Source organism: Pseudoduganella buxea (assembly GCF_009720835.1).
Taxonomy (GTDB): Bacteria; Pseudomonadota; Gammaproteobacteria; order Burkholderiales; family Burkholderiaceae_D; genus Rugamonas; species Rugamonas buxea.
On the sequence record NZ_WNKZ01000019.1, the window covers coordinates 1 to 55,771 of the forward strand.

A 55,771-nucleotide genomic window follows, 5' to 3' on the forward strand; every position below is an offset into this window, starting at 1 on the left:
CACCGGGGCGGGCGTGCCGCGGCAGCCGGCGCACGGGCCGGCCCGCGCCACCAGCGCGCCACGGCGGGCAGGTTGAACCACAGGTGAACGGTTACCAGCAGCAGCGTGCCGTAGCCGAACAGGTAGTGCCAGTCGAAGACGGGCAACTGCTGGTTGGCGACCCAGAAGATGCCCAGCCCGGCCGTCGTCAGCAGGTAGCCCATCAGCAGGAGGCTGAGCTGGATATTGAGCGCCAGCCGCGAAGGCCGCCAACCGCGCAGCAGGGCCACGCCCAGACCGGCGGCATACAGCAGGAGCGGCAGCAGGACCCAGGCAATCGGCGGCATGGCGGTTTCTCCGGACCGGTTGGAGCTTCGATTCTACAAGAGGCAACGAGCGCGCAGGCCCGCTTTTGATTGTTTTTTATATATCTTTTTCAGGCATAATCGCCGGCACCCGACAACGAAAGGCACACATGACCGAGCCCACCTCCCACCCGGAAAATCCCGCCGAAGCAGCCCTGCTGGCGCACATCGCCGAACAGTCGAAGACCGATCCCCTGGTCGGCGCAAAACTGGGCAGCCGCGAAGTGACGCAGCGCCTGATCGCGGGGCTGAAAACGGAACGGGGCGTGCACGTCGACTCGATGCTGTGCGTGCTGGGCGCCCTGGCAGGCTATGCATGCCAGGCGGCCGTCCGTGCCCAGGCCGTGGCGCAAGGCTTGCCCGAGGAAGCCCTGTTCACCAAGGTACAAACCGCCGACGGCAAGACGCTGTTCTTCGGCGACCACCTGAACAAGCCGCTGGCCGAAGACCGCTATTCGGTCTGGGGCATCGCGGCGGGCGGGGCCCAGGAAGCGGGCTGCGAGACCTTTCCCGACCTGAATGCGATCTTCCAGCACGTGGCGCAGGACACGGGCAGCGAAGCTTTCGGCGTGCCGCGCGTACCGGAGCAGCACCAGGCGCACGACCTGCCGCTGAACTACCTGCGCATCATCTGGCCGGCCCTTACCCCCCTGTTCGAGAAGTTCTGCCCGGACCGGACCCAGTGGCCCATCATGCTGGCCCTGTCGGCCCAGGAAGTGATCGTCATGGCCAAGGACGCCATCGACCCGGCCCTGGCGCTGACGATCGTGATGGAGTCGGCGGTGCCGATGTCGAAGGTGGAGCTTGACGCTTCTTGACCGGACGACGTCAGCGCACCTGAACTGCCAGCCCGGCAAATCCGGCTAGCCCCCCCACCGACAAATGCCCCACCCCATACGCCTGCACGCCACTGGCGGCATCGGGCCGCTCCCGCCACAGGCAGAACCGCACCAGGGTCCACCCACCCGGCTCGACGCCCACCACGACCGCCAGCGCGCCGGCAGCGAGGGCAACCTGGGCCGCCGCGCCCTCGGCCTCGCGCAGCGCGGCCAGCGCGGTGTGCTGGGCGATGGGGTGGACGCTGCGCGTGGCGAAGCGGGCGTGGGCGACGTCGGGCGGCACGTGGGCGTGCCACGTCGTCCACGTAGGCACGGCAGGCCAGCCGAAGGCTTGCGAGACACTGGCGAAGCCCGGGCCGGCGAGGAAATCTTGCATTGCGTCCGCGTGCTGCCACAGGTAGAACGGCGCGTACAGGTTGTCGGCAGCAGCATCGCCGTTCTTTTCCGCCACCAGGTAGGCCTTGAACAGCAGGCCCGGCAGCCCGTCGGTACGGTGGCCCCGCTCGGCGATGCGGCGGTGGACGATGCCCATGTCGTAGTCGGCCGGCAGCACGAAGCTGTACTGCATGGCGATCATGGCTGGCTCCCCGCGAAGCCGGGCAGGCCCTGCCTGCCGGCGCTGAAGGACCAGTCCTCGGACTGCGAGTGCTGGATGACGATCATCACGTCGTCCGGCCGCAGGCCCGGCGCTTCGCCCAGCAGCGCCACCAGCCGGCGGTAGAACGCGGCCTTGGTGGCCGTGCTGCGCGGGCGGCCGGCGATGACGTTGATGAAGACATAGTCGGCGCTGCGCCCTTCGGCCTCGTAATGCGGGTCGATGCTCATCTCGTGCGCTTCGTGCTGGTGGATCAGCTGGAAGCGATCCTTCGGTGGCACGTCGAATGCTTCCACCAGCGCGCGGTGCACGCCATCGGAAATGGCGCGCAGGTATTCGGGCGGTTTGCCCTTCTGCAGGGATATGCGGGTCATCGGCATGGTGCGCTCCTGGGAATTGACAAACCCAGTCTACGCGCCTATCGTCATTCATAAAATCAGGAATATTCAAACTGACCATCCATAAAAACAGGACGATCATGAACAGGCTGACGTTCGATCTCGACGTGCTGCGTACCTTTGTCACGGGCGTGGACCTGGGCAGTTTTGCCCGCGCCGCGGACCGCCTGGGCCGCTCGACCTCTGCCATCAGCGCGCAGCTCAAGAAACTGGAGGACCAGGTCGGCGCGCCCGTGCTGAAGAAGACGGGCCGGGGCTTGGCGCCCACGGCTGTCGGCGAAGCGCTGCTGGCCTACGCGCGGCGCCTGTTGGAGCTGAACGACGAGGCGGCGGCGGCCGTGCGGGGTGTCGAGCTGGCCGGCAGCATCCGGCTCGGCATGCAGGAGGATTTCGGCGAACACATCCTGACGGCCGTGCTGGGCCGCTTCGCGCGCTCGCATCCGCGCGTACGCATCGAGGCGCGGGTGGCGCGCAACGCCCAGCTGATGGAGCTGTTCTCCGCAGGCCAGCTGGACCTGGCGCTGGCGTGGAATGCCGGTACGGCAATCGCACACGGCACGCCTGCCATCGACGCGCTGCCGATGCAGTGGATCGGCGCGGCCGATATCGGTACTTTCGATGCGGCAGAACCGCTGCCGCTGGTGATGATGGACGCGCCGTGCATCATGCGCACGGCCGCCATCGCGGCGCTGGACCGTGCCGGAATCGCCTGGCGCATCGCCTTCACGAGCCCCAGCCTGGGTGGCGTGTGGGCCGCCGTGGCGGCTGGGCTGGGGGTGACGGTGCGCACGGCCATCGGCATGCCGGCCCACCTGCGCCTCTTTGACACCGCCGCCCTGCCGCCCTTGCCGACGGTGGGACTGAACCTGCACTGCGCCGTGCCCGAACCTGCGCCCGTCACGCAGCGGCTGCATGACATCGTGCTGCACACCCTGGCGCAGCACGCGCCGGCGGGGCTTATTTCGCCACCACCTTGAGCTGGTCCACGTCCAAGGTCGATTCGCCGAAGGTCTCCTTGTCGAATTCGCCCACCAGTTCCACCACCGTGTTGTGGTCGACCGTGGCGCCCTGCGGGAACAGCTTCGCGGAAATCTCCACCGTCATCTTGCCGCTCTGGTCGGCGAACTCGTATTCGTCGCCGCCCTTGTGGCTGACCAGCTTGCCCTTGAGCTTGACGTACTGGTCGTCCTTGCCCTTGTCCAGCAGCTCCTTGGCGCTCATCAGCTGCACGTTCGACGGACCTGTGTAGCCGGCCGGCGCGGTCGCGGTGGCCGGCTTCGCGCTCGGCCCCGTGTAGCCGCCCGTCTGGGCATAGGCGAAGGCCGAAGCGGCGACCAGGGTGGCGATGGCGGAGAGTTTCAGGGTACGTTTCATGGTCGTTCCTTTTTCAGGTAAGCCCGCCGTGGCGGGGACAGGGGCATTACACCGAGCGGACATTAACCGCATCTTAAGGACACAACCGCTTCGCTATAATCGGCCTGAACCCAATTCGCGAAAGCCCCGATGACTCCTCGTTTCACCGAAGCGCTGGCGCTGGCCGCCAGGGCCCATGAAGGCCAGGCCCGCAAGGGCACGGCGATTCCGTATATCGTCCACCCGGTCGGCGTGGCCGCGCTGGTGGCCCGGCATGGCGGCGACGAGGACCAGCAGATCGCCGCGCTGCTGCACGACGTGCTGGAAGACGGCGGCCCTGGCTTCGAGCCGGCGATCGCCCGCTTCGGCGCGCGCGTGCTGCGCATCGTTCGCGGCTGCACGGATGGCGTGCCCGACGCGGGCGGCGCCAAGCCGGCCTGGCAGGAGCGCAAGAGCGCCTATCTCGCCCACCTGGCCGAAGCCGACGAGGAAACCCTGCTCGTCAGCGGCTGCGACAAGTTGTACAACGCCCGCGCCATCGTCGACGATCTGGAGGCCGTCGGCCCGGCCGTGTTCGACCGCTTCACCGCCGGCAAGGCAGGTACCTTGTGGTACTACGGGTGCCTGAGCGACATCTTCGCCCGGCGCGGCGTGCCCGTGGCGGATGCCTTGACGCGCACCGTCAACGAAATGGCCCGGCTGGCCGCCTGAAGGTCAGGCCGGAGAGTCAGGCCTCGAAGTCCAGCGTGACGCCCAGGCCCCGGTCGTCCAGGCCCGTGCCGAATGCCAGCGCGATGCCATGCAGGTCGGCGATGCGCTTGACGATGGACAGCCCCAGGCCGCTGCCGCCCTGCCCCTGCCCCAGCACGCGGAAGAACCGCTCCGTCAGCCGCCGGCGGCTGGCATCGTCCACGCCGACACCGTCATCGCGCACGGCGATGCGCACGCCGCCCGCATGGGCGATGGCATCGATCTCGACGCGGCTGCCGGCCGGGCAATAGCGCAGGGCGTTGTCGACCAGGTTGCGCAGCACGATCTCCAGCATGTGCGGGTCGCCCTGCACCGTCTCCACGTCGCAGCGCGTGGTCAGCGTGATGTGGCGCTGGGCGGCGACTTGCGCGTGCGTCGCCACCACTTGCGCCAGCAGCGGCGCCAGCGCCACCGGCTCGCGCACCAGCTGCTCGCGCGCCAGCGGGTCCAGCCGGGCCAGGGTCAGCAGGCTGTCGACCAGCGCCGTGCTGCGGGCGATATCGTGGCGCAGCTTCAGGAAGGGCGCAGCCAGGTCGGGATGCTGGCGCTGCAGCAGTTGCACATGCATCTGCAGTGCGGCCAGCGGCGTGCGCAGCTCGTGCGCGGCGTCGGCCGTGAAGCGGCGTTCGGCCTGCAATGCCGAGTCGAGGCGGGCCAGCACGCCGTTCAGGGCACACACGATGGGCAGCAGCTCGCGCGGCTGGCCGCTGGTGGGCACCTGGGCCAGGTCGCCCGGCGTCTTGGCCGCGATGGCGGCGGCCGTCTCGCGCAAGGGCTTGAGCACGCGGCCCGTCAGCAACCAGCACACCAGCGCCAGCAGCACGAGGAAGGCCGTCACGGGCAGCCAGAGGTGCTCGGCCAGCTCTTCCAGGATATCGAAGCGCTTGTCGTGCCGTTGCCCCACCTGCACTTCGAAGCTGCGCGCCTCGTCGCGCACGACGAACACGCGCCACCGGTCCCCGTCCACGTTCGGGTCGGCAAAGCCGTCGTCGTCGTCGAAGCCGGTGACAAAAGGCGTCGCCGGCGCGCCGGCGGTGCGCTGGATGACGCGCCCGTTGGCCACGACCTGGTACTGCATGTCGACCTTGTGCTCTTCGCTGGTGCCCCGTTGCGGGGGCAGGCCCCGTTCGGCCCAGTCGGTGGTGGCGGCCATCAGCATATAGCCCGATTCCTCCAGGGCGTCGTCGAACACTTCCTTCGTTTCCTGCCAGGCGATGACGGTGACGATGCCCAGGCTGGCCAGCCACAGCACGGTGCTGGCGCCGATGATGGCCAGCAGCAGGCGCCGCCGCAGCGACCACGGTGCAGACTCAGTCTTCATGGTTCTTCAAGCGGTAGCCGAGTCCGCGCACGGTAACGATGCTGTCGCTGCCCAGCTTCTTGCGCAGGTTGTGGATGTACACTTCGATGGCATTGCTCTCCACCTCGTCGCCCCAGCCGTACAGGGTTTCCTCGATCTGGGCGCGGGTGACGATGCTGTTCCGGCGCAGCAGCAGCGCATACAGCACATGGTATTCGCGGGCAGTGAGGGCCACCGGCTGGCCGGCCAGGGTGGCCTGCCGCGTCTCGATATTCAAGGCGATGTCGCCGTGGCTCAAGTCGTTGCTGACCTGATCGGCGCCACGCCGCGCGGCCGCGCGGATGCGGGCAGACATCTCTTCCAGCTCGAAGGGCTTGACGAGGTAATCGTCGGCGCCCAGGTCGAGGCCTTCGACCCGGTCGGCCAGGGCGTTGAACGCCGTGATCAGGATGACGGGCACGCGGTTGCCGGCCGCGCGCAGCGAAGCGAGCAAGGCATCGCCGGAAAGGCCCGGCAGGCCGCGGTCGAGCAGCACGCAGTCATAGCGGTGCGTCATCAGCGCCGTCTGCGCCGAGTCGCCCCGCTGGACCCAGTCCACCGCGTGCTGGTCCATCTTCAGCCAGGCCTGGATGGTCTCGCCCAGCGAGGTATCGTCTTCCACCAAAAGAATGCGCATTGCGGCTCCACGTTCACGGATGCCGGCGACTGTGCACCGGCGACATGAACCCAATCTTAAGCCATCAATTCGCGCGCATCACCTGCAGCTTGACCTTTTTTCCCTGGCGGTAGGTGAACAGGGTCAGCGCGGCGTCGCGCAGGTCGCCCTTCGGGTCGAAGGCGATGGTGCCGGTAATGCCTTCGTACTTCACCTTGGCCAGCGCCGGCAGGTATTTCGCGGGGTCGCTCGATCCGGCCTGCTGCATGGCCGTGGCGAACACCATCACCGAATCGTAGGCATAGGGCGCATAGGTTTCCACGTCCAGCTTGAAGCGCTTCTGGTAGCGCTGCGTGAAGGCGGCGTAGTTCGCTTCCTGCGGGCCGCTGACGCCACCGGCCACGACGCACACCACCTTGTCGTCGCCCAGCGCTTCGCCGGCCAGCAGCGGCAGCCGCTCGGAGCAGATGCCGTCGCCGGAGACGAGCTTCGCGTGCAGGCCGAGGGCCTTCATCTGCTTGAGCATCGGGCCGGCCACGGCGTCCATGCCGCCATAGAAGATCACGTCCGGATTGCGGCCGCGGATCTGCGTCAGGATGGCGTTGAAGTCGGTCGCCTTGTCGTTGGTGAACTGGCGGCTGACGATGGCCGCGCCGCCGGCCGCCTTGACGCCCTTGACGAATTCGTCCGCCAGGCCCTGGCCGAAGGCGGTGCGGTCGTCGATGACGGCGATGTTCTTTGCCTTCATCGTGGCGACGGTATAGGTGGCCAGCGTGCGGCCGATCAGGTTGTCGTTGGCGACGACGCGAAACGCCGTCCTGAAGCCCTGGGCCGTGTATTGCGGCGTGGTGGCGGCCGGCGAAATCTGCGGAATGCCGGCGCTGGAATAGATTTTCGACGCCGGCACGGTGGTGCCGGAATTGAGGTGGCCGACCACGCCGGCTACCTTGGCATCGACCAGCTTCTGTGCGACCGCCGTGCCGGTTTTCGGATCGCTGGCGTCGTCCTCCGGGGCCAGCACCCATTTGACCTTCCTGCCGCCGATGGCGACGCCCTTCGCGTTCAAGTCATCGATGGCCATGCGGGCGCCGTTTTCGATATCCTTGCCCTGGTGGGCGCCAGGGCCGGACAGGGGCGAGGCGGTGCCGATCTTGACGACGGTCTGGGCCAGTGCGGGCGCGGCGGCCAGGAAGAGCACGGCCGGGACGACCAGGGAACGACGATGCATCGAATTTCCTTCATGGGACAGCGGTGGAAAAGCGGGGACGCATAAGCAAAACGCCACCGTCGGGTGGCGTTTTCGCTTGCGCCTCACGGCGTATCAGTTGAAGAACAGATACAGCAGCACCAGTACGATGCCGGGGACGCCCAGAATCCACGCCAGAAAATATTTACCCATGATTGCTCTCCTGAGGTTCTTGATTCGCTATGTAATCATTCGATATGTAATCACTACGCCTCAATAATGCCCCACGGGACCGGCACCGTCCGTTCGTTACTGCACAGTAGTCAAGTTTATATCTTTTTCAGTGCGTCCGGCTTGTGGGCCGCCTCGGCTCCCGTCTTGTCGCTGACCACCAGGTATTCCGGATTCTCTTTCGAGGCCGCCACGTCGTGACCCTTGATGCTGGTGTGCGACGTCAGTTTTTTCTTCACCGTGCCCTGCACGGTGCCCTGGGACGAATGCCACTCGACCTTATCGCCCGCCTTGAATGTTCCCGTCATCATGTCCTCCGTGAATGCGACAATGGTGTTTATTTGACCATGGATTGCCGCCATTCCCGATGAAATTCCCAGTTCACCTCCGGGTCGCGCTATGCGCCGCCCTGCTTCTTCCCGCCTGTGCGATGGCCAACGACGGCATCGCCACCGTCGGCGCGGGCGGCATCGTCTTGCGCAAGACGGATGCCATCGCCATGAAAAAGGAAGTGCTCAACGTCAGTCATGACCTGATCACGGTGGATTATGAATTCCTCAACGAGTCCACCGCCGATATCGAGGAAACCATCGTGTTTCCCCTGCCGGCCTATCCCGCCACGCAACAGGTGTCGGACAGCTATTACGGCCAGCCATCGGGCTTTTCGATCCTGGTGGACGGCAAGCCCGTCGCCTTCACGGCGCATGTGCGGGCCGAACTGGACGGCAGGGACGTCACGGCCGAGCTGCGCCGGCTCGGGCTCGACGACGTGCAGATCGCCTTCAACACCGAGTTCGAGCCCCGGCCCAGGGTCACGCCGCTGACGGCGCGCCAGCGCAAGGAGCTGACGCGGCTGGGGCTGCTGGAGAAACAGCCCGGCAACGAGGGCGACGCGCTGTGGCATGTGCAGGTGAACTACGTGTGGAAGCAGATATTCCCCGCCGAACGCGTGCTTCGCGTGCATCATGCTTACCGCCCGTTTGTTGGCGCCGGCCCGGGCAACTCATGGATCGATCCGGAATTTTCCGCGACCTATTGCGCCGACAAGAGCTTTTTCGCCGCATATAAGAAAGTCGAGGCGCGCAACGATGGCCATGTGATTGCCGCCCACGTGGCCTACATCCTGAAAACGGGCAATACATGGAAACGGGGTATCGAGGACTTCACGCTCAATATTGTCAAGCGCGATCCCGCCGAGCTGGTCAGCCTGTGCTTTCCCGGCACGGTGAAGAAGCTCGACAGCAAGACCTACCAGGTCCGGCTGAAGAACTTCCAGCCCAGGGACGACCTGCGGGTCTATTTCGGTAACGTCAGGTTCGACGCCGACCATGCCGGCGTGATGCCGCAACTGCGCAAGTAGCGGCAACCCGGCTCAAGGCCCGCCCCGGGAGGCGACCTTCGGTGCCTCTTCGCCCAGGGTGCGTCGCGCCGCCTGGCTGATGGCCTGCGTGGCCGGGTGGCTGATGCGCCGCTCGGACGTGATGGCATAGACCTGCTCGCGCAGGCTGGGAATGGTGCCGGCCAGGACGACGCCGTACTGCGCGCAGATGTGCTGGGCAATCGCCGCCGGCGCGAAGAACATGCCCATGCCGGACTGGCCGAAGGCCTTGATCATGGCGCTGTCGTCGAACTCGCCGATGACGTGCAGGTGCGGCACGTGATCGTGCAGCCACTGCATCAGCCGCGCATGGACGGCGAAATCCTCGCCCGGCAGCAGCAGCGGCACGCCGTTCAGGCACGCGGGAAACGGGCCGGCCAGGGTGGTGGCCACGGCCGGCGCGGCGAACACGCCCAGTTCGCTCTCGCCCAGCAGGTGGTTGTAGCCGCGCACGCTCAGGTGGCCGGGCATGGGCCGGTCGGCAATGATCATGTCCAGCTTATGGACGGCCAGGTCGGCCAGCAGCGCCGCCAGCCGCCCTTCCCGGCACACCAGCCGGATCGGATCGGCCAGGGTCAGGGCCGGCTCGATCAGGCGGCAGGCCACCGTCTTCGAGACGGAATCGGACACGCCCACGCGAAACACGGTGGCACTCGTCGTGGCCTGGTCGCGCACCACGTCCATCAGGGCGTCGCCGGCGCTGAAGATGTCCTCGGCATGGCGCAGCACGCGCTTGCCCGTTTCCGTCAGCTCCAGGCGGCGGCCCACGCGGCGGAACAGGGCCACGCCCAGCGTATCGGCAAACTCCGTCAGCTGGCCGGAAATCGACTGGGGCGTCAGGTGCAGCTGGGCCGCCGCCTTGGCGATGCTGCCGGCGCGGGCCACCGCCCAGAAATAGCGCAGGTGCTTGTAGTTGAGAGTCGCCATTTACGGATTCCGTCGGTTCGATTGTTCGGTCGGTGCGCGCAAGTATACGTGCCTTGCCTGGCGGCTCGTCATGGCGCCGTCCCCCTGCATGAAGGAACCCGACATCGTGGGAATTGGTGAGTATGTCGGCGTTATAAAAATGCTACGCTGAAAACCCATCCTAACAACCTCGAGGAGCACATGAAACCACTTCTGAGCAAGCTGATCATCGGCACCGCCCTGTTGGCGGCCAGCGCCGCGCATGCGGCCGGCACGATCGCAACGACCGGCTTCAGCCTGGCATGGGCCGAAGGGTTATCGCGCGATCCATTCGACATGACGCTGCTTTCCAACACGAACGGCATCGCGCGCATCGGGCTGGATGTCGGCTTGCCCGATTTCATGCTCGATACGACGTCCGGCGGGGGCGACACGGGCGACAGTTCCTGGCACCGCCTTGCTGGTACGGTCGAGCAAGGCTACCGGATCACGTCGATGACGCTCAGTGCCACCGTCGACGGCAAGCTGTTTGTCCAGTCGCTCCCGTGCGACCTGTGCACGAGCACCGACGCGGCAGCCAGCAACGGGGCTTCGTTGGCGTGGGCGGTGACGCAGCATGGCCAGCGGGTCGATCTTCCGGGCAGCGCCCTGGAAAACGTCATCGCGCCCACGCAGCTTGCCTTGACTTCCGCCCAGCAGATCGACGGCGCCTTCGGGCTCGACCTTACCGTTGCCAACACCGCGCTCGCCCAGCAGGGATTCCAGTCCGGCTATGTGAACGGCCAGTGGTATTGGGAGCGTTACCTGGAGGCTGCGTCCGACATCACCGTCTCGGACCTGACGCTGACGGTCCAGGTAACGGCCGTGCCCGAGCCGTCCACCTACGCCATGCTGCTGGCCGGCCTGTGCGTAGCCGGCTGGGCAGCACGTCGCCGCAAGGCCTGATTCACCCGGCGGCGCCTCCGGCGCCGCCGCACCATCCCCGCGCGGCAAACCGGCCGCACCTCCCCCCGCGTTGCCAATCTCATCTCTTTTTTCGATGATTTAAGAAAGTATATTCGAATTGTACGAATGATCGATCGTCCCTACCATGAAGTCTCATCACTAACGAGGAGATGGTTATGCAGATCGACATTCAATCGAACGGCCTGGTCGTGACGAGCAGCCTGCGTGCGTACATCAAGCGCCGCCTGCGCTTTGCCCTCGGCTGGGCGCTGACGAGCCGGCTGGTGGTCTGGCTGTCGGACATCAACGGCCCCCGCGGCGGGCGCGACAAGCGCTGCAAGATCCAGGTCCAGCTGGGCCACGGCCGCAAGAGCGTGCTGATCGAGGATACCGAGGCCGACCTGTACACCGCCATCGACCGCGCCGCGGACCGGGCCGACCGCGCCGTGTCGCGCCAGCTGGCCCGGCGCCGTGCCTTCACCCACGAAAAACTGACGGTGCCCGAACCCGGCGACACGCCGGTGCCGGGCGGCACACACTGACGGACACCATCAACGGATAGGACATCGATCATGAACGGTCTCGAAAACATTGCCAGCGGCCCCATGTGGGCGGGCTTCGTGGCATTTGTGCTGGTAATGCTGGCACTCGACTTGTGGGTCTTCGGCGGCAACAAGGCACACAAGGTGTCGGTGCGCGAGGCGGGCGCGTGGTCGCTCGGCTGGTTCTCGCTGGCACTGCTGTTCAACGGCGGCCTGTGGTGGTACCTGAAGGGCACGGTGGGGCCGGACATCGCCGAGCAGAAGGCGCTGGAATTCCTGTCCGGCTACCTGATCGAGAAGGCGCTGTCGGTCGATAACGTCTTCATCTTCCTGCTGATCTTCTCGGCCTTCCAGGTCAAGCCGGAATACCAGCGTCGCGTGCTGATCTACGGCGTCCTCGGTGCCATCGTCATGCGTGCCATCATGATCCTGGCCGGTGCCTGGGTGGTCAAGGAATTCACGTGGGTGCTGTACCTGTTCGGTGCCTTCCTGCTGTTCACCGGCGTGCGCATGATGTGGGCGGCCGACCATGAACCGGACGTGAAGAACAATCCCGTGCTGCGCTTCGCGCGCCGCGTGCTGCCCGTGGCCGAAGGCGACCATGGCGAGAAGTTCTTCGTCCGCAAGAACGGCGTGCGCCATGTGACGACCTTGTTCCTGGTGCTGATCCTGATCGAGGTGACGGACCTGGTGTTCGCGGTGGACTCGATTCCGGCCATCTTCGCCATCACGTCAGACCCGTTCATCGTGTTCACGTCGAACCTGTTTGCGATCCTGGGCTTGCGGGCGCTGTACTTCCTGCTGGCCGACATCGCCGACCGTTTCCACCTGCTCAAGTATGGCCTGGCGCTGGTGCTGTGCTTTATCGGCGCGAAGATGCTGCTGCTGCCGTGGCTGCACATCCCGGTGCACATCTCGCTGGCCGTGGTGGCCACCCTGATCGCCGGCAGTGTCGTGGCGAGCCTGTATGCCACCCGCAATAAAGCCAACAAAGCCAATTAATCGAATTCATCAAAGGAGTCTTGCAATGCGTAGTTATCCCCAAAACAGTGCCAACGCCGCCGGCCGCCTGCTGGCCCTGGCCATGGTCATCGACGGCAACCTGGCTCCGGCCGAGCTGCGGACCCTGTCCGCCACCCACCTGCTCGACGAGATCGACATCGACGTCGATACCTTCCAGGGCCTGATCGGCGACCTGTGCGAGGACATGCTGGAAAGCGCCGGCGGCCAGCGCAACGTCGAGCTGGAGCCCGACACGCTCGACACGCTGCTGGCCGAGATCGCGGACCCGCTGCTGCGCCGCAAGCTGCTGGGCGCGATGTCGAAGATCGCCGACGCCGACGGCGTGCTGACGGATGCGGAAGCGACCCTGCTGGCGCATGCCGCTGCCGCGTGGAGCGGCGACAAGCTGCCCGCCGCCGCTTGAGCGCCGCCTAGGCCGGGGGCAGCGGCAGGCCCTCGGCCAGCGCCAGCCGCTCCATCGCGCTTTCCAGCAGCACCCGCGCCTGCGCCGCGGCCAGTTCCAGGTCGCGGTGCAATTGAGCATCGCTGGTATTGCGCGCGATGCACTGGGCGCTGTAGCGCTCGAACGAGCCCACCATCAGCAGCAGTTCCGACAGGTGGCGGGGGCACTCGCAGCTTAACCGGTTGCCGGCCGCCGTGATGGCGGCCAAAGCCTGCTCGTCCAGCCGGCGCGGCGGCACGGGCGCGGTGGCCGCCGTTCGTTCGGGCAGGCGCACCTGCTGCCCCGCCAGCGCGGCGCGACACAGGATGGCCAGCTCACCCATCTCGGCCGGCACGCGCGCCACCAGGCAGCCATGCGCGCGCAGTTCGCGGATGGTGGCGCTGGCGCAGAAGCGGTACAGCACCACCACGGCCGCCACGCCGGCCCGGGTGCGGGCGGCGGCCAGCAGCGGCACGGCCGCCTCGTCCAGCTCGGACAATTCCACCAGCAGCACGTCGGCACTGCCGATCGGCACGGTGACTTCATCGAGCCGGGCGCAGGCGGCACGCACATCCAGGCCCAGCGACCGGCCGGCGGCGGCGATGCGCCGCGCCAGGCTGTCGCCGACAACGGCCACGCTGATGGGGCCGGACGGCGTATCGGCATGGTCCGCCCGCGCGCCCGTCAGTTCCGCCAGCTGCTCCACCGGCAGGGTCGTCAAGGTGCCGATCGGGTGGCCCTGATCGACCAGCTGTTTCAGCAGCGCCAGCCGGCGCACCTGGCCTGCCGTGTACAGCCGCTGCCCATGTTCCGAGCGCTGGGTGTCGGACAGGCCGTAACGCCGCTCCCACACCCGCAAGGTTTCCACGCTCAACCCGGCCAGGCGGGCCGCCACGCCGCTGCGGTACGCCAGCGCCGATTTTTCCTGCTTGCTTGTATTGGTGTCATCCATGATCTGAACCGAAATTGAACCTGTGAAGGCCCTATTCTAACGGTGCTGTCCTGGACAAAGCACACGATTGAACGATAAATTGTGTCCCAAGCCGGTTCAACTCCCGGGCAAGCAGGCACGACAGCCTCTTTGCATGGGAAAACTCCGGGACAGTCCGCGAAAAATCCGGGACAGTCCCCGATTTTTCCGGGACAGTCCCGGACTTTTCCGACGTATCCATTCATCCAAGGAGATCAAAATGAAGAAAATGTTGATCGCAGCAGCATTCGCCATGGCAGCAGGCGCCAGCCACGCCGCCGATATCGTCGACACCGCCAAGTCCGCCGGTACCTTCAATACGCTGGTGACGGCCGTGCAGGCCGCCGGCCTGGTCGACACGCTGAAGGGTCCGGGCCCGTTCACCGTGTTCGCCCCGACGGACGAGGCCTTCGCCAAGATTCCGAAGGCCAAGCTGGACGCGCTGCTGAAGGACAAGGCCGCGCTGACCAAGGTGCTGACCTACCACGTGGTGCCGGGCAAGGTGATGGCCGCCGACGTCAAGCCGGGCAATGTGAAGACGGTGGAAGGCAGCAACCTGGCTGTCACCGCCAAGGGCGGCAAGGTGATGGTCGACAAGGCGCACGTCGTCAAGACCGATATCGCGGCCGACAACGGTGTGATCCACGTCATCGATACCGTCGTGATGCCGAAGTAAGCGCTGCGCGCGAAATGAAAACGCCACCCTGCGGGGTGGCGTTCTGCATTCTGCAGCGTAATCGACGTTCTTTTGACCGGCGCCAGCCTTACAAGTCGTAACGTGTGATACAGGTCACAGCCTATCCTCGACCGGCCGCAGCCCTTAATCTACTCCCGAAGGCCAATCAATGACCGTGGAGAGAAAATTATGGAAAAGATCGCTACCGCAAGCCCTGTTGCAAGCCGCATCCACCCGCTGTTTGCCGCCGCCGCCGTCTCGGTGATTGCCTTGAGCGGCACTGGTATCGCCGCCATGACGGGCATGCTGCCATCGAGCAAAGCCCAGTCGGCCGACACCGTTCCGATGAGCCTGGCAACGCAGCAAGCCATGGCCGCCCGCCAGGGTCTGGAGCTGCAACCGCTGGCAGCGGCGCAGCCGGCCCCGCAACAGCTCGCGCCGCAAGCGCTGCAGCAGCCGGCACTCGTGCTGGACCCGGCCCCGGCCGTACGCCAGCCTGCCGTGCCGGCGCAACCGGAGCGCGTGGTCGTGCGGGAAGTCGTGTACCGTGAACCCGCGCCCCGCAAGGTCGTGCGCGAAGCGCCGGAGCGCAGCCATGTGGCGCGGCACCAGCAGAGCGCCCCTGCGCCAGCCGCGCAGGAACGCGCGCCGAACTATGTGGCCATCGGTACCGGCGCGGTGGTTGGCGGCCTGCTCGGCAACCAGGTCGGCGACGGCAATGGCAAGAAACTGGCCACCCTGGCCGGCATCATCGGCGGCGGCTATGTCGGCAACGAGATTGCCAACCGCAACAAGTAAGCCGATGCAGTATCAACCCGGTCCCGCCTGGCAACGGTGGGACCAGGCACTTGCCGGGGCAATCGTCCGGCTTTCCCGCGCTTCATGGCCGGCAATCGCCCGGCCCACCCCGCCCCCCGCCTGACTTCACCACATCAAATCATCGGGAATCTGGAAGGCGGCATACGGATCGTCCGGATCGACTTCCGTCGTCGTCTTGTTGACCCGCACCACCAGCCCCGCGTCGCGTTCGGCGATCTTGTCGGCGATCACGCGGGGCACCAGCTCCGTCGCTTCGCCCAGGCGGACGATGACGAGGCGGCCGGCCACCAGGTGCTCGCGCACGGCGGGCGAGACGAAGATGCGCTCGATCTTGCTGTTGAACGTGAAGTTGTAGGCGATATCGCCGTTGCCCTTGCTCTGCCGGTTCTTCTGCACCATGTCGACGATCTGCGCCATGATCGCCTTCTGGGCGGCAGCCGCGTCGCGCTGGGCGTTCGCTTCGCGCGCCTTTTCCGCGTTCTTGCGCTGCAGTTCCTGGGCCGCGACGCGCGCTTCGTCGACACTTTGCGTGCCCGTGCGCCGCTCGACCTTGGTCTGCTTGCTCTTGTCCTGGTTGACCTGTTTGACCTTCTTCTTGTCGACCAGGCCGGCTTTTAAAAGTTGCTCCTGCAACGAGACCATCTGCTGCTCCGTGAATTGAGGGCCGGCGGTGCCGGCCGTAAAGCCGCCAGCATAGCAAACCCGCCGGCACCGTAGCCGGAAACTTTGACCTGGCCCGCTGGAAGGAAGATACTAGGCAACGTTGCATTCCAGTACTCATCATCCCATAAGGAGATTGTCAGTGAAGAAAGTCATGCTGGTCACCCTGCTGGCCGCCGCGTTCGCCGCGCAGGCGCAAACCGCCCCGCAATTCGATCCGCAGCGCCTGTCGCAACATGTCAAGGTGCTGTCGTCCGACGCCTTCGAGGGCCGCGGTCCGAACACGGCTGGCGAAACGAAGACGGTGGAATACCTGATCGAACAGTTCAAGGCGGCCGGCTTGCAGCCAGGTGGCGACCTCGTCAAGGGCCAGCGCAGCTGGACACAGGATGTGCCGCTGGGCCGCTTCGAGATCAAGGGCCCGGTGAAGCTGACGCTCAATGACGGCAAGAAAACCGAATCGTTCACGCAGGGCGAGCAGCTGGCCGTGCGCGCGGCCATGAACGGCAGCAAGGTCGTCGACTTCAAGAACGCGCCGCTGGTCTTCGTCGGCTACGGCACGACGGCGCCGGAACGGCAGTGGGACGACTTCAAGGGCGTCGACCTGAAAGGCAAGCTGGCGGTCGTCCTGATCAACGATGCCGATTTCGAGACGGGCCAGGGTGAATTCGGCGGCAAGGCCATGACCTACTACGGCCGCTGGATCTATAAATATGAAGAGATGGCGCGGCGCGGCGCGCTGGGCACCCTGATCGTGCACGAAACGGCGCCCGCTTCCTACGGCTGGGCCACGGTGAAGAACTCGAACACGAACGTCATGTACGACATCGTGCGCAAGGACCCGCGCGCGGCCCATGCGCCGATGGAAGCGTGGATCCAGCGCGACGTCACGGTGGACCTGTTCAAGCGCGCCGGCCTGGACTTCGACGCGCTGAAGAAGCAGGCCCAGGGCCGCGACTTCAAGCCCGTCGTCCTGAAGGGCATCACCCTGTCGGCCCACTACGCCGTCGATGCCCAGGTGATCAAGTCGAAGAACGTGGCGGCGCGCGTGGAAGGCAGCGAGCGCCCGAACGAGACCGTCATCTACAGCGGCCACTGGGATCACCTGGGCGTGGGCCTGCCGGACGCCAAGGGCGACAAGATCTACAACGGCGCCATCGACAACGGCACCGGCATCGCCGCCCTGCTGGAACTGGCGCGCGCCTACGGCAAGGCACCAAAGCCGAAGCGCAGTGTGGCCTTCCTGGCCGTCACGGCCGAGGAAAAGGGCCTGCTGGGCTCCGAGTACTACGCCGCCAATCCCCTGTACCCGCTGGAGAGCACGGTGGGCGTCATCAATATGGATGCACTGAGCCCTTACGGTCCGGCCCGCAACTTCACCATTTCCGGCAGCGCCAAGCTGGACCTGCTGGACCAGCTGGTGGCCAAGGCGAAACAGTACGACATGACCTACGCGCCCGACCCGAAACCGGAAGCGGGCCACTTCTTCCGCTCCGACCACTTCCCGTTCGCCAAGCGGGGCGTGCCGGCCATTTCCTACGGCTCCGGCGAGGACTGGGTCGACGGCGGCAAGGCGGCCGGCGCCAAGGCCGAGGAAACCTATGTGACCGACAGCTACCACCAGCCGTCGGACGAGTGGAAGGCAACGTGGCCGTTCACGGGCATGGCGCGCGACCTGGGCATGCTGTACAGCCTGGGCCGCGACCTGGCGGACGGCGGCGCGTGGCCGAACTGGTCGAAGGACGCCGAGTTCCGTGCGGTGCGCGACCAGACGGCGGGCAAGCGCAATTAAAGCTGTTGCGGGCGCCACGGTGCATCATTCACGCACCACGCTGGTGCGTGCGTGGCGCCTGCACGACAGCGCATCCGTCAACTTGCGGCCCGGGCGATCATCGTGACAAAGTGTGAGCATTAAGGCAGCAACTTGACCTTATACTCTTGTGCTCCAATGAAAGATTGAGCGCAAGGAAATATGGATGCCCTGACCTTGATTGTCGCTTCAGGCATGGCCGCGACCATCATGGCCGCCGCCATGGCGATGCTGTATCGCGCCAGTTCCGGCGCGGCCGGCCTGCTCGACTGGTCGCTGGCGGGGCTGCTGTTCCTGGCATCGAATATCGTTGCCTTCGGGGCCGTCGTCTCGGGCCGTCATGAAATCCTCATACCCGCCGTCGGCAACGCGCTGTACGTGGCGGGGCACTTCGCCATCGGCGCCGGCTTGCGGCGTCACCTGGGACTGCCTCCCCGCTACGGCGTGCTGGCCGGCATTGCCGTCCTCGTCGCCGCCCTGCACTGGCTGCCGTTTGCCCAGCAGGCCGTGGCCAACCGGCTGATGCTGTTCACGCCCATTATCGTCGCCATCAACTTCAGCGTCGTGCGCCTGCTGTGGCGCATGCCGGCGGGCCCGGCCCGCGCCGCCTATATGCCGCTGCTGTGCCTGGAAGTGCTGTTCATGGCGCAGATGCTGGTGCGGGCCGGCTACCTCGCCATCATGCCCGAAACGACGCTGACCTTCCTCGGCAGCCAGGCCCTGCAGACGGTGGGCTCGCTGTTCGTGCTGCTGTTCCTGATGGTGGCCGGCATGAGCTGCGCGCTGATCGTCATCCGCCACCAGGAGCTGGCACTGCGCAAGGCCTCGCTGACAGACAGCCTGACGGGCTGGCTGAACCGGCGCGCGTTGCACGATCTCGCCAGCCGCGAGTTCGCCCGGGTCGGGCGCGGCGGCCACGCCCTATCCTTCATCGCCTTCGACATCGACCATTTCAAGGCCGTCAACGACCGCCACGGCCACAGCACGGGCGATATCGCGATCCGCCACGTCACGGCCCTGGCCGAGCAGGCGCTGCGCGGCTACGACGCGCTGTTCCGCCTCGGCGGCGAGGAATTCGCCGTGCTCGTCACGGGCCACGGCCCGGGCGAACTGCACGGCATCGCCGAGCGCGTGCGCGACCTGATCGAGCGCACGCCCCTGTACTGCGGGGACAAGTCCATCGCCATGACGGTCAGCATCGGCCTGGCCACCTGCGCGCCGGCCGACACCAGCTGGGAAGACGCGCTGCGCCGCGCCGACGGCGCCCTGTACCAGAGCAAGCGCGAGGGCCGTAACCGCGTCACGCCCTGCCCCATGGTACGGCTGCACGCCGTGGCGGCCTGAAGCAATCAAGCGCGGACTACGCGCTTGATCCGGATCAAACTCTGGATCGAATGCGGTGACAGTGCCCCGCCCATGGATTCCAATCTTCCTGAACCCCAGGCGGGAGATTTTCCATGAAACCAGGCACGCCTCCACCGAAGAAACCCCTGGCCGCCGGCACCCGGCGCCTGCTGCTGATGGCGCTGTTCGCCGCCATCGCCATCGTCGCCGCCCTGGCGGCGGAAGGATTGGCCGCCGGCGCCCCGCCACCGCCCGCGTTCGATCCCCTCGCCGCGCCCGTGTGCGCGCCGGCGCCGGGTGGCCAGGGCATGACGCGCCCGTTGCTGCTGGCGCAGGCGGAAACGGCGCCGTTCCGCACCGAGCGCACCGTGCCCGGCCAGCCGGCCGCCGGCCCACCACCCCTGTACGACAACCTGGGCACGCTGCACATGGCCGTCACCACGGACAGCCCGCGCGCGCAGGCATATTTCGACCAGGGCCTGCGCCTGGCGTTCGCCTTCAACCATGCCGAAGCGGCCCGCGCCTTCCGCGCCGCCCAGCAAGCCGATCCCGCCTGCGCCATGTGCCATTGGGGCGAAGCGCTCGTGCTGGGCCCGAACATCAACGCGCCCATGTTCCCCGATGCCGTGGCGCCGGCCGTGGCCGCCGCGAAACGGGCCGTGCGCCATGCCGCCCGTGCCACGCCGGTGGAACAGGCACTGATCGGGGCCGTGGCGCGGCGCTACGCGGCCCCTCCGCCGGCCGACCGCGGCAAGCTGGACAAGGCGTATGCCACCGCCATGGCCGCCGCCGCCCGCGCCTTCCCCAACGACGACACGGTGCAGGTGCTGTATGCGGAGGCCCTGATGGACGTGTCGCCGTGGAACTACTGGGAACAAGGCGGCAGCCGGCCGCGGCCCGGCACGGCGGAGATGGTGGCGGCGCTGGAACGGGTGCTGCAACGCAATCCTACCCATCCGGGCGCGGCCCATTACTACATCCATGCGGTGGAAGCGTCCACCCAGCCGGACAAGGCGCTGCCGTATGCGCGCGAACTGGCCCGCCAGATGCCCGGTGCAGGCCATATCGTGCACATGCCTTCGCATATCTACTACCGGGTCGGCCTGTACCGCGACGCGCTGGAGTCGAACCAGGCGGCCATTGCGGCGGACGAAGCGTATTTCGCCGGCGCGGCCAGCGATCCCGTCTACCGGGGCGCCTATTATCCCCACAATATCCACTTCGTCATGGTGTCGGCCCTGATGGGCGGCGACGGCCGCACGGCGCTGGACTCTGCCGCCAAGCTGGACCGGTCGCTCAGCCCCGCCCTGGTGAAGGCCTTCGCCATGATGCAGCCCGTCAAGGCGGCGCCCTACTTCTCGCATGTGCAGTTCAGCAGCCCGGAAACCCTGGTGGCATTGCCTGATCCGGGGCCGGACTTCGTGCTGGTGAAAGCCATGTGGCATTACGCCCGCGCCGTTGGCTACGCCCGCAAGGGTGCGGTGGCCGAGGGCATGGGCGAAGTGGCGGCGCTGGCGGCGCTGGAACGGCGCGCCGACTTCAAGCCCCTCACGGAAGCGGGCGTGCCGGCGCCGGACATCGTGCGCACGGCACGCGCCGTCGCCACGGGCAGGCTGGCCGAAGCGCGCGGCAAGCAGCCGGCGGCGCTGCAGGCCTACCAGGAAGCCGTGGACGTGCAGGACAGCCTGCCGTACACGGAGCCGCCGTACTGGTACTACCCGGTGCGCCAGTCACTGGGCGCGGCGCAGCTTCGTGCCGGCCAGCTCGATGCCGCCGAACAGACCTTCCGCGCCTCGCTGGCCCGCACGCCCAGCAACGGCTGGGCGCTGCGGGGGCTGATGGAGGTCTACCGCCAGCGCGGCGATGCGGCGGCGCTGGCGGCGACCCGGAAGCGCTTCGACGGCACATGGCTCGGGCAGGGCCTGCCGGCGCTGTCGCTGCTGTGAACGGTGGCCGTCAGAAGGTCTGGCTGCCGGTCGACGGGCGCACCCGGTAATCGTCGCCGCCCTGCTGATAGCCGCGCATGGCGCCCGCCACCACGACGCCCAGCAGCAGCACGGGCACGATCCACGCCACGATGATGACGCCGCGCGTGTTCGGGGCCGGCCTCGGGCCGAAGGCGTTCGGCCCGCTGTCGCCCTTGCCGAAGACGAGCCACAAGGTGGCGATCACGTTTGCCAGCGGCACCACCAGCAGCACGCTCCACCAGCCGGAACGGCCCATGTCGTTGAAGCGCCGGCGCGCGATGACGAAACTGGCCACCATCATGGCAATGCCGACGACGCCCTGCACCAGGCCCAGCAGCGACGTTGCGCCCAGGCCCGCCACGCCCAGCAGGCCTCCCGACAGGCCCGCCACCAGCAGGACGGCGATGACGGCTGCGCTGCTGTAGGCCAGGTAGCGCACGCGGCCGATGCGGCCGGACCAGGCCAGCAGGCGCGGCAAATATTCGTCATTGCCGCCGCTGGCCGCAGCCGCCGGTTCCTGCACTGTCTGGTATTCCATATAACCCCCCGTTTGGCTTGCGTTGTCCTGCGCGTTGTTCGTCCAGCATTGTGGTCGAAACAGCAAAGATGCGCTGCTGCCATTGAATCACAAGTGCTTCGCTGGGCGCGCGCGATGCGCTGTCTTGCCCCCGCAACGTCGGCGGCGCGGCGCGGCCGGAAATTGATGACTTCGCTTTGAATTGCGCCTATCATGTTTCCATAACGCAATAATACTGCGAAGTTTGCAAGAACCCTCCGTCCATTTCCAAAGACCACCGTGGCTTTCAACGACATCGCGCACTGGCGCAACCAGATCTTCAGTCCCCTGATGTCCGCTGTCGCCGCATTGGGTACCGTCGTCGCCGTTCCCAGCATCGCGCTGGTGATCCACCGCGGCTTCTGGGGCGTGGCCGTGTTCGACATCATCGCCTTCGCGTGGCTGCTGGGCCTGTGGCGGGCGAAAGGCCTGCCCTACCGCGTGCGCGTGATCAACCTGCTGGCGCTGATGTTCGTCATCGGCATCGCCATGATGGTGACGGTGGGCCCCATCAGCCAGGTCTTCCTGCTGGTGCCGCCGATCCTGGGTGCCATCCTGCTGGGCCCGTGGCCGGCGGCGCTGGCGCTGGCCTCCGGCGGCGTGGCCATCCTGACCTTGAGCCTGACGGGCCATGCCCGGCTGTACGTCACGGGCACGCAGGATTACGCGCTGCTGCCGTCGCTGATCCTGACACTGAATTTCCTCTGCATCGGCGCCATGCTGACGTTCTCGTGCAGCATCCTGCTGCAGCGCCTGACCCGTTCGCTGACGGATCTGCGCGACTATGCCGAATCGCTGCAGCAGGGCCGCGGCGAACTGGCCGCCCTGAACGGCGAACTGCGACTGCAGGCCACGGCCATGGCGCGCCTGAGCGAAATGGTGCTGATCGCCGAATCGCGGCCCGGCTCGGCGGCCGAACAGCCGATCATCTTCGCCAACGACGCCTTCCTGCGTCGCACCGGGTACACGCGCGAGGAGCTGGTGGGCCAGAGCATGCGGCTGCTGCATGGCCCCCTGACGGAAGCGCACGAAGTGCAACGCATCGTCGAGGCCATGCGCCGGCTCGAACCGGTGAAGGCCGAGATCATGAATTACACCAAATCCGGCGAGGCCTACCTGGTGGAGATGGAAATGGTGCCCTTCGCCGACGAGGACGGCGCCAACACGCACTGGGTGGTGGTGGGCCACGACATCACGGAGCGCAAGCGCGCGGCCGACGCCATCCACAGCCTGGCCTTCTATGACGTGCTCACGGGCCTGCCGAACCGCCGCCTGCTGATGGACCGGCTGGAACACATGCTGGCGGCGGCCCAGCGCGACGGCCGCTGCGGCGCCGTCATCTTCATCGACCTGGATCACTTCAAGTACATCAACGACGCACGGGGCCACGCCACGGGCGACTCGATGCTGCGCAAGGCAGCGCAGCGCCTGACACGCCTGGTGCGCGTCGACGACACGGTGGCACGCCTGGGCGGCGACGAATTCGTCGTCCTGCTGCCGAACCTGGCGCACGATGTCGAGCAGGCCACCCGCACCGCCTTGACGATGGCCGAACGCATCGGCGAAGCCGTGCGCCAGAGCTTCGAGATCGACGGCCAGTCCTACAATTCCTCGGCCAGCATCGGCGTGGCCATGCTGCCCCGTCCGGGCCAGACCGTGCACGACCTGCTGCGCGAGGCCGATATCGCCATGTACCGCGCCAAGGCGGCCGGGCGCAACGGCGTGGCCCTGTTCGAAGCGACCATGCGCGCCGACGTGGAACGGCGCCTGACGATGGAGCGCGACCTGTCGATGGCGCTGGAAAACGGCGAGCTGCAGATGCACCTGCAACTGCAGGTCAGCCAGGACGAAACCCCGGTGGGCGCCGAGATGCTGATGCGGTGGCGGCGCGCGGACGGCAGCTCGGTGCCGCCGGACGTCTTCATCCCCGTGGCCGAAGCCACCGGCATGATCGTGCCGCTGGGCCGCTGGGCCCTGCACCAGGCCTGCCTGGCCTGGCTGCGCCTCGATGCCATGGGCACGCCGCTGCCGCTGTCGGTCAACGTCAGCCCGTCGCAGTTCCGCCAGCCCGATTTCGTGGCCGAGGTGCGCGCCATCCTGGCCGAAACGGGCGCCCCGGCCGCGCAGCTGATCTTCGAGGTGACGGAAGGCCTGCTGATCGAAAACCTGGACGCCACCATCGAACGCATGCACGAACTGGCGCTGATGGGCATCCGCTTCTCGATCGACGATTTCGGCACCGGCTACTCGAACCTGGCCTACCTGAAGCGCATGCCGCTGTACGAACTGAAGATCGACAAGAGCTTCATCCACGACACGCCGGCCGACGCCAACGGCCGCGCCATCGTGCAGTCGATCCTGGCGATGGCGGGCCACCTGGGCCTGCGCGTGGTGGCCGAGGGCGTCGAGACGCAAGCCCAGGCCACCTTCCTGTCCGAGCACGGCAGCCCCGGCATGCAGGGCTACCTGTTCTCGCGCCCGGCGCCGCTGAACGACGTCATTGCCCTGCTGGGGGAGCGCAATGAAGCCCTGCAGGCGGGCGCCGCGCCCTGAGCGACGACCACGCGCCCGGCCGTCCTGGCCGTGGCGCAATCCATCAAAGCGCTGACGCAAAGCGACAATACGCGCTGCCGCCTTCCCTCTAGTCTCTCCCACCAGCGAACGCCCGCGGCGGCGTCGCGTGTCACGCTGTTGCCGCATCCTCGACGTTTCATTCACCGCGGTTATGCAACCTTATCGGAGAAACAGGAAATGGATCTGAGCAAGTGGAAATTCCTCGGCAACACCGCCGGCGCCCTTGCGCTGGCCCTGGCGACGGCCTTGCCGGCGCAGGCAGGCAATACCGGCGTGGCCTTCGTGCACGGCACCGGGCACCCGACCGATGCAGCCAATGACTACTGGTCGCGCGGCATGATCGATTCGGTGCGCCAGGGCCTGCCCAACCCTTCGCTATATGTCGTCGTCAACTGCGACTTCGACCAGTACATGTGGGCCGCCACGGCGGCCGGCTGCCTGGCCGACCAGCTGCACCGCTTCATCGTCGCCAACGACATCACGGACCTGGTGGTCGAGACGCACTCGAACGGCGGCAACGTGATGCGGTGGATTATGTCGAACCCGACCCAGGACAGCCGCTTCCCCGCCATCATCCGCGCCGTACGCTGGGTCAATGCACTGGCGCCGTCGTCGCTGGGCACGCCGCTGGCCGATGCCGCCATCAGCGGCAATGCCTTCGAATCGTCGGTGGGCTGGCTGCTGGGCTTCAAGTCCGACGCCGTGCGCCAGCAGCAGCTGAGCTGGATGGCCAACTACAACGCCACCATGTTGTACGGCACGGCGGGCCGGCCCGCGCTGCCCAAGCCCTTCTACAGCATCGTCGGCACCGACGTCGACAGCTCGCCCTTCGACACCGACAGCTGGTGCGGCGGCTACCCGGAAAACGTCGGCCTGGAAGTGACGCAGGGCTGGCTGAACAGCTGCTCGGACGGCTTCCTGGAATGCACCAGCCAGTCCGGCGCGGGCTCGCGCTGGTTCTACGACAAGGACCGCACCAACGGCGGCGAACCGCTGTCGCACAACCAGAGCCGGCGCCAGTGCTTCGGCCTGGACGTCATCCTGCGCAACGACCTGTGAGGAACCCGTCATGACCAACCAGACCATGCTGGCCGCCTGCATCGCCGCCGCCCTGCTTTCCCCCTTCGCCGCCCACGCCGACCTGCTGCCGCAGCAGGCCGGCGACCTGGCCCCCGGCGCTCTCGTCGCCGGCCAGGCCGCGCGCACAGTCGCGCCACCCGTCACGCGCGAAGCCGTCTCGTTCAGTTGGCGTTCGCGCGATGCCGTCACGGCGCCGAAGCCCTTTGTCGCCTTGAGCCGTGAAGCCTACTTCACTGTCACGGGCGCCGAGCTGGCGCAAGGCGTGGCGCTGCCTACCACGGCACCGCGCGCCATCGTGCGGCTGCAGCCCGTGGGCGAAGCGTCCGTGCGTGCCAACGAGGCGATCCAGCCGTCGTCGCTGATCATCATCGACGCCAACGGCCGCGCCCTGGCCGCGGGCGAAGGCATCGAGACGATGGTCTCGGCCGACCGCCTGGCCAAGGCCGACCTGCCGTTCGCCGCCGCGACGTCGGCCTTCCGCCTCGGCCTTGACGCCGGCAGCGGACCGCTGCGCCTGCGCGCCAATGGCCTGGCCGACAGCCAGCGCTACCTCGTCAACGTGGTGGAGCCGGACAGCCCGGTGGCGCTGACGATGCAGGCCACGTCGGCGGCCTACCTGCAAGGCCAGCAGCTGACAGTGCTGGCGCAGTTGCAGAACGGCGCCGCCGGCGTCACGCCGGGCCGCGTCGACGCAACCCTGGTATCGCCGGCCGGAAGAAGCCTGCCGCTGGTGTTCAGGCGCGCCGCGGATGGCAGCATGGCCGCCACCGTCACGCTCGACGCGGGCGACGCCGACGAGAGCGGCTTGTGGGAAGTGCAGGCCAACGTGACCGCCACCGTCGACGGCCGGCGTGCGTTGCGCACGTCGCGCTTCGCCGTGGCGGTTGCGGCGCCGACGGCGAAGCTGGCACGCACCACTACCCTGGGCACCGACGGCGACGCCCTGACCGTGCAACTGGGCGTGACGGCGGCCAGCGCCGCGCGCTACGAAGTGCGGGGCGTCCTGTATGGCACCGTGCAGGGCAGGCTGGTGCCGCTGGGCGTGGGCAATGCGGCGAAGTGGATCGAGACGGGCGACGGCAGTATCGCGCTGCCGTTCGGCGCCGACCTGCTGGCCGGCAGCACGGGCCCGTACGAAGTGCGCGACCTGCAACTGCTGGACCAGGGCCGCCGCACCGTGCTGCAGCGCCAGCAACGCGCGCTGGCGATGGACGAGAGCGAGGTGGCGCGGCTGCTGCCGCAGCGTGCCGCCGTGGTGCCACCGACATCGGCCCGCGTGAAGAAAACCGCCAGCGCAGAATAGGAAACTTCGGGGACAGTCCCCGAATTTTCCGAGGCTAGTCGCGCAAGCCGCTGGCCAGCCGGGGCGAGGACAGCAACTGGCGGAACGCGGTCCAGCGCTGGGCCCTGGCCTGGGCCGGGTCGGTGGCCGTCACACGCCGCTCGACCCAGGCTTTCACCAGGTCCTTGCCCAGGTTGTAGTTGATGACATAGCCGCGCAGGCCTTCGTAGAACTGGATGCGCTGGCCGGCCTTTTCCGGCGGGTACAACGCCACGTTCACCAGCCATTCCACCGCCTGCTCGCGCGTGAAGCGTCCTTCCAGGTAGTGCATCGCATTGTCGTTGTCGGCATAGCTCAGTTGCGCCAGCAGCTTTTGCAGGCGGGCGTACTTTTCCGCCAGCGCCGGATCGAGGCCGGCCAGCGGGTACAGCACGTCGCGCTCGAAGGCGATGCGCTCGTCGTCCGGGAAGGCCATTTCGATGCCGTAGTTGGCGCTGCCCTCGGCCACCAGCGACATCGGCGAATACAGTGGATAGACGCTGAACTCGACCCAGTTTCGTTCCTTCACCAGGGCCTGCTCCAGCAGCGCGTTGTAGACGTGGTGACCCGGATAGCCTTCGTGGCAGCCCAGGTCCACGGCGCGCTCGATGTAGATGGGGAACTGGGTGTTAATCTGGATCAGGCTGTGGGCGTCGCCCTTGTACCAGTTGTAGCCGGACCAGGGTTTATTGGTGACGAATTCCAGCACGAAGCTTTCCTTGGCCGGCAGCGGCAGGTACTTCGCCGTGCGTTCGCGGCAGGCGGCGATGGCCGCATCCATCACGGGCTTCAGGCGCTCCTGCGGAATGGCGAAGCGGGCGCGGAAGTCCTGCACGCGCTGGGGCAGCGGACCCTTGCCGGGCACCAGCCGGTCCACCTGGGCCACCAGCTTTTCGTAGTAGGCGCGGTCGTGGTGGGGCGTGACGGCGTCGTACAGCAGGGCCGTCTCTTCGTCGAAGGTGAATTTTTTCCCGTCCAGCATGTCGACGCGGGCCGTCATCGCGCGCAGCTGCTTGCGCAGGAACTCGATGCGCAGCGCATCGTCGGCGTTGGCAGCCTGCTTGTCGGCCAGGTCGGCAATCGCGCCCTGGGCCCCGGTCCGGATCGATGCCAGGCTTTGGCGCTCGCGCGCCGCCTGTTCCTGCAATGCCGGCGGGCCGTAATAGGCGTCGACGTAATCCTTGTCGTGCTGCCCCACGGCCAGCACCAGCTTGCGGTACCGCTCCGCCACGTCCTGCACCGATGCCGCCAGCGCGCCACCCGCCACCAGCATGGCCAGCGCGCCCGCGGCCAATCCTGCCACCCGTTTCCTCATGTTCCCTCCCGCCTGATCGAAGCGGGTGAGTGTAGAGGAGGCGCCGCCTCATTGCAATCGAAGGGATCGCGCACCAGCATGCGCGCCGGGCTGGCAATGGCGATACCCCGCTCCTTCAGGCCGCGCAGCACGGCCAGCAGGATCGACTGCTGCGTGTCCATGAAGACGAAGTAATCCGGGTTCTTGATCCAGTAGATCACTTCGATATTGAGCGACCATTCGCCCAGCTCGCGCAGGTGGGCGCGCTCGAACGATGCCGTCTCTTCATGCTCCTCGACGATCTGCCGGATCATTCCAGGCAGCGCCGCCACCTGCTCCGGATCGCTGGCCGTGTGAAGGCGCAGCAGGAAGGCGGCGCGGCGCGTGAACATGCGCGTCTGGTTGGCGATGCGCGCCTTCAGGATGTCGCCGTTGGCGAAGATGACCTGGTCGCCGCCCAGGCCGCGCAGGCGCGTCGTCTTCAGGCCGATGTATTCGACCGTGCCCAGCTTGTCGTCGACGATGATGAAGTCCCCCACGACAAAGGGCTTGTCCAGCACGATCGACAGCGAGGCCAGCAGGTCGCCCAGGATATTCTGCACGGCCAACGCAACGGCGATACCGCCGATGCCCAGGCTGGCCACGAGGGTCGTGATATTGAAGCCCAGGTTGTCCAGGATCATGAGGACGAACACGACCCAGACGACGAGGCGCAGCAGGAAGTCGATAATGGCAGTGGAGGCGGCGCTGGCCACGCTTTCGCCACCCATTGCCGCCTGCCGGTAGCGCCCGCGCCACGTGCGCACGGCCGTATCGGCCCAGATGGCACCCTGGACCAGCATGGCCGACACGGCCACGCGCCACAGCCACACTTCGTACTTGCGGGGAAATTCCAGCATCAGCGAGCCCAGGTACAGGGCCAGGACGAGGATGAATACCGTGTAGGTGGCGCGCAGCAGGCGCAGGAACCAGTCGTCGACGCGGGTCTCGGTGCGTTCGGCCACCTGGGCCAGCCGATGGACAAGGAGGTATTTCACGACATACAGCAATACCGCGGCGGCGATGGCCACGGCCAGCGCGGTGCCCCATTCCTCGATCGAATTGCCCATGAAAACCAAACGCATGCGTGCCCTCCTGCCTGTCATCAGCAGGCCAGTTTACCGAAGCGGCGGCCACGGCCGCGCACCCATGGCCGCCCTGCCCTGTGCGGCATTGTCTGATGATGCAAGGCAATACGGCGCCCATGTTTTGATTTTTTCGCCATACTTCATCGCTCGTTCGACTAGCTCACCAATAACATGAAAAATGATGACGAAATTCAACACCAGGTGATCGAGCTGTGGGGCGGACTGGAAGGAACGGTCAACCGCGTGCGCGATCAATATTTCAGTCAAATGGACCAGAACGGACACGGCAACCGGATCAGCGATCTCGATCGCTTTGCCGCCTTGGGCATCAAGGCGATCCGCTACCCGGTATTGTGGGAGCTGACAGCGCCGGACGGCATCGCCAATGCCGACTGGACGTGGGCCGACGAGCGCCTGCCGGCCCTGCGCGACCTGGGTGTCGCCCCCATCGTCGGGCTGGTGCACCACGGCAGCGGACCGCGCCACACCAGCCTGGTCGATCCGGAATTCGGACCGCAGCTGGCCGAATACGCCGGCGCCGTGGCGGCGCGCTTCCCCTGGGTCGAGTACTACACGCCCGTCAACGAACCCTGCACCACGGCCCGCTTTGCCGGCCTGTATGGTGTCTGGTACCCGCACGGCAAGAGCGACCTGGTCTTCCTGCAGGCGCTGATCAACCAGTGCAAGGGCGTGGTGCTGTCGATGCGGGCCATCCGCGCCGTCAACCCGAACGCCAAGCTGGTGCAGACGGACGACCTGGGCAAGACCTACAGCACGCCGGAGCTGGCCGACTGGGCCGACTTCTACAACGAGCGGCGCTGGCTGGCCTGGGACCTGTTGTGCGGCACCGTCGACGAGGACCACACGCTGTGGCCTTACATCATGAAAAGCGGCATTCCTGCCGCCGACGTGCTGTGGTTCCGCGACAATCCCTGCCCGCCCGACGTCGTCGGCCTGAATTACTACATCACCAGCGAGCGCTGGCTGGATCACCGGGGCGATCGCTTCCCGGCCCGCTACGTGGGCGAGCATGGCTTCGCCGATATCGAGACGGCGCGCGCGCTGGCCACGCCGACGCCGGGCATCGCCCCGCTGATGGACGAAGTGTGGGAGCGCTACGGCCTGCCGATGGCGATAACGGAAGCCCATATCGACGCCAACCGCGAAGACCAGCTGCGCTGGCTGCACGAAGTATGGAACGCCGCGCATGAAGTGCAGCGCAAGGGCGCCGACGTGCGCGCCGTGACGGTGTGGTCGCTGCTCGGCTCCTACGACTGGAACTGCCTCGTCACCGAATGCCGCGGCTACTACGAGAACGGCGCCTACGACCTGCGCGCGCCGGAACCCCGGCCGACGGCGCTGGCGCGCCTGATGCAGGAACTCTCCAGCGGCCGTGCGCCTTCCAGCCCCGTGCTGCAAGGCCTGGGCTGGTGGCGCCGGCCGGGCCGCTTCCTGTGCCCGCCCGTGGCCACCAGCGCCACCGTGGCGGCCCTGCCGGCCGAACGCCTGGCTGCGCAGCGCACCGTGCAGCCGATCCTGATCAGCGGCGCCACCGGCACCCTGGGCAGCGCCTTCGCCCGCATCTGCGAGGAACGCAACCTGGCCTTCCGCGTGCTGACGCGCCAGGAAATGGACATCGCCGATCCCGCCTCGGTGGAAGCGGCGATCCAGCAGTACAAGCCCTGGGCAATCGTCAACGCCGGCGGCTATGTGCGCGTGCACGACGCGGAACAGGACAGCCAGCGGTGCCTGCGCGAGAACGCGCAAGGCCCCGTCGTGCTGGCGATTGCCTGCGCGCGCCACCAGGTGCGGCTGCTGACGTTCTCCAGCGACCTGGTATTCGACGGCAGCAAGGGCAGCGCCTATGTGGAAAGCGATCCGGTGGCACCGCTCAATGTCTATGGCCAGAGCAAGGCCGAAGCGGAGCGGCGCGTCCTGACCGTCAACCCGGATACGCTGGTGGTGCGCACCAGCGCCTTCTTCGGCCCGTGGGACAAGCACAACTTCGTCACCTTGGTGCTGCAGGCCATGAGCGAAGGGCGCCAGTTCGCGGCGGCCGACGACCTGGTGGTCTCGCCCACCTACGTGCCGGACCTGGTGCAGACCTGCCTGGATCTGATGATCGACCGGGAACGGGGCATCTGGCACCTCAGTAACGGCGAGGCGGTCAGCTGGGCCGAGCTGGCGCGGCGCGTGTGTGCCATGGCCGGCGTGGACTGCTCGGCGCTGATGGCGCAGCCGGCGACGGCGCTGGACTTCCAGGCCGCGCAACCGCGCTTCTCCGCGCTGGCCAGCGAGCGTGGCAACATGATGCCATCGCTGGACGACGCGCTGCAGCGCTACCTGCAGGCCGTGGCCGAAGTGCGCCGCCAGGGCGACACCCATGTCGGCGCCGCGCAGGCTGCGCATTACGGCAGCAGCTGAAGATCGTCCTGGCGCGGCGGCCGCTTAGCCAGTCGCCGCGCCAGTCGTCCCGTTTTCCGGTCGTCAGATTGCCCGCAAGTGCCGCGCCACGTCGGCCAGCCGGTAAGGCTTGCCGATAAAGGCGAACTCCGCGAAGTCCCCTTCGCCATCTTCATGCCGTAGCGCCGCCTGCGGATAGCCCGACGCGATAATGATCTTCATGGCCGGGTGGCGCTTGCGCGCCGCGCGCGCCAGTTCCAGCCCCGTCATCCCGTTCGGCATCATCAGGTCAGTGAACAGCACGTCGATGGTGTCGTCCCGTTCCAGCATGCCCAGCGCCACCACGCCATCGGGCGCCGTCAGCACCTCGTATCCCATCGTCTCGAACAGTTCGCACGCTACCGCCATCACCAGCGGATCGTCTTCGGCGATCAGTACCCGTTCGCTGTGCAGCGGCGGCAGGCCGGCGTCCAGGGGCCCCGCCTCCTCGACGGCGGGAAGGTAGATGCTGATGGCGGTACCCTGTCCCGGCTTCGTGTCGATGACGACGTCGCCGCCCGACTGGGCGATGAAACCGTACACCTGGCTCAGTCCCAGGCCCGTGCCCTTGCCGACGGGTTTCGTCGTGAAGAAGGGCTCGAAGGCACGCGCCAGCACGTCCGGCGGCATGCCGGTTCCGCTGTCGCGTACCGTCAGGCGCACGTACTGGCCCGCCGGAAGTGCCCCGACCTGGCCCGCCGCCAGCACGACGTTGCGCGTTTCCAGCGCCAGGGTGCCACCGTCGGGCATGGCGTCGCGCGCATTGACCACCAGGTTCAGCAGGGCCGCTTCGAAGCGGGCTTCGTCGACCGAGACGCTGGCCAGGCGCGGCGCCATCTCGAACAGGAAGGACACCTGCGGCCCGCCGGCGCGCCGCAGCACGGGTTCGAAGGCGCCGATCAGCGTATTGATCTGGTGCGTGGCGGCGGCCAGGGGCTGCTGGCGGGCGAACGACAGCAGCTGCTGCGTCAGCAATGCGCCACGGTCGATGGCGCGGCGCATGCTGTCCAGGACCCGGGCCGCCGTGCTGCCAGGCTGCTGCGCGTGCAGGATGTCGACGCCGCCCGACAGCACGGCCAGCAGGTTGTTGAAGTCATGGGCGATGCCGCCCGTGAGCTGGCCGATGGCTTCCATCTTCTGCGCCTGGAACAGTGCATTGCGGGTCTGCTCCAGCGATGCGGCCGCCTCGCGCTGGGCCGTGATGTCGCGCGTGATCTTGGCGAAGCCGATCAGGGTGCCGCCTTCGTCGCGGATCGCATCGAGCACGGCATGGGCATAGAAGCGGCTGCCGTCGCGCCGTACGCGCCAGCCCTCGCTCTCGAAGCGGCCTTCGCGCCGTGCCGTCTCCAGCGCGCGTTCGGGCACGCCGCCAGCGCGGTCTTCATCGGTGAAGAAGCGCCGGAAATGGGTGCCGATCACTTCTTCCTGGCCATAGCCCTTGATGCGCTGGGCACCCTGGTTCCAGTTGCTGATTTTCCCTTCGGGCGACAGCATGTACAGCGCATAGTCCGTCACGCCCTGCACCAGCAGGCGGAAGCGCTGTTCGCTCTGGCGCAATTCTTCCTCGGCGTTGCGGCGGTCCGTGATGTCGCGCGTGATCTTGGCATAGCCGACCAGCGCGCCGTCGGGCGTACGGATCGGGTCGATGACGACATTGGCCCAGAAGCGCGTGCCGTCCTTGCGCACGCGCCAGCCCTCGCCTTCGAAGCGCCCTTCCGCGCGCGCCGTCGCCAGCGCCCGCTGAGGCAGGCCGGCAGCGCGGTCGGTGTCGACATAGAAGCGTGAAAAATGCTGCCCGATGATTTCGTCGGCCTGGTAGCCCTTGAAGCGCTGCGCGCCGGCGTTCCAGCTGCTGACATACCCTTCCGGATCGAGCATGTAGATGGCATAGTCGGTGATGCTGGCCACCAGCAGGTCGAAGCGTTGCTCCAGGCCTGTGGCGAGACTGCCCTCGGAGTCCGGCGGTGATGTATCGGTGTTCATGGTGTCCTGTTACCCGGATTCAATTTGTGAAACGATTGTAACGCCATCCGTGCGGAACCCCGGTACGTTACCGGCTACCATGAAGCATCCGAAACTGTGCACGTCCCTGCCATGCCGAGCTGCCTGCCCAGCTGTGCCGTCTTGTTGTGCTGTCTTGCCGCCGGTGCGGCCGCGCAAACCGACGCCGTGCCACAGGTCACGGTGGCGGCCACGCGCGACCCGGTCGACAAGTCCTACCGCAAGATGGTGCGGGGCATGGACCGCTTCGCCCGTCAGTCCGGCGACCTGGCCCCAGGTGCCGCCTTGCGTTTTCGCCTGCTGCCGCGCCTGCCCGATACGCGCATGGAAGGCATCACCCTGACGGTGACGGGCGATACGCTGGCACTGCCCGTCGCCATCGCACCCGACAACAGCTTTACCCTGGAGCGGGACGAACGGGCCTGGCGCGAGGATGCCGCCCTGGTCGCCAACCGCCGCACTGCCAGCATGACGTGGCGGGCCGACGTACGCAGCCCGGGCGTGCCCGAGGGCATGCGCCGGCTGGGCGACCTGCGCCTGGAATGCCTGGTCGGCATGGAAGCGGGCCTGATATCGAACAATGCCCACCTGTTTGCCTGGCTGGCCAACCTGCTGTCCGACCCGGAAGGGGTGTGCAATGCGCCGGACGGCAACTACCTGTTCTTCACGGAGCGCCCCGTGTTCGCCGTCACCTTGCGCGCGGGCGGGCGCAGCCTGGCGTTGCCGCCCCGCTTCCTGTATGCGGGCGGCAACCAGGCGCCGCGCGACCTGCCCTACTGCGATTGCCAGGTACTGCTGGACCGCAGCTACCACGCGCCGATCTGGGACCGCTCCTGGCCGGACGACACCTTGCTGGCGTTCGAGACCATGGACGATCCTCCGGCCGGCCCGCCAGCCCCCGGCATCGAACCGGGGCAGACGCGCGAGCAGGTGCGCGCCATCCTCGGCCAGGGCACGGAAATCGGCTTTCGCAGCGGCATGCAGGCCTGGCTCTACCCGCCCGTGCACGTCCGGCTGCAGCCCGGGCAGCCCCAGGCCCTGGTGCTGTTCGGGCCCGACGGTCGGGTCGTCAAGAGCCGTGCCGGCGGACGCTGAACGGCCCCGGCGCGAAGCCCCTTGGCAAAAGCGAAATCGTCCTGCTATAATTGCGCGCCTTGGCCTGGTAGCTCAGTTGGTAGAGCAGAGGATTGAAAATCCTTGTGTCGGTGGTTCGATTCCGCCCCGGGCCACCAAGAATTGCGCAGTAAAGCAAAAAGCCACCTTCGGGTGGCTTTTTCGTTGGCGCTGTGCCCCGGTCGCAAGGAACTTGTTGGATCGACCATTGTCATACCGTAAGTCGGCATAGGCCGAAGCGGAGGCGAGCATGGGAATCGACGAGTACGCGGCGGTGCGGACGCAATGCCTGGCCTGGCTCACGAGGCTGACCGGCGAGCAGGGCGACGGCCTGCACCAGCTGTTCGAACGTTGTGCCTCGCTGGCCGATTGCCTGGCCCTCACCGAGGAACGGGGCACGCGAATGCGCCGATGCCCGCACTGCGCAGGCGACAAGCTGTACCGTCACGGCATCCTGCATGGGCGGCAGCGCTACCGCGGCCGGCAGTGCCGCAGGTCCTTCAATGCCCTGACCGCTACGCCGCAGGCATTCATCCGCCCGCGCGAGAAATGGCTGCCGTTCCTGCAGTGCATGCTGGGCTCGATGACGGCAGGCGCCGCAGCCGAAACGACCGGCAACCACCGCAGCACGAGCTTCCGCTGGCGCCACCGCTTTCTCGCCATGGCCAAGGACGACCGGCCCAAGCCCCTGAGCGGCATCGTCGAGGCCGGCAAAACATATTTACTCGAATCGCAGAAGGGCTCGCGTCGCCTGACGCGCCCGCCCAGGCGAGCCGCTGCCTGCCCCACTACCTGGGCTGGATCCACGGGCTCGACTGTCGACACCTGAGCACGACGCGGCAGTTTTTACGGGCTGCATTGTTCCCTGCGGGCACCTAGATGCTGTCCGGACAGTTCACTGCGACCGGGTGACAGCGCCTTCTTGTTTCCGGCCCCAGCCTTCAAACGATCAAGCCCTGCCTGATGTAGACCCGCACGCCGTTGAGCGGCGTGCCGGCGACGGTCATCGCATCCTGCAAGACGTTCCATTGCGGGCCCGTGAATGACGAGTGCTCCCTTGCATTGTCGATATCGAATTCCCGGTAGCCACCGATGAGATTATCGCCCGCGTATAACTCAGCACTGCGCACATAGTGGTCGACAATCGACTTTTGATAAGCCTTGGCATTCGGATAGTCCGCCACGCAGTAATACAGGTAATCGACAAACGCCTGGGCCACGAAATCGTTGGCTTGCGTGCAATTGAGCTTCGACACGGGGTTCCTGCTGCGAATGACGAGGTCCGTAATGAGCGAATTCGTCAAGGTCCGCTGTTTCCTGGTTGCGATCAGCCATTTATTTAATACCTTGAAAAAGCCTGCCGCGTGTAGATCCTTGACTTCGGTATTGAATGCGCGCGCGTTGGCGGGCAGCATAAAGGTGCTTACGATGATGGCCTGGTCGACGTTGAATCGTTCCGTCGCCCGTTGCCGTGCTGTTTCCGCTGTCTTGGCAACGTGCTTTCGTGCGAATCGTTCGCTCATGTACGGATAGGTGGCGTCCGCCACGGCCGCGTTGAAGTTCAAGACCGTTGCCGCTTGCGGCGGCACGACCTCGAACAAGATGACGACGGCCATCATTTTTTGAATTTTCGACAACTCGGCGGGCGTTTTGCCGCCGTTGGGGGGGGTGTCGCACATTCGATCCCGCGCCGCCCCCCGAACAGTGTCAAGCGCAAACGCCAACCCTTGCGGCTGGCGTTTTCGTTTCCGATGCCATCGCCGCCTGCTCATGCAGCAGGCGCATCGATCTCATTCCTTCCTTTCCCTGAACTCGCCATCGATCACCAAGTCGTCGGCGCTGTCGGCAGGCTTCTTGCCGGTAAACCTGCCGAAAGAGCGCAGGATGCGATCGAACAGGGCCCGCCGCAACCACGGGAAAGCGAGAAGAAACGCAATCGCGAAACCTGTAAATCCTGCGGCCACATGGTCGCTGTGCGCGAGGAAGTGCACCAGGCACAGTCCAAGCAGGGTGAAGATGAGTGGCCGCCGGGCAGGCTTGGGCAACAGGCCGACAATGCGCACCTTGCCGTTGCTGATCCGGGGAAATCGTGCGAACAGCACGCCGAGCAGCAGCCCTGCGACGAACCGGCCCGTGCCGAGATACTCGGCCAGCACCCCGATGACGAGGAAAGCCGTATAGCTCATCGTGCCGGCCAATATTGCCAGCACCAACAGTGCTACAGCGAGCGACAACTTCGGCGCGCGGATCGCCGTTCGGACTAGAAAACCTAGGATTTGAGTACTCCTGCAAATGGGCGTTGGAAAGCTGGCGCAAATTTTAACAGCACTCTCCCGCGCCGGACGCTTCGTTCCGTGCCGTCGACGGTACGCAACGACCAGCATGCCTTCACGGCGCTTGGTGTGTATCGCGTGCGCCCTCCGGATAGTGGCCGACAGCTGGGCTGGCCGCAGCCTTGTATATTCCGTCGACATAATGGATGTATCGGACATAGGCATCGACATACTCACGGCCCGCATCGACATCGCCAGCAAGGAACGACTTCGCGGCTGTAACCTGACGATAGCGATCGCGCAGGCCCGTGCGCATCTTCTCGTCAAGGAGCCTGAGCAAAGCACTGGGATCGCCCGATCCGAGCGTTTGGTCGGCAGTGGCAATGGCCGGTCCCAGATCCCGGCCGGCAGGCTTCAGGCCAGTGAAAGCAACGCCCTCTCCAGCACGATGGACACGTACCAGGGTTTCGAAAAAATAGGTGTCAGCCAGGCTTCTCGCCGCCGGGCTCAATGTGCGCACCGTCATCGCTTGCTCGAAAGCCTGCGAATCTGGGGTTCGTCGACCTTCCTCACCCAGATCAGCACGGAATTCGGATTACCTGTCGCCAGCGCTTGCCGCGCCGCCGTGACAACGGGCCCGTCGATACCATCGCAATGCGCGCGCGCCGGCTGCACGGCGGTTGCGCCGACGAGGATGGACAGCAGCATGGCGCTGGAGATATGTCGAGTCTTAACCATGAGTCCTCCTGAATATTGCAGGTCAATGCGCCTGCATTCGTTGGACCAGCAGGGGGAGCGATGATTCATGTCCGCCTATGCGACCGGTCAGCAGGTTCGCCCTCGGTCATCCGTGTGGTCCCCCTCCCTGCCGCCCGCCCTCCATCAGCAAGGTCCGGATATCGTTGTAGATCACGTCCGGCATCAGATACGCCGTCGTATAGATTTCGCGCACCTGGCCGCGTGCGTCGATCAGGAACACTTTCACCAGGTGGTTGTAGAGCCGGGTCGGCCGCCCCTGCGCGTCCAGGGTGACCGTTACGTCCTGGCCAAAGGCGTCGACGATGGGGCGCAGGCGGGCGACGTTGCGGGTGGTGAGGAAGTGCCAGCGCAGTGCGCTGGTGGGGGCTGCCAGATTGCCGGCATAGTGCCGCAGCGCGGCCGGCGTGTCGTTGCCGGGGTCGAAGGACAGGCTGACGAGCCGTACGCGCCTGGCCAGGGCGGGGTTGGCCAGCAGGCGCGTGCGCAGGGTCGAGAAGGTATCGAACACGAGCGGGCAGCCGACCGGGTCGACACAATACGTGTACATGAAACTGAGCAGCGTGACCTTGCCGGTGGTGTAGCGGCGCAGCGGCCCGGCGGTGCCTTCCGCGTCCAGCACTTCGCCATCGGCGGCCGGCTGGATGGTCTCCAAGCGGTAGCTACCCGGCGCGGGCGCGGTGAACTGCTGGCGCGGCGGTCCGGCAGCCATTGCGTCCAGTGGCCCGAGGCAGGCCAGCACGCCGAGCATGGCGCGCGCGAGCAGTCGGTGATCAGCGGGGCGGCCCACTGCGGTCGGCGATGGTGGTGCTGTCGACGGGTGCGCTGCCGGCCGGCCGGGCGGTGAACTTCATGTGGTGGGCGCGGCCCAGCGCCTCCTTGGTGAAGTCGATTTTCCACTGCTCGCGCAGTTCCTTGCCGTCCCAGCTGAACAATTTGAGGAACTGCTCGTTGTCCGCACCCTTCTTGTCCCAGTTCGCCAGCAGGCTGCTGGTGACGTAGACCCGCTTGCCGTCCCAGCTCTGGCTGATCATATTGACCTGCTTGCCCGTGACCTTTTCGTAGACCTGCTTCGGCGCCGCCGGATCGCGCAGGTCGAACAGCCGCGTCTTGCCGTCCATGAAGGTGTTCACCCACAGGCTCTTTCCGTCCGCCGCGATGGAGATGTCGACGGGCAGCGGCGTCTTGGCCGGGTCGCCGATGGGCGCCACGTCGCGCGCCTGCCATTGCCCCGCCTTGTCCTGCCGGATCAGCCACAGCCTGGACGTGAGGGCCGTCGCCGTGATGGCCCAGTTGTCGCCCTCGTTCAGCGACCAGCGGATTTCCAGCGGCGCGCCCGGCGTGTCGAAGACTTTCGTCGGCCGCATGGCCTTGAAGTCCCACAGCACCATCGTGTTGCCGAACTGTTTCATCGCGGCCGGATCGGCGATCAGCTTGCCCAGGTCCGCCATGTAGTTCTTGTGGCCCGTGAAGCTGGACGTGAGCATGGCGTTCTTGCCGGGATTGATGGCGACATCGTAGCCGTAGCCATCCGCCTTCGCGCCGGGCATGGCGGTGGGGATGGGATAGCTGGCAACATACTCGCCCTTGTTGTTGTACACCACTAGGCCCGTCGCGCCGCCGTGGTCGCGGGCATTCGACAGGGTGCCCACCAGCATTCGGCCGGGGATGGGGTAGAAGGTATGCGGGCCGACATAACCGCTTTTGCCGACGAGGTCGGAAATCGTCTTGACCAGTTTCGGCCTGGCCGGATCGGTGCCGACGTCGAAGACGAAGATCTTGCTGTCGTCCAGGCGGCCGGCCCATAGATGGCGGCGGTCGTCCGTAAAGCCCATGTGGTGGGCCTCGCCGCGGCCCGGCACGGGCAGCACGTCGATCACCTTGCCGTATTTCTTCGACTTGGGATTGACGTCGACGGTGACAAGCTTGTCGTTGCCGTCGCCCATGCCGGGCACGCCCAGGGTCCAGACATGGAGAAAGTCTTCCTGGCCCTTGATCAGGTTGGCCATATACGGCGAGTTGCAGGTTTCGTCGGCGAGGGCCGGCGCGGGCGGCAAGGCCGAGGCAAGGAAGGAAGAAACAAGGCAAGCCAGCAGGGCACGCGAAGGTTTCATGGACATCTCCCGGAACGGTCGAAGTTTCTTGCCTATCATGCCACAGGCAAAGGGCCGGCGCCTGCCGGTGAATGACTGTCGCGCCGATCCAACATTGTTGCAAAATCAGAAATAGTGACGGGAGGCGTTGCTACAATCGACGGCTGTCCAATCAATACGTGCCCGGCCTGCCGCCGGGGTCGCGCTCTTCCCGCCATGAGGATGCCCATGAAAATTCGCCCCCCTGTCCTGCTGCGCCGCTCGCTCCTCGCCATGTGCGTGCAGGCGGCGCTGCTGCCCCACGGCGCCGCGCAGCAGGGGGCCCCGGACAGCCAGATCGAAGTAGTGACGGTGACGGCGCAAAAGCGCAAGGAAGACCCGGCCAAGGTGGCGATGAGCATTTCCGCCATCAGCGGCAACCAGCTGCAATCGCAGCACGTCAACGACATCACGGACCTGACGCGCGTCGTGCCCAATATTTCGTTCACGGCCGCCACCGGCAATGGCGGCGCCGGGCCCGGCACGTCCAATATCGAGATCCGCGGCATCAGCTCGGGCGCGGGCGCGGCCACGGTGGGCATCTACCTGGGCGACGTATCGCTTACGGTGGGCAATGTCTATACGATGGGCGCCGTCGAGCCGAAGTTCTTCGACATCGACCGCGTCGAAGTGCTGCGCGGCCCGCAGGCGACGCTGTATGGCGCCAGTTCGATGGGCGGCACCATCAAGTTCGTGCCGAACGAGCCTGACCTGCGGGACCGCGAGTTCAATACCTACGCCGAAACGTCCGCGCTGCGGGGCGGCGGCATCAATTACTCGGCTTCGGCCGTGGCCAACCTGCCGCTGGTGGCGAACGAACTGGCGCTGCGCGTGGGCGTGCAATCCCAGCGCGCCGGCGGCTTCATCGACCAGGTCGACGGCAACGGCGCCGTCATGGCCAAGGACATCAACCGGGTCGACGATGAGGAAGTGCGGGTGGCACTGAAATGGCAGCCCACGGCGGCCCTGACGGTGACGCCGTCGGTGTACTACCAGAAGGTCGATGCCAAGGACATTTCGGCGTTCAATATCGAGCTGCCCCGCTACCAGGCGCAGAAGCAGGTGCGCGAGCCGTCCAAGGACACCTTGCAGACGGCGACGGTGCTGGTCAACTGGGAGTTGGGATGGGGCGACCTGACGTCGAGCACCAGCTACTTCAAACGCAAGTTCGACCGCACCCAGAACGGCTCGGCCTACAACAGCTACTCGCTGTCGACCTTTTTGACGTCGACGGAAGACGGCGGCACGGCCCCGCCGGAACTGATCGACGCCATTGCCGGCCTGCCTTCGGCCGTCTACCTGAACAACCGGGTGCGCCAGGTGTCGCAGGAGCTGCGCCTGGCGTCGCGCCCGTATGACCAGGCTGTGTCGGCATGGACGTGGCTGGCGGGACTGTACACGTCCAACCAGCACACGAATATCGACGAGAACGACCCGATCTTCGGCGTCAACGACACCTTTGCCCGCTTCGGCTTCAGCAGCAGCGATCCGGCACTGTTGCCGGACGCCCGCCCCGGCGCCTTCCCGAACGACAATGCCTTCATGGGCATCTTTCACTATCACGAGCGCCAGCACTCCGTCTTCGGCGAAGCGAACTACTATTTCACGCCCGCGCTGCACGCGACGGTGGGCGCCCGCTACCTGAAAGGCACGTCGACCCTGGACCAGCAGAACGGCCTGTACCTGGCGGGCGCCGGCAATACGGGCAGCGCCCGCCTGTCGTCCACGGCCTTCATGCCGAAATATGCGCTGACGTGGGAAGTCGATCCGGCCCACACCGTCTATGGCACGGTGGCCAAGGGCTTCCGGCTGGGCGGCTCGAACGTGTTCGTGCCGCCCACCACCTGCGGTGACGACCTCGCGGCGAACGGCCTCGACGAAGGCCCTGCCACCTATGCGCCGGACAGCCTGTGGAACTACGAGCTGGGCAGCAAGTCGCGCTTCCTGAACAACCGCCTGTCCGTGAACGCTTCCGTGTTCTACGTCAAGTGGAAGAACATCCAGCAAGGCGTCTACCTGCCCACCTGCGCCTACACGTACAACGCCAACGCCGGCAATGCCGTCAGCAAGGGCATCGAGATCGACATCAAGGCCAAGCCCCTGCCCGGCCTGACCTTGAGCGCGGCCGGCGGTTACGTGAACGCGGAACTGTCGAACGACGAAGGCGTGCGCAACGGCGTCATCGGCGCGGTGCGCGGTGCCCAGGTACAGGGCGTGCCGAAATACAATGCCGCGCTCAGCGCCCAGTACAACTTCGTCGTCGCCGGCGACATCGGCGCGTTCGTGGCGGGCGGCATCCAGTGGGTCGGGCCCAGCAAGGGTTCGCTCAACCCCGAGCAGACGGACTACGAACGCCCGTCGTACCACACCGCCGACTTCAGCGGCGGCGCCGCTTTCGGCCGCTACAAGCTGAGCGTGTTCGTCAAGAACGCCTTCGACGACGACACCATCATCCAGCATCCGCAGGTGGCGTCGATCGTGCAGGGGTACCGGGTTGCGCCGCGCAGTATTGGTATGAGCCTGGCGGCGAAGTTCTGAGGTCGCCGGGGGCACCCGCGAACCCTGGCTGATGCTTCCCTGTGGACGGCCACCGTTCGCCGGGACAGCGTCCTGTACCGCCGGGAGGTGGCTTTGTGCCTGGTTCCTCTATTTGGCAACAACGTCTGGCCGGCATTCTCGAAATTTCTTGTTATCAATTTTGATTACTTTTGATACAATTCGGCCGCATCACTTCAGCCAGGCGTTTCGCGTACTTCGGCGAACGCTGCACCAATCAAACTAAAAACCACGGCACCGGATTGCTTTCAGCTGGCGCGAGCGGCATGGCCGTTATCGCCCCATCCCTGTTGCCGGTCCGTGCCATTGCTAAATCATGAAAAAAATCGTATTCGCCTTCTCGACCCTGCTTGCCACGATGGTCGCCGCCCACGCTCAAACCCCTGCCACCGCCGCGGCGCCAGTGCGCTTCCTGGCCGGCGCCGGCTTCAGCGGCGGCGGCGATGAGCTTGCCACCGCCAGCTACACCAATGGCGATTCGCAGGATATCCGCGCCGGCAAGGGCCTGTACCTGACCGCAGGTGCCGAGTACCGCGTCAGCCCGCAGGTTTCCGTGCAGGCCACGGTCAACTTCCATATCGACGACACCAATGCCGACAATGGCAGCATCCGGTTCCGCCGCTTCCCCGTGGAAGTGCTGGGCTACTACCACATCAACACCCAGTGGCGCGTGGGCGGCGGTGTGCGTTACATCAATGGCGCGAAGCTGACCAGCAGCGGCGCCGCCGCCGGCCTGGATACCAAGTTCGACAACTCGACCGGTGCCGTGCTGGAAGCCGAATACTTCTGGACGCCGAACTTCGGCATGAAGATGCGCTATGTGAACGAAACGTTCAAGGCCCGTGGTTATGAAGATGCCAAGGGCAACCACGTCGGCATCTCGGGCAACTACTACTTCTAAGCACGCAGCAGACGCCAGCATGCCAACGCCACTTTCGGGTGGCGTTGTTGCTTTACGACGAAACTCAATGCAATCTACGCCACGTTTGTTGCGTTGCAATAATATTCCGGCGCTTGTGACATTCGGAGAGATTGCGGACACGATTCTTCTCTAGAATCATTCCATTTGGCAATGTCACACTGCTGCCGCCCGACAGGAACCTTCCCCATGCTCAAATTTATCCCCTTGCTTGCTGCGCTCGTACTGACCGGTTGTGCCTCCATCACCGGCAAGCAGTTGCAGCCGCTGTCCGTTACCACCGTGTTCAACAACCAGGAAGTCGCCGGCATCGGCTGCACCCTGTCGAACGACACCGGAACGTGGTTCCTCAACAGCCCGGGTACGGCCACGATCCACAAAAGCACGGCCGACCTTGTGGTGGACTGCAAGCGCGAAGCGCTGGCGGGCACGTCGCGGGTGGAATCGGGGGCCAATATAAATGTCTGGGGCAACGTCATCGTTGGCGGCCTGATCGGCTATGTCGTCGACCGCCAGACCGGCGCCGGCTTCGACTATCCGAACACGCTGACCGTGATGATGCGCCAGGTGGGCGACACCAGCCCGGCGGTGAGCTTTGCGCCGGTCTCTCGCACCACGGCAACCCAGACGGCATTCCAGCCGGCGGCGCCGGGCCGCACGACCGCCGGCGCTTCCCGGCCGCAACAACCATAACGACAACAATCCACCACACAGGGAAGTCCCATGCTGATCAAAGCCCTCCTCTCCGCCATGCTGTGCCTGGCGCTGACGACCGCTGCCGTCCAGGCCGCCGCGCCTGCCGAACCCGCCGCCGCATCCGCCTCCACCGCCGCGGCATTGCTGGATTCGCTAAAATTCCAGCAAGGCAAAATCACGCTGCCGGGCGATATCGCCACCTTGGACCTGCCGGCCGGTTTTCGCTACCTGTCGCCGGCCGACGCGGGCCGCCTGCTGACGGAAGGCTGGGGCAATCCGCCCGGCATTGAAACCCTGGGCATGATCGTGCCGACGGCCGTCAATCCGCTGAGCCGCGAAGGCTGGGGCGTGGTCGTCACGTACGAAAAGGAAGGCCACGTCAAGGACGACGATGCCGACAGCATCAAGTACGACGAGCTGCTCAAGTCCATGCAGGAATCCATCGCCGCATCGAACGAGGAGCGCAAGAAGCAGGGCTATCAGCCGATGACCCTGGTCGGCTGGGCCGAAGCCCCGCATTACGACAAGGCCACCCACAAGCTGTACTGGGCCAAGGAACTGCACGGCGAAGGCGACACGCAGAACGGCCTGAACTACGGGGTGCGCGTGCTGGGACGCGAAGGCGTGCTGGTGCTGAACGCCGTGGCCGGCATGGACCAGATCGCGCAGGTGCGCAGCGAGATGAAGAACGTGACGGCGTTTTCCGATTTCACGCCCGGCAACCGCTATGCCGACTTCGACGAGAAGACGGACAAGGTGGCCGAGTACGGCATTGCCGCCCTGATCGCCGGCGGCGCCGCAGCCAAGCTGGGCCTGTTCGGCAAGCTGTTCGCCCTGGTACTGGCCTTCAAGAAGATCCTGCTGGTGGGCCTGCTGGCTGCCGGTGGCTGGCTCTTCAAGCTTCTGGGCCGCAAGTCCAAGGTCGACCTGGGCAAGCGCGGCTGAGGACGATGGGCAAACTCATCCTGTGGCTGTTCGCGGCCGGCAAAATGGGCAAGCTGCTGACGACGGGCGGCACGATGCTGCTGTCGCTGGTCGTCTACAGCTGGGTGTTCGGCTGGCGCTATGCGGCCGGCTTCGTGCTGCTGATCTTCGTGCACGAGATGGGCCACTACGTGGCGGCCCGCCAGCGCGGGCTGGACGTGGGCCTGCCGGCCATGATCCCGTTCGTCGGCGCGTGGGTGTCGCTGAAGGACCTGCCGCACGACGTGGAAACGGAAGCCTATGTCGGCTTCGGCGGCCCGCTGGCGGGCACCCTGGCGGCCATGTGCTGCTACTTCGCCGCCCGCGACACCGACAGCCAGCTGCTGCTGGCACTGGCCTACTCGGGCTGCATGCTCAACCTGATCAACCTGATCCCGCTGATGCCGCTGGATGGCGGCCGCATCACGGCGATCATCTCGCCCAAGGTGTGGCTGATTGGCGTGCCCCTGCTGGCGGCCCTGTTCTTCTACCGTCCCAGCCCGATGCTGATCCTTGTCGGCGTGCTGGCCATTCCCCAGCTGCAGGCGGCATGGCGGGGCGACCCGGGACCGAACCCGGGCTACTACACCGTCAAGCTGGAAAGCCGCATCAACTACGGCGTGCTGTATCTGGGCCTGGTGGCCTTCCTGGCCGTGATGAGCTACAGCATCCACGACATGATCAAGACCTGAGCAGGACGTGGGCCAAACCCGGGCCAAACCCGGGCCGCCGGCTTATTTTCGTTTTGCCGGCTTGGCTTCCTGCGCCGCCGCATGCAGCGCCTTGGCGTCGGCGTGGGCCTGGTCGACATTGCGCAGCGCTTCGATGTCGTCGTGGCGCACGAAAAATTCGGCGTCCTGTGCCCGCATCACCATCGTGATGGCCTGCTTTTCCGTCAGGTTGTATTTCTCGAACAGCAGGGTTGTCACTTCGTCCAGGTATTCTTCGTAAGTCATAGTGGTTCCATGGGGTTGAACCGCGCATTCTAGCGCAGGCGCGCAGCCCAGCCGCGGCAATGCCGGCCGGCCGTGGAATCGGGTAAGCTTATGCAAGCTTGTTTGAGCCGCACATCAAGCCACACCTTACGCCATCACCTGCACAAGGAAACCCATGCATCCACGTTCGACAACCCCACTGGCCCTGCTGCTGGCCGGCAGCTGCGCGATGGCCGCCGCCGCCCCCGTTACCGCCGGCGGCCCCACCCGCCAGGCCCAGATCGACGCCATCGTGCGCGACATCTCGCCGCAGCGCATCCGCGGCCATATCGAGAAGCTGGTCGGCTTCGGCACGCGCCACACGATGTCGGAAACGGAATCGGACACGCGCGGCATCGGCGCGGCGCGGCGCTGGATCAAGGCCGAGCTGGAACGCTGCGGCGCCGGGCGCCTGCAGGTGAGCTTCGACAGCCATGTGCATCCCGTGACGCCGCGGCTGTCGCGGCCGACGGAGATCGTCAACGTCGTCGCCACCCTGCCCGGCAGCCAGGCCGCGTCGAAGGAGCGCATGTATGTCGTGTCGGGCCACTACGATTCGCGGGTTTCCGACGTGATGGACTACACCAGCGATGCGCCCGGCGCCAACGACGACGCTTCCGGCACGGCCGCCGTGATGGAGCTGGCCTGCGTGATGGCGAAGCACCAGTTCGATGCCACCCTCGTCTTCATGGCCGTCGCGGCCGAGGAACAGGGCCTGTTCGGCGCCGGCCACTGGGCCGAGCAGGCCCGCAAGAACAACCTGAACGTGGCCGGCATGTTCACCAACGATATCATCGGCAGCTCCGTCAACGAGGACGGCAAGCGCGATAACAGGCAGGTGCGCCTGTTCGCCGAAGGCATCCCGGCGTTGAAGGAAGTGCCGGAGCCACTGCGCACCCTGATCCAGACGGGCGGCGAGAACGATTCGCCGTCGCGCCAGCTGGCCCGCCACGTCAAGGAAACGGGCGAACGCTACGTGAAGGACTTCAAGGTGACGGTGATCCAGCGGCGCGACCGCTACCTGCGCGGCGGCGACCATATCCCCTTCCTGGAACAGGGCTTCGCGGCGCTGCGCTTCACGGAACCGGCCGAGGACTTCCGGCACCAGCACCAGGACCTGCGCAAGGAAGGCGGCACCCAGTTCGGCGACCTGATCGAATTCGTCGACGTCGACTACACGGCCAAGGTCGCACGCATCAACGCCGCCGCGCTGGCCTCGCTGGCGCTGGCGCCGGCCGCCCCGCGCGACGTCAAGGTGCTGACGGCGAAGCTGGACAACAAGACCGACCTGGCCTGGCAGCCCAACACGGAGCCGGACCTGGCCGGCTACCGCGTCGTGTGGCGCGAGACGACGGCGGCCAACTGGCAGGGCGCAAAATTCGTCGGCAACGTGACCGCGTTCCGCAGCGAGCTGTCGAAGGACAATGTCTTCTTCGGCGTGCAGGCGGTGGACAAGGACGGCAACGTCAGCCCGGCGACGTATCCATTGCCGCAGCGCTGAGTCAAACGTCCTTTCACCGCGCAGGCGCTTTCGGCCAGGCGCTTAGGATGGATCATCGCACCCGCTCCGTGCCGGGGCGATGATCGGCTTTCACCCGTTCCAGGAGAAAGCCATGCCGCACACCCTCCCCTTCATGCACGTCCCGCAGGCCTGGCCGCCCCGCATCGGCCGGCTGCGCTTCGGCCTGTCGATGGTCGCGACCGGGGTCGCCGTCATGGCGGCAATGCTGCTGGCCATGCACCTTCCTTCCCTAGCCATGACCGGGACTACCGTCATCATGGGCGTGGCCTGGGCGGCGACCATTGCCGCCATGGGGCTGGCCGGCATCGGCCGGCTGAAGGACATCGGCTGGCCCCTGTGGCTGGCCGCGGGCCTGTTCCTCCCTTTCGTCGGGCTGGCGCTGTTCGGGTGCCTGCTGTTCGTGCCCGGCACACCGGGCGCCAGCCGCCATGGCGATGCGCCCGAGCCGCGCATCGAACGAGCCTGGGCACGGCGGCTGGGCACCGCGATCTTCGCCAGCCTGGCCCTGGCGCTCGCGTTCGACGTGTTGCGCTGAACCCGGGCTCAGTGAAACGCCACCTCCAGCGCCTGCCAGCCCACCTTCGGATCGAGCAGCCCGTTGTAGATGTCCGGGATCTCGCGCTCGATGCCGAGCAGCGCGTAAGCGGCCAGCATGGCGCAGCGCACCGAGTACTCCACGGTGAAGACGACATCGTCCTCCATCTCGACGAACTGGCCGAGGAAGGCGAAGTTGCGCGTCCCTTGCGGCAGCACGGCCGGCCGGTCGCCCGGTGCGCGGCAGGCGAACAGCGCCGAGGCATACGGCAGCATGACGGTAGTGACATCGGTGGTCGCCAGCACGTGTTCCAGGATGTCGTCGAATCCAAGCTGGCGCACCAGCTCCGTCAGGATCTCGCGGCCCGTGGCGGCGCTCATCGCCTTTTTCACGTAGTCGCCGTCGCTGTCGATGTCGAAGCCGTAGCCCCACAAGGTCGCCGTGCCGGCGGGAAGACCGGCGAAATGGGGCTGGTAAGGCACGACGATGGACAGGTGCCAGCCCGATTCGAACCACGTCATCAGCGCGCCCGTGCCCGGCTCGTTGCCCGTGCTGGCGGCGATCCGGCGCAGCAGCACGTCGTCGTGCATCGTCAAGGTGAACGACTCCCATTTATGCTCGTCGATGTTACCGTAGAAGGCGGCGGGGCGGCCGAAGTCCGGTGCCTTGCGGGCGATGTTCTGCCACAGCGACCAGCCATGGTCGCGCCGGTCGCGCACCAGGGCCGGTACGGTATCGTTGTCGCCATAGGTGGAATCGGCCGTGATCGAGCCAAGCGTGAAGAAGGCAAGATCCGACTCGCCCAGTGCGATTTCGCCGCCGCCGGCCGCCGTCTCGATGACGAGGCGGCAGGCGCGGCGCCCGCCATCGGCCTGCGTCACGAACTCGGCATCCGTCACGCGGGTGCCGAAGCGCACGTCGACACCTTGTGCCGTCAGCCACTGCTGCAGCGGCACCACCAGCGAATCGTACTGGTTGTAGCGTGTGCGCTTCACGCCGGCCAGCGTGTGAATGCGGGGGAACTCCTGCACGAAACGCAGGAAGTAGCGGCGCAGTTCGACGGCGCTGTGCCACTTCTGGAAGGCGAACGTGGTTCGCCACATGCGCCAAAAATTCGTCTGGAAGAAGTGCTCGTCGAAGAATTCGTCGATGCGCCGGCTGCCGATCAGTGCTTCCGGCAGCGCCAGCAGCCGCAGCATCTGGGCCCGGTTGGTGGCCGAGAAACCGAGCTTCGCCGCGTCGATGACGTGGTGCGCGCTGTCGATCAGCCGCGCCTGGGCATGCGTCTTCACGTCGGCATTGAAGCGGCGGCATTCCTCGCGCACGGAAATGGATGGATCGTCGCGCGCGGGGATGGTCTCGAACAGGTCCCACAGGCACAGGTAGGTCTCGTCGGTCAGCATGCGCCCGCCCCGCGTGACCCATGCATGCCGCTCGCCTGGCGCCGCCGCCCCATCGAGCGCGCCGCCTGGCAGCACCGTCTCTTCGAGGATATGGATGTTCACCGCGGGCACGTGGCCGTCGCGGATCGCGAACGCGGCGACGGCCATGCCGGCGATGCCGCCGCCGACGATCCACAGCTGGACGCGGTCGCGGTCTATCTGCGGGTTGAGGATGGGCGCTTTCATGTTTGACCTTTTCTTGTTGTTGGACAGGTCCGGCACCGATATCGGATGAGCAGCACCAGGGACAAGGGCCATGCTAGCGATTGTGTCCCTCTGTCAACTTTGATCCAGGTCAAATTCCGCAGTCTCTTTCTAGAGGGGCTGCTCGGTTGCGGCTGGCAAAAAAAACGCCGGCTGCAAGACCGGCGTTCATCACTGCGGTAACAATGCTCAGTCCAGCGGCACCGTCAGCGCGGCGCGGATGGCCACGCAGCGGGCGTCTTCCTGGTGGCGCTCCAGCAGCGCACGGCGTGCGCCGGCCGACAGCGTGGTCTGGCTTGCTGCCGCATCGGCCAGGCGCTGCACGCTTTGCGGCGTGCAGTTGGCCGGGATCAGGGTGGCCGCATAGCTGCGCATGAAGACGGGGCCGGCGGCCTTGTCCAGTTCCGGCAGGCGCGCCAGGCGGCTCGCCGCCGTCTGTTCGGCCAGCGCCGCCTGCGATGGCGGATACAGGTTTTCCATCGCCGTGCGGATGCGCGAGAACGGCAGCTTCGATTGCGTGTCGCCGATCTGCGCGAGCCATTCGGCCTTGACCTTCGTATCGGGACGGGCGACGGTGGCCGCCAGCGCGGCGTTCTGGCCGGTGTCGGATTTGTCCCGTGCCTGCTCGGCCGCCAGCAGCGCGGCGCTGCCCGGGTGATCGCGCTCGTTCAGTTGCTCGACGATGGCCCAGCGCACGTCCTGGCCGATGGCCAGGCCCTGCGGCAGCTTGTGTCCGGCCAGCAGGCCGGCCAGGCGGTCGAGTGCCGGCTTGCTGTCGGCCACTTCGATGTAGGTGGTCAGCCAGCGGCGCTGGAAGTTCGCGTCCGCACCCGTCTGCACACCCTGCCATGCCATCTTCTCCAGGGCCTGCGCACTCTTCTTCGTGTACGCCGCGCGCGGCGCCATCTTCTCCAGGTACGCCTGGCCGGCTTCCACCTTGTCCAGCACATTGCCCAGCAAGGCGTAGTCCGTCTCGCGCGGCGCATTGTTCAGGGCCGTCTGCAGGAAGTCGTTCAGCGGCAGCGCGCCGTCGCGCACGCCGTCCCACATGCTTTGCCACAGCATCGTGCGCAGCAGCGGGTCGGCCACCTTGCTGACGTCGCGGCGTGCCGTGGCGAAGGAACGGGGATCGAGCTTCACCTTGACGAAGCCCCAGTCCTCGTAGTTCGGATAGACCAGGTCGGGGCAGGCCGCGCCGACCAGCTCCGGCACCGCCGTATTGGCGCCCTGGTACGTGACGGCGACCTTGCGGTCCAGCGCCAGCGCCCTGCCCTGCGTGCGCATCAGGGCCACCTGCACGCGCTGCTCGCGCAGCACGGGATGCGCTTGCGGCGCCGTCTGCGCCAGGGTGAAGCCGTCGATCTTGCCGCCCTTGCAGCTGTAGTTCGCCGCGATGGTGTTCACGCCGGGCTGGTACAGCCACTGCTGCGTCCATTGCGACAGGTCACGGCCGGCGGCCTGGCCCAGGCTGCCGATGAAGTCGTCCAGCTGTGCGTTCTGGAACTGGTACTTGACGAGGTAGTTGTGCACGCCCTTGCGGAAGGTTTCCTCGCCCAGCAGGTGGCGCAGCTGCTTCAGGGTGGAGGCGCCCTTGGCGTAGGTGATGGCGTCGATATTGTCGAAGGCGTTGGCCGTGGTGGGCACCGGCACTTCGATCGGGTGCGTGCCTGGCGAATCGTCCAGCCGGTAGGCGTTCGTCTTGCCGTTCGAGTAGAAGTACTGCCAGGCGTTCTTGAACTCCGTCGATTCGGCCGTGCCCAGCGTCCCCATGAACGAAGCGAAGCTCTCGTTGAGCCACAGGCCGTTCCACCATTTCATCGTCACCAGGTCGCCGAACCACTGGTGCGCCATCTCGTGCATGATGACACTGGCCAGCGAGTGGCGCTGCGCCGTCGTCATCTTGTCCTTGTGCAGGAAGCGCGCCTCCGCGAACGTGACGGCGCCGGCATTTTCCATCGCGCCGTACAGGAAGTCCGGCACCAGCAGCTGGTCGTATTTCTCGAACTGGTAAGGGATGCCGAAGTACTCGTCGAAGAAGCCCAGGCCCTGGCGGGTGTAGTTGAACCACACGGCGGGGTCGATCTGCGCCGCCACCGACTGGCGCGCGAACAGGCGCATCGGGTATTTCGCGCTGTGGTCTTCCCACACCTTGTACGGTCCTGCATGCAGCGAGAAGTTATAGGGCGACAGCTTCTTCGTGGCGGGGAACACCCAGCGCCTGGCACCCTGCGCATCCTGCACCGAGCTCTCGCGCGTGGTCGATACGACGGTCCAGTCGGCGGGCGCCGTCACGTTGACCTGGTAGGTCGCCTTCAGGTCCGGCTGGTCGAACAACGCGAACATCTGGTGCGCCGCGGCGGGCTCGAAATGCGAGTAGGTGTAGACGCGGCCGTCGACCGGGTCGACCATGCGGTGCAGCCCTTCGCCATTGGTGCTGTGCAGGCGCTCGAAGCTGACCACCACCGTGTTGCGGCCCGTTTTCAGGTCGCCGGCGGCCAGGGTGATGAACCAGTTGTTGTACTGCGGCGTGACGGTCTTGCCGTTCACGGTCAGCGACTTGATGGTGGCCTTGTCCAGGTCCACCGTCAGCGGCGTGCCGGCGTCGTTCAGGTCGAACTGCAGCGTCGTCGTGGCGGCAAAGGTCTCCTTGCCCGTCAGCGTGAAGTCGAGCTGGTAGGCCACGTTCGACACGCGTGCGGAGCGCGCCTGCGCATCGGCCTGCGACAGCCAGGCATTGTCCGCACGGGTGCCCGGCACGGCTACGGCAGCGCCGGCAGCGGGTATGCCGGTCAGCAGCGTGGCGCCGAAGGCCAGCGCCAGGGCTTGGGAGAGTAGCGTTTTCATGGTGTCCTTGTGAGTGTCCAGCCCCCGGCCTGCCCCGGGCGGCGCGGGGATGATACCATCAGGGCCACCAAATAATTATCTGAAAACACCCGCCAAAACCATGCAGATCGCCTTCGAAACCGCCGACCAGCCGGACGTCCACGCGCTGATCGAGGAACTGGACACCTACCTGTATTCGCTCTATCCGCCCGAGAACGTGTATGCGCTGGACATCTCGTCGCTGACGCAGCCGAACGTGCTGTTCGCCGTGGCCCGCGCCACCGACGGCGCCCCGCTCGGCTGCGCCGCCATCGTCGTCACGCCGGCTTTCGGCGAAGTCAAACGGATGTACGTGCGTCCCGCCGCACGCGGCCAGGGTGTGGCCCGCCGCCTGCTGGAAACGCTGGAAGACGCCGCCCGCGGCCAGGGCTGCCGCTCCCTGATGCTGGAAACCGGCCCGACGATGCCCGAAGCGCTGGCCCTGTATGAACGCCTGGGATACAAGCACCGGGGCGCGTTCGGCGACTATCCGGACGACCCGCTGTCCGTCTTCATGGCCAAGACCTTGCCATGAGCACCGCGCCGGCCGACACGCTGACCCAGCTGCGCGACCTGACCCGCGCCTTTGCCGCGGAGCGCGACTGGCAGCAGTTCCACACGCCGAAGAACCTGGCAATGGCCCTGTCGGTCGAAGTGGCGGAGCTGGCCGAACATTTCCAGTGGCTGCCAACGGGAGCGCCGGAAGAACTGGACGAGCGCAAGCGCGAAGGCATCCGCCACGAACTGGCCGACGTGCTGCTGTACCTGGTGCAGCTGGCCGACCGGACCGACGTCGACCTGCGTGCCGCCGCGCTGGAAAAGCTGGCGTTGAATGCCGAGAAGTACCCGGTCGCGCAGGTGCGGGGGGATGCGCGCAAGTACGACGAGTATTGACGCCGGCGTGCGGCAAGCTTACGGCAACCCAAGTGCCTTGCGGATTTCGCGCCCGACGATGCCCCAGGCTGGCGACTGGGCCGACACTTCGTCGTAGTGGCTGGCGCCTGGCAGCACGATGACTTCGGCCGCATCGCCGGCGGCGCGGGCGCGTTCGGCGTAGGCCGTGCCCGTCGATGGCGGCGAGACCGTATCGTGCTCGCCGTGGATCAGCACCGTGCGGATGGCGGCCGGCAGCATCTCGGCCGGCGATGTGTCGGCGAAGACGTCCGGGCGCGCAGCGCTTGGCACACCGGCCAGCTGCACGGTGTCGCGTTCGCAGCTGCTCTTGATCAGCGCCGCCTGCAGGCGCAGGTCGGCCAGGCCACCAAGGCTGATTACCGTCGGCAGCGCCAGCGGCGCCTGCACCCAGGCCGGGCTCGACACCGGCAGGCGGTGGCGCGACGCGGCCCACTGCGCCAGGTGGCCACCGGCCGAGTGGCCCACCGCGACGACGCGCTGCAGGTCGAGCCGGTGTTCGGCCGCCGCGTCCTTCAGGCGATCGACCGCCGTGGCGATGTCCTGGTACATGCCGGGGTAGCCGCCGCCCGCTTCGTCGTACCGGCGGTATTCCACGTTCCACACGGCGATGCCTTGCGCCTTCAGGGCACCGGCCATATTGCGCATCTGCCCGATACCGCCGAACTCCACGGTCCAGCAGCCGCCATGCACCAGCACGACCACGGGAAACGGGCCCTTGCCCGCGGGGCGGAACAGTTCCGCGAACTGGGACGGCGCCGGACCATAGGCGATGCGGGCATCGGGCTGCGGGCCTGACAGGGCCAGGTAGTCCTGCAAGGTCATCGGCGCAGCGGCGGCGCCGGCGGCACCGACCAGGGTGGCCGCGGCCAGCAGCGAATGGCGGAAAGGCTTGAACATGGCATCCTTGAAAAAAAACAGGGCAGAGCGCAGCATACCGCGCCCTGCCCTGCCGTGTCACCGCCATGCTCCCGATCAGAACTTGAAGCTGGCGCGCGCGTAGTAATAGCCGCCGTTGATGCCGAACGGCGAGAACGACGGGTAGATCGTCACGGCCGCATTGTTCAGGTCCGCCCGGTAGGTTGCCAGCAGGTCGCCATTGACCTGGTCCGGGTACTTGTTGAACAGGTTATTGGCGCCGGCCGTGACGGTCCAGTGGTTGTTCACCTTGTAGCTCAGCTCCAGGTCCGTGACGGCTGCCGTGCCGATCGCGTTCTTGAAGAAGACGCCGCCGTCCGGCGACTCCCAGTTGTACGACTTGCCGTAGATGGCTTCGCGCAGGTTGACGGTCCACTGGCCCAGCCTCCACAGCGCGCCCAGGTTGACGCGCGCACGGGGCGACGCCGTCTCCAGGTTCGAGATGGCATTGCGGTCCAGCAGCGTCTGCGGCACCAGCTGGGTCGGGGCCTGGTTGATCTTCGTGACGCGCACCTGGTTGTAGTTCGCCGCCACCGACCAGTCGACCCGCCCCAGATCGCCGTAGTTGCTGTTCATCGTCGCCACCATCTCGATGCCCCGCGAGCGCGTGTTGACGGCGTTCGAGAAGATGTTGATGCCCGTCTCGCTGACGGTGGGGTCGAGCACGTTGCCGTTGGCGAGGATAGCCGCCACCACGGCCGGCGAGTTGACGGCGCCGCCCGAGCCGTACAGGGCGCCGCTGCCGACGATGCGGTCGCGGATGCTGATCTTGTAGGCGTCGATCGTCACGGAGATATTGCTGGCCGGGTTCAGCACGATGCCGGCGGACAGGTTGGTGGATGCCTCGGGCTTCAGGCCGTCGATGCCGACCAGCCTGGCGCCGGCGGAATTGGGCGCCAGCTGCACGAAGGCGCTGGTGGGCGAGACGTTGGTGGCCGAGTAGTACTGCTCCGCCAGCGTCGGTGCGCGAAAGCCGTTGCTGTAGGTGCCGCGCAGCGCCACGGTGGGCGTGAAGTCGTAGCGGCTCGTCAGCTTGCCCACCTTGGCCTTGCCGAAATCGCTGAAGTGCTCGTAGCGCCCGGCCAGGTCGACCGTCAGCCCGGCCAGCGGGAAGCTGATGAAGTTGGCGTAGATGGCCTTGTTGTTGCGATCGTGCTTGCCGGCGTCCGTCAGCGAAAAGCCCGGATACGACTGCGAGCCTTCCTTGTAGCGCGAGCCAGGGTCGCCCGCCACGATTTCATAGCGGTCGACACGGTGTTCCAGGCCCATGGCGAAGGTGGACGGCTTGGCCCAGCCCATGTCCAGCTCGCGGCTGACGTCGACGTTATTGGTCCACTGGCTGGCGATGAATTCGCCGGCCGAGAACACCGTGGGCGTCGCGCCCGTGTCGTTGTACAGCGAGACGTTGGCCGTGTCCTCGACACCGATCCTGGCCTTGTCGCGGCCGTAGGTGGTGGAGAGCTCCCAGTTCCATGCGCCGCCGGCCT

General features: G+C 66.4%; 51 protein-coding genes, 1 tRNA gene and 2 pseudogenes (1 of these 54 cut by a window edge). 29 read left to right on the forward strand and 25 right to left on the reverse strand.

The annotated features are described in order from the left end of the window. A pseudogene (locus GM672_RS09030) lies at window positions 1-326 on the reverse strand (hypothetical protein); the annotation flags it as partial. Between the two features lie 128 nt (window positions 327-454). On the opposite strand from GM672_RS09030, the gene GM672_RS09035 reads away from it, so the two are divergent. Further along, window positions 455-1,162, forward strand: a complete 708-nt coding sequence (locus GM672_RS09035) for a hypothetical protein (protein WP_155470200.1) — start codon at window positions 455-457, stop codon at window positions 1,160-1,162. A gap of 10 nt (window positions 1,163-1,172) precedes the next feature. Here GM672_RS09035 and GM672_RS09040 read toward each other — a convergent pair whose 3' ends face one another. Both GM672_RS09040 and GM672_RS09045 read right to left on the reverse strand, forming a co-directional pair. Continuing rightward, window positions 1,173-1,760: a DUF4865 family protein gene (locus tag GM672_RS09040; protein WP_155470201.1), complete on the reverse strand. Its 588-nt coding sequence runs from the start codon at window positions 1,758-1,760 to the stop codon at window positions 1,173-1,175. Further along, a complete protein-coding gene (locus GM672_RS09045) occupies window positions 1,757-2,152 on the reverse strand; it encodes a tautomerase family protein (RefSeq protein WP_308807432.1) in 396 nt (131 codons plus the stop codon). Before GM672_RS09045 ends, GM672_RS09040 begins: the two co-directional genes overlap by 4 nt. A 104-nt stretch (window positions 2,153-2,256) precedes the next feature. Here GM672_RS09045 and GM672_RS09050 point away from each other — a divergent pair, with 104 nt between their 5' ends. Further along, a complete protein-coding gene (locus GM672_RS09050) occupies window positions 2,257-3,153 on the forward strand; it encodes a LysR substrate-binding domain-containing protein (protein WP_155470203.1) in 897 nt (298 codons plus the stop codon). Here GM672_RS09050 and GM672_RS09055 read toward each other — a convergent pair. Continuing rightward, on the reverse strand, window positions 3,134-3,550 hold the full coding sequence (locus GM672_RS09055; protein WP_155470204.1) for a YgiW/YdeI family stress tolerance OB fold protein: 417 nt from the start codon (window positions 3,548-3,550) through the stop codon (window positions 3,134-3,136). The two genes, GM672_RS09050 and GM672_RS09055, sit on opposite strands and share 20 nt — an antisense overlap. 129 nt (window positions 3,551-3,679) lie before the next feature. On the opposite strand from GM672_RS09055, the gene GM672_RS09060 reads away from it, so the two are divergent. Next, complete coding sequence (locus GM672_RS09060) at window positions 3,680-4,240, forward strand: HD domain-containing protein (RefSeq protein ID WP_155470205.1); 561 nt, start codon at window positions 3,680-3,682, stop codon at window positions 4,238-4,240. Window positions 4,241-4,256: 16 nt separating this feature from the next. On the opposite strand, the gene GM672_RS09065 is transcribed toward GM672_RS09060, so the two are convergent. From GM672_RS09065 to GM672_RS09080, 4 genes are all read right to left on the reverse strand, one after another. After that, window positions 4,257-5,600 (reverse strand): ATP-binding protein, encoded by a 1,344-nt coding sequence (locus GM672_RS09065; RefSeq protein ID WP_155470206.1) that lies wholly within the window; start codon window positions 5,598-5,600, stop codon window positions 4,257-4,259. Next, window positions 5,590-6,255: a response regulator transcription factor gene (locus tag GM672_RS09070; RefSeq protein ID WP_155470207.1), complete on the reverse strand. Its 666-nt coding sequence runs from the start codon at window positions 6,253-6,255 to the stop codon at window positions 5,590-5,592. Before GM672_RS09070 ends, GM672_RS09065 begins: the two co-directional genes overlap by 11 nt. A 64-nt stretch (window positions 6,256-6,319) precedes the next feature. Next, window positions 6,320-7,462 carry a branched-chain amino acid ABC transporter substrate-binding protein gene (locus GM672_RS09075; RefSeq protein ID WP_155470208.1) on the reverse strand — a complete coding sequence of 381 codons (1,143 nt, stop codon included), beginning with the start codon at window positions 7,460-7,462 and terminating at the stop codon, window positions 6,320-6,322. Between the two features lie 287 nt (window positions 7,463-7,749). Further along, the gene (locus GM672_RS09080; RefSeq protein ID WP_155470209.1) at window positions 7,750-7,959 is read right to left on the reverse strand and encodes a hypervirulence associated TUDOR domain-containing protein; all 210 of its coding nucleotides are present in this window, start codon (window positions 7,957-7,959) and stop codon (window positions 7,750-7,752) included. Window positions 7,960-8,018: 59 nt separating this feature from the next. On the opposite strand from GM672_RS09080, the gene GM672_RS09085 reads away from it, so the two are divergent. Next, a complete protein-coding gene (locus GM672_RS09085; RefSeq protein ID WP_170299992.1) occupies window positions 8,019-9,011 on the forward strand; it encodes a DUF4424 family protein in 993 nt (330 codons plus the stop codon). Between the two features lie 12 nt (window positions 9,012-9,023). On the opposite strand, the gene nhaR is transcribed toward GM672_RS09085, so the two are convergent. Next, window positions 9,024-9,956: a transcriptional activator NhaR gene (gene nhaR, locus GM672_RS09090; protein ID WP_155470211.1), complete on the reverse strand. Its 933-nt coding sequence runs from the start codon at window positions 9,954-9,956 to the stop codon at window positions 9,024-9,026. 180 nt (window positions 9,957-10,136) lie between these two features. Here nhaR and GM672_RS09095 point away from each other — a divergent pair, with 180 nt between their 5' ends. The 4 genes from GM672_RS09095 (at window position 10,137) to GM672_RS09110 (ending at window position 12,848) form a co-directional block, all read left to right on the forward strand. Further along, window positions 10,137-10,880 (forward strand): PEP-CTERM sorting domain-containing protein, encoded by a 744-nt coding sequence (locus GM672_RS09095; RefSeq protein ID WP_229417640.1) that lies wholly within the window; start codon window positions 10,137-10,139, stop codon window positions 10,878-10,880. A gap of 176 nt (window positions 10,881-11,056) precedes the next feature. Further along, on the forward strand, window positions 11,057-11,422 hold the full coding sequence (locus GM672_RS09100) for an HPF/RaiA family ribosome-associated protein (RefSeq protein ID WP_155470212.1): 366 nt from the start codon (window positions 11,057-11,059) through the stop codon (window positions 11,420-11,422). A gap of 30 nt (window positions 11,423-11,452) precedes the next feature. Further along, the gene (locus GM672_RS09105) at window positions 11,453-12,424 is read left to right on the forward strand and encodes a TerC family protein (protein WP_155470213.1); all 972 of its coding nucleotides are present in this window, start codon (window positions 11,453-11,455) and stop codon (window positions 12,422-12,424) included. A gap of 25 nt (window positions 12,425-12,449) precedes the next feature. After that, window positions 12,450-12,848 (forward strand): tellurite resistance TerB family protein, encoded by a 399-nt coding sequence (locus GM672_RS09110; protein ID WP_155470214.1) that lies wholly within the window; start codon window positions 12,450-12,452, stop codon window positions 12,846-12,848. A 7-nt stretch (window positions 12,849-12,855) separates the two neighbouring features. Here GM672_RS09110 and GM672_RS09115 read toward each other — a convergent pair whose 3' ends face one another. Then, window positions 12,856-13,818, reverse strand: a complete 963-nt coding sequence (locus GM672_RS09115) for a MerR family transcriptional regulator (RefSeq protein ID WP_155470215.1) — start codon at window positions 13,816-13,818, stop codon at window positions 12,856-12,858. 238 nt (window positions 13,819-14,056) lie between these two features. Between GM672_RS09115 and GM672_RS09120 the strand changes: the two genes are divergently transcribed. Beyond that, window positions 14,057-14,512 carry a fasciclin domain-containing protein gene (locus tag GM672_RS09120; protein ID WP_155470216.1) on the forward strand — a complete coding sequence of 152 codons (456 nt, stop codon included), beginning with the start codon at window positions 14,057-14,059 and terminating at the stop codon, window positions 14,510-14,512. Window positions 14,513-14,701: 189 nt separating this feature from the next. After that, a complete protein-coding gene (locus tag GM672_RS09125) occupies window positions 14,702-15,310 on the forward strand; it encodes a glycine zipper 2TM domain-containing protein (protein ID WP_155470217.1) in 609 nt (202 codons plus the stop codon). Window positions 15,311-15,436: 126 nt separating this feature from the next. Here the strand turns inward: GM672_RS09125 and GM672_RS09130 are convergent, their stop codons facing one another. Beyond that, complete coding sequence (locus tag GM672_RS09130) at window positions 15,437-15,973, reverse strand: DUF2058 domain-containing protein (RefSeq protein WP_155470218.1); 537 nt, start codon at window positions 15,971-15,973, stop codon at window positions 15,437-15,439. A 160-nt stretch (window positions 15,974-16,133) separates the two neighbouring features. Between GM672_RS09130 and GM672_RS09135 the strand changes: the two genes are divergently transcribed. From GM672_RS09135 to GM672_RS09145, 3 genes are all read left to right on the forward strand, one after another. Then, entirely contained in the window at window positions 16,134-17,783 is a 1,650-nt protein-coding gene (locus GM672_RS09135) for a M28 family metallopeptidase (protein WP_170299993.1), read from the forward strand. Between the two features lie 180 nt (window positions 17,784-17,963). Next, the gene (locus GM672_RS09140; RefSeq protein WP_155470219.1) at window positions 17,964-19,145 is read left to right on the forward strand and encodes a GGDEF domain-containing protein; all 1,182 of its coding nucleotides are present in this window, start codon (window positions 17,964-17,966) and stop codon (window positions 19,143-19,145) included. A gap of 113 nt (window positions 19,146-19,258) precedes the next feature. Beyond that, window positions 19,259-21,091, forward strand: coding sequence for a tetratricopeptide repeat protein (locus tag GM672_RS09145; protein WP_229417641.1), 1,833 nt, complete (start codon window positions 19,259-19,261; stop codon window positions 21,089-21,091). 10 nt (window positions 21,092-21,101) lie between these two features. Here GM672_RS09145 and GM672_RS09150 read toward each other — a convergent pair whose 3' ends face one another. Next, the gene (locus GM672_RS09150) at window positions 21,102-21,650 is read right to left on the reverse strand and encodes a DUF805 domain-containing protein (protein WP_155470220.1); all 549 of its coding nucleotides are present in this window, start codon (window positions 21,648-21,650) and stop codon (window positions 21,102-21,104) included. A 258-nt stretch (window positions 21,651-21,908) separates the two neighbouring features. On the opposite strand from GM672_RS09150, the gene GM672_RS29725 reads away from it, so the two are divergent. From GM672_RS29725 to GM672_RS09165, 3 genes are all read left to right on the forward strand, one after another. Next, window positions 21,909-24,221, forward strand: coding sequence for a putative bifunctional diguanylate cyclase/phosphodiesterase (locus GM672_RS29725; RefSeq protein WP_308807495.1), 2,313 nt, complete (start codon window positions 21,909-21,911; stop codon window positions 24,219-24,221). Window positions 24,222-24,419: 198 nt separating this feature from the next. Further along, window positions 24,420-25,301, forward strand: a complete 882-nt coding sequence (locus GM672_RS09160; RefSeq protein ID WP_155470221.1) for a hypothetical protein — start codon at window positions 24,420-24,422, stop codon at window positions 25,299-25,301. A gap of 10 nt (window positions 25,302-25,311) precedes the next feature. Continuing rightward, window positions 25,312-26,625: a DUF4785 domain-containing protein gene (locus GM672_RS09165; RefSeq protein WP_155470222.1), complete on the forward strand. Its 1,314-nt coding sequence runs from the start codon at window positions 25,312-25,314 to the stop codon at window positions 26,623-26,625. 34 nt (window positions 26,626-26,659) lie between these two features. Here GM672_RS09165 and GM672_RS09170 read toward each other — a convergent pair whose 3' ends face one another. Next, complete coding sequence (locus GM672_RS09170; RefSeq protein ID WP_155470223.1) at window positions 26,660-27,958, reverse strand: hypothetical protein; 1,299 nt, start codon at window positions 27,956-27,958, stop codon at window positions 26,660-26,662. Beyond that, window positions 27,955-29,061, reverse strand: coding sequence for a mechanosensitive ion channel family protein (locus tag GM672_RS09175; protein ID WP_170299994.1), 1,107 nt, complete (start codon window positions 29,059-29,061; stop codon window positions 27,955-27,957). Before GM672_RS09175 ends, GM672_RS09170 begins: the two co-directional genes overlap by 4 nt. A gap of 174 nt (window positions 29,062-29,235) precedes the next feature. Here GM672_RS09175 and GM672_RS09180 point away from each other — a divergent pair, with 174 nt between their 5' ends. Next, on the forward strand, window positions 29,236-31,488 hold the full coding sequence (locus GM672_RS09180) for a sugar nucleotide-binding protein (RefSeq protein ID WP_229417642.1): 2,253 nt from the start codon (window positions 29,236-29,238) through the stop codon (window positions 31,486-31,488). 63 nt (window positions 31,489-31,551) lie between these two features. Here GM672_RS09180 and GM672_RS09185 read toward each other — a convergent pair whose 3' ends face one another. Further along, window positions 31,552-33,489, reverse strand: a complete 1,938-nt coding sequence (locus GM672_RS09185; protein WP_155470225.1) for a hybrid sensor histidine kinase/response regulator — start codon at window positions 33,487-33,489, stop codon at window positions 31,552-31,554. Between the two features lie 186 nt (window positions 33,490-33,675). Between GM672_RS09185 and GM672_RS09190 the strand changes: the two genes are divergently transcribed. From GM672_RS09190 to GM672_RS09200, 3 genes are all read left to right on the forward strand, one after another. Further along, window positions 33,676-34,602, forward strand: a complete 927-nt coding sequence (locus tag GM672_RS09190; protein WP_229427760.1) for a hypothetical protein — start codon at window positions 33,676-33,678, stop codon at window positions 34,600-34,602. Between the two features lie 61 nt (window positions 34,603-34,663). After that, window positions 34,664-34,739: transfer RNA gene (locus GM672_RS09195), tRNA-Phe, on the forward strand. 131 nt (window positions 34,740-34,870) lie between these two features. Continuing rightward, on the forward strand, window positions 34,871-35,449 hold the full coding sequence (locus GM672_RS09200; RefSeq protein WP_155470227.1) for an IS1/IS1595 family N-terminal zinc-binding domain-containing protein: 579 nt from the start codon (window positions 34,871-34,873) through the stop codon (window positions 35,447-35,449). A gap of 112 nt (window positions 35,450-35,561) precedes the next feature. On the opposite strand, the gene GM672_RS09205 is transcribed toward GM672_RS09200, so the two are convergent. From GM672_RS09205 to mtoX, 5 genes and pseudogenes are all read right to left on the reverse strand, one after another. Beyond that, window positions 35,562-36,299, reverse strand: a complete 738-nt coding sequence (locus tag GM672_RS09205; protein WP_155470228.1) for a hypothetical protein — start codon at window positions 36,297-36,299, stop codon at window positions 35,562-35,564. Between the two features lie 111 nt (window positions 36,300-36,410). After that, complete coding sequence (locus GM672_RS09210) at window positions 36,411-36,830, reverse strand: FxsA family protein (RefSeq protein WP_170299995.1); 420 nt, start codon at window positions 36,828-36,830, stop codon at window positions 36,411-36,413. Window positions 36,831-37,008: 178 nt separating this feature from the next. After that, a pseudogene (locus GM672_RS29935) lies at window positions 37,009-37,700 on the reverse strand (DUF6448 family protein). Between the two features lie 37 nt (window positions 37,701-37,737). Beyond that, complete coding sequence (locus GM672_RS09225) at window positions 37,738-38,400, reverse strand: SCO family protein (protein ID WP_155470232.1); 663 nt, start codon at window positions 38,398-38,400, stop codon at window positions 37,738-37,740. 22 nt (window positions 38,401-38,422) lie between these two features. Beyond that, window positions 38,423-39,763 (reverse strand): methanethiol oxidase, encoded by a 1,341-nt coding sequence (gene mtoX, locus GM672_RS09230; protein ID WP_211517343.1) that lies wholly within the window; start codon window positions 39,761-39,763, stop codon window positions 38,423-38,425. 207 nt (window positions 39,764-39,970) lie between these two features. On the opposite strand from mtoX, the gene GM672_RS09235 reads away from it, so the two are divergent. The 5 genes from GM672_RS09235 to GM672_RS09255 all read left to right on the forward strand — a co-directional run bounded on the left by GM672_RS09235 (window position 39,971) and on the right by GM672_RS09255 (window position 45,607). Then, a complete protein-coding gene (locus tag GM672_RS09235) occupies window positions 39,971-42,319 on the forward strand; it encodes a TonB-dependent receptor (RefSeq protein WP_229417643.1) in 2,349 nt (782 codons plus the stop codon). 334 nt (window positions 42,320-42,653) lie between these two features. Continuing rightward, on the forward strand, window positions 42,654-43,238 hold the full coding sequence (locus GM672_RS09240) for an outer membrane beta-barrel protein (protein ID WP_155470234.1): 585 nt from the start codon (window positions 42,654-42,656) through the stop codon (window positions 43,236-43,238). Between the two features lie 207 nt (window positions 43,239-43,445). After that, entirely contained in the window at window positions 43,446-43,949 is a 504-nt protein-coding gene (locus GM672_RS09245) for a hypothetical protein (RefSeq protein ID WP_155470235.1), read from the forward strand. A 30-nt stretch (window positions 43,950-43,979) separates the two neighbouring features. Continuing rightward, window positions 43,980-44,897 (forward strand): DUF2167 domain-containing protein, encoded by a 918-nt coding sequence (locus GM672_RS09250; protein ID WP_229417644.1) that lies wholly within the window; start codon window positions 43,980-43,982, stop codon window positions 44,895-44,897. Between the two features lie 5 nt (window positions 44,898-44,902). Beyond that, window positions 44,903-45,607, forward strand: coding sequence for a site-2 protease family protein (locus GM672_RS09255; RefSeq protein ID WP_155470236.1), 705 nt, complete (start codon window positions 44,903-44,905; stop codon window positions 45,605-45,607). A gap of 42 nt (window positions 45,608-45,649) precedes the next feature. Here GM672_RS09255 and GM672_RS09260 read toward each other — a convergent pair whose 3' ends face one another. Next, window positions 45,650-45,871 (reverse strand): hypothetical protein, encoded by a 222-nt coding sequence (locus tag GM672_RS09260; protein WP_155470237.1) that lies wholly within the window; start codon window positions 45,869-45,871, stop codon window positions 45,650-45,652. A gap of 154 nt (window positions 45,872-46,025) precedes the next feature. Here GM672_RS09260 and GM672_RS09265 point away from each other — a divergent pair, with 154 nt between their 5' ends. Continuing rightward, window positions 46,026-47,390 carry a M28 family peptidase gene (locus tag GM672_RS09265; RefSeq protein ID WP_155470238.1) on the forward strand — a complete coding sequence of 455 codons (1,365 nt, stop codon included), beginning with the start codon at window positions 46,026-46,028 and terminating at the stop codon, window positions 47,388-47,390. A gap of 112 nt (window positions 47,391-47,502) precedes the next feature. After that, window positions 47,503-47,946, forward strand: a complete 444-nt coding sequence (locus GM672_RS09270; protein WP_170299996.1) for a DUF805 domain-containing protein — start codon at window positions 47,503-47,505, stop codon at window positions 47,944-47,946. A gap of 8 nt (window positions 47,947-47,954) precedes the next feature. Here the strand turns inward: GM672_RS09270 and GM672_RS09275 are convergent, their stop codons facing one another. Beyond that, window positions 47,955-49,574, reverse strand: a complete 1,620-nt coding sequence (locus GM672_RS09275) for an oleate hydratase (RefSeq protein ID WP_155470240.1) — start codon at window positions 49,572-49,574, stop codon at window positions 47,955-47,957. Between the two features lie 207 nt (window positions 49,575-49,781). Then, a complete protein-coding gene (gene pepN, locus GM672_RS09280; protein WP_155470241.1) occupies window positions 49,782-52,436 on the reverse strand; it encodes an aminopeptidase N in 2,655 nt (884 codons plus the stop codon). 100 nt (window positions 52,437-52,536) lie between these two features. Here pepN and GM672_RS09285 point away from each other — a divergent pair, with 100 nt between their 5' ends. Continuing rightward, on the forward strand, window positions 52,537-52,989 hold the full coding sequence (locus GM672_RS09285; protein ID WP_155470242.1) for a GNAT family N-acetyltransferase: 453 nt from the start codon (window positions 52,537-52,539) through the stop codon (window positions 52,987-52,989). Beyond that, a complete protein-coding gene (locus tag GM672_RS09290) occupies window positions 52,986-53,348 on the forward strand; it encodes a nucleotide pyrophosphohydrolase (protein WP_155470243.1) in 363 nt (120 codons plus the stop codon). Before GM672_RS09285 ends, GM672_RS09290 begins: the two co-directional genes overlap by 4 nt. An 18-nt stretch (window positions 53,349-53,366) precedes the next feature. On the opposite strand, the gene GM672_RS09295 is transcribed toward GM672_RS09290, so the two are convergent. Together GM672_RS09295 and GM672_RS09300 are read right to left on the reverse strand one after the other, a co-directional pair. After that, window positions 53,367-54,266, reverse strand: coding sequence for an alpha/beta hydrolase (locus GM672_RS09295; protein WP_229417645.1), 900 nt, complete (start codon window positions 54,264-54,266; stop codon window positions 53,367-53,369). A gap of 75 nt (window positions 54,267-54,341) precedes the next feature. Next, a protein-coding gene (locus GM672_RS09300) for a TonB-dependent receptor plug domain-containing protein (protein WP_155470244.1) crosses the window boundary here: on the reverse strand, window positions 54,342-55,771 show its 3' portion. 1,033 nt of this gene lie beyond the right edge of the window; the window shows 1,430 of its 2,463 coding nt (coding positions 1,034-2,463); its start codon lies off the right edge, out of view — the gene reads right to left on this strand; it ends in the stop codon at window positions 54,342-54,344.

What these genes read in the sequence shown, in the direction of transcription:
- GM672_RS09290 (WP_155470243.1), top strand. Translation starts at nt 52,986, where the DNA reads ATGAGCACCGCGCCGGCCGACACGCTGACCCAGCTGCGCGACCTGACC.
- GM672_RS09200 (WP_155470227.1), top strand. Translation starts at nt 34,871, where the DNA reads ATGGGAATCGACGAGTACGCGGCGGTGCGGACGCAATGCCTGGCCTGG.
- GM672_RS09110 (WP_155470214.1), top strand. Translation starts at nt 12,450, where the DNA reads ATGCGTAGTTATCCCCAAAACAGTGCCAACGCCGCCGGCCGCCTGCTG.
- GM672_RS09255 (WP_155470236.1), top strand. Translation starts at nt 44,903, where the DNA reads ATGGGCAAACTCATCCTGTGGCTGTTCGCGGCCGGCAAAATGGGCAAG.
- GM672_RS09145 (WP_229417641.1), top strand. Translation starts at nt 19,259, where the DNA reads ATGAAACCAGGCACGCCTCCACCGAAGAAACCCCTGGCCGCCGGCACC.
- GM672_RS09100 (WP_155470212.1), top strand. Translation starts at nt 11,057, where the DNA reads ATGCAGATCGACATTCAATCGAACGGCCTGGTCGTGACGAGCAGCCTG.
- GM672_RS09225 (WP_155470232.1), bottom strand. Translation starts at nt 38,400, where the DNA reads ATGCTCGGCGTGCTGGCCTGCCTCGGGCCACTGGACGCAATGGCTGCC.
- GM672_RS09175 (WP_170299994.1), bottom strand. Translation starts at nt 29,061, where the DNA reads ATGCGTTTGGTTTTCATGGGCAATTCGATCGAGGAATGGGGCACCGCG.
- mtoX (WP_211517343.1), bottom strand. Translation starts at nt 39,763, where the DNA reads ATGAAACCTTCGCGTGCCCTGCTGGCTTGCCTTGTTTCTTCCTTCCTT.
- GM672_RS09240 (WP_155470234.1), top strand. Translation starts at nt 42,654, where the DNA reads ATGAAAAAAATCGTATTCGCCTTCTCGACCCTGCTTGCCACGATGGTC.
- GM672_RS09055 (WP_155470204.1), bottom strand. Translation starts at nt 3,550, where the DNA reads ATGAAACGTACCCTGAAACTCTCCGCCATCGCCACCCTGGTCGCCGCT.
- GM672_RS09235 (WP_229417643.1), top strand. Translation starts at nt 39,971, where the DNA reads ATGAAAATTCGCCCCCCTGTCCTGCTGCGCCGCTCGCTCCTCGCCATG.
- GM672_RS09185 (WP_155470225.1), bottom strand. Translation starts at nt 33,489, where the DNA reads ATGAACACCGATACATCACCGCCGGACTCCGAGGGCAGTCTCGCCACA.
- GM672_RS09040 (WP_155470201.1), bottom strand. Translation starts at nt 1,760, where the DNA reads ATGATCGCCATGCAGTACAGCTTCGTGCTGCCGGCCGACTACGACATG.
- GM672_RS09045 (WP_308807432.1), bottom strand. Translation starts at nt 2,152, where the DNA reads ATGACCCGCATATCCCTGCAGAAGGGCAAACCGCCCGAATACCTGCGC.
- GM672_RS09165 (WP_155470222.1), top strand. Translation starts at nt 25,312, where the DNA reads ATGACCAACCAGACCATGCTGGCCGCCTGCATCGCCGCCGCCCTGCTT.
- GM672_RS09170 (WP_155470223.1), bottom strand. Translation starts at nt 27,958, where the DNA reads ATGAGGAAACGGGTGGCAGGATTGGCCGCGGGCGCGCTGGCCATGCTG.
- GM672_RS09265 (WP_155470238.1), top strand. Translation starts at nt 46,026, where the DNA reads ATGCATCCACGTTCGACAACCCCACTGGCCCTGCTGCTGGCCGGCAGC.
- GM672_RS09085 (WP_170299992.1), top strand. Translation starts at nt 8,019, where the DNA reads ATGAAATTCCCAGTTCACCTCCGGGTCGCGCTATGCGCCGCCCTGCTT.
- GM672_RS09285 (WP_155470242.1), top strand. Translation starts at nt 52,537, where the DNA reads ATGCAGATCGCCTTCGAAACCGCCGACCAGCCGGACGTCCACGCGCTG.
- GM672_RS09075 (WP_155470208.1), bottom strand. Translation starts at nt 7,462, where the DNA reads ATGCATCGTCGTTCCCTGGTCGTCCCGGCCGTGCTCTTCCTGGCCGCC.
- GM672_RS09125 (WP_155470217.1), top strand. Translation starts at nt 14,702, where the DNA reads ATGGAAAAGATCGCTACCGCAAGCCCTGTTGCAAGCCGCATCCACCCG.
- GM672_RS09120 (WP_155470216.1), top strand. Translation starts at nt 14,057, where the DNA reads ATGAAGAAAATGTTGATCGCAGCAGCATTCGCCATGGCAGCAGGCGCC.
- GM672_RS09050 (WP_155470203.1), top strand. Translation starts at nt 2,257, where the DNA reads ATGAACAGGCTGACGTTCGATCTCGACGTGCTGCGTACCTTTGTCACG.
- GM672_RS09080 (WP_155470209.1), bottom strand. Translation starts at nt 7,959, where the DNA reads ATGACGGGAACATTCAAGGCGGGCGATAAGGTCGAGTGGCATTCGTCC.
- GM672_RS09060 (WP_155470205.1), top strand. Translation starts at nt 3,680, where the DNA reads ATGACTCCTCGTTTCACCGAAGCGCTGGCGCTGGCCGCCAGGGCCCAT.
- GM672_RS09130 (WP_155470218.1), bottom strand. Translation starts at nt 15,973, where the DNA reads ATGGTCTCGTTGCAGGAGCAACTTTTAAAAGCCGGCCTGGTCGACAAG.
- GM672_RS09260 (WP_155470237.1), bottom strand. Translation starts at nt 45,871, where the DNA reads ATGACTTACGAAGAATACCTGGACGAAGTGACAACCCTGCTGTTCGAG.
- GM672_RS09115 (WP_155470215.1), bottom strand. Translation starts at nt 13,818, where the DNA reads ATGGATGACACCAATACAAGCAAGCAGGAAAAATCGGCGCTGGCGTAC.
- GM672_RS09105 (WP_155470213.1), top strand. Translation starts at nt 11,453, where the DNA reads ATGAACGGTCTCGAAAACATTGCCAGCGGCCCCATGTGGGCGGGCTTC.
- GM672_RS09065 (WP_155470206.1), bottom strand. Translation starts at nt 5,600, where the DNA reads ATGAAGACTGAGTCTGCACCGTGGTCGCTGCGGCGGCGCCTGCTGCTG.
- GM672_RS09095 (WP_229417640.1), top strand. Translation starts at nt 10,137, where the DNA reads ATGAAACCACTTCTGAGCAAGCTGATCATCGGCACCGCCCTGTTGGCG.
- GM672_RS09275 (WP_155470240.1), bottom strand. Translation starts at nt 49,574, where the DNA reads ATGAAAGCGCCCATCCTCAACCCGCAGATAGACCGCGACCGCGTCCAG.
- GM672_RS09035 (WP_155470200.1), top strand. Translation starts at nt 455, where the DNA reads ATGACCGAGCCCACCTCCCACCCGGAAAATCCCGCCGAAGCAGCCCTG.
- GM672_RS09140 (WP_155470219.1), top strand. Translation starts at nt 17,964, where the DNA reads ATGGATGCCCTGACCTTGATTGTCGCTTCAGGCATGGCCGCGACCATC.
- GM672_RS09070 (WP_155470207.1), bottom strand. Translation starts at nt 6,255, where the DNA reads ATGCGCATTCTTTTGGTGGAAGACGATACCTCGCTGGGCGAGACCATC.
- GM672_RS09245 (WP_155470235.1), top strand. Translation starts at nt 43,446, where the DNA reads ATGCTCAAATTTATCCCCTTGCTTGCTGCGCTCGTACTGACCGGTTGT.
- nhaR (WP_155470211.1), bottom strand. Translation starts at nt 9,956, where the DNA reads ATGGCGACTCTCAACTACAAGCACCTGCGCTATTTCTGGGCGGTGGCC.
- pepN (WP_155470241.1), bottom strand. Translation starts at nt 52,436, where the DNA reads ATGAAAACGCTACTCTCCCAAGCCCTGGCGCTGGCCTTCGGCGCCACG.
- GM672_RS09160 (WP_155470221.1), top strand. Translation starts at nt 24,420, where the DNA reads ATGGATCTGAGCAAGTGGAAATTCCTCGGCAACACCGCCGGCGCCCTT.
- GM672_RS09295 (WP_229417645.1), bottom strand. Translation starts at nt 54,266, where the DNA reads ATGTTCAAGCCTTTCCGCCATTCGCTGCTGGCCGCGGCCACCCTGGTC.
- GM672_RS09205 (WP_155470228.1), bottom strand. Translation starts at nt 36,299, where the DNA reads ATGTGCGACACCCCCCCCAACGGCGGCAAAACGCCCGCCGAGTTGTCG.
- GM672_RS09180 (WP_229417642.1), top strand. Translation starts at nt 29,236, where the DNA reads ATGAAAAATGATGACGAAATTCAACACCAGGTGATCGAGCTGTGGGGC.
- GM672_RS09150 (WP_155470220.1), bottom strand. Translation starts at nt 21,650, where the DNA reads ATGGAATACCAGACAGTGCAGGAACCGGCGGCTGCGGCCAGCGGCGGC.
- GM672_RS09270 (WP_170299996.1), top strand. Translation starts at nt 47,503, where the DNA reads ATGCCGCACACCCTCCCCTTCATGCACGTCCCGCAGGCCTGGCCGCCC.
- GM672_RS09250 (WP_229417644.1), top strand. Translation starts at nt 43,980, where the DNA reads ATGCTGATCAAAGCCCTCCTCTCCGCCATGCTGTGCCTGGCGCTGACG.